At 42.9% G+C, this 57,671-nt stretch carries 51 protein-coding genes and 3 pseudogenes (1 of these 54 running past the window's edge); 17 read left to right on the top strand and 37 right to left on the bottom strand.

Features of this window, described 5'->3' with window-relative positions; all coding sequences use genetic code 11:
- From NH462_RS02320 to NH462_RS02310, 3 genes are all read right to left on the bottom strand, one after another.
- On the bottom strand, positions 1-69 hold the beginning of the coding sequence (locus NH462_RS02320; protein WP_039495054.1) for a transporter substrate-binding domain-containing protein. It extends 642 nt beyond the left edge of the window; 69 of the gene's 711 nt are visible here — the first part of the coding sequence; it begins with the start codon at positions 67-69; its stop codon lies off the left edge, out of view.
- A 165-nt stretch (positions 70-234) separates the two neighbouring features.
- Complete coding sequence (locus NH462_RS02315) at positions 235-1,347, bottom strand: arginase family protein (RefSeq protein WP_253103617.1); 1,113 nt, start codon at positions 1,345-1,347, stop codon at positions 235-237.
- Positions 1,348-1,643: 296 nt separating this feature from the next.
- Positions 1,644-2,423: a DUF2189 domain-containing protein gene (locus NH462_RS02310; protein WP_010373139.1), complete on the bottom strand. Its 780-nt coding sequence runs from the start codon at positions 2,421-2,423 to the stop codon at positions 1,644-1,646.
- A gap of 390 nt (positions 2,424-2,813) precedes the next feature.
- Here NH462_RS02310 and udp point away from each other — a divergent pair, with 390 nt between their 5' ends.
- Positions 2,814-3,572 carry a uridine phosphorylase gene (udp, locus tag NH462_RS02305; RefSeq protein ID WP_010373142.1) on the top strand — a complete coding sequence of 253 codons (759 nt, stop codon included), beginning with the start codon at positions 2,814-2,816 and terminating at the stop codon, positions 3,570-3,572.
- 26 nt (positions 3,573-3,598) lie between these two features.
- Here udp and cdd read toward each other — a convergent pair whose 3' ends face one another.
- The 3 genes from cdd to ppc form a co-directional block, all read right to left on the bottom strand.
- Entirely contained in the window at positions 3,599-4,465 is an 867-nt protein-coding gene (gene cdd, locus NH462_RS02300) for a cytidine deaminase (protein ID WP_253103612.1), read from the bottom strand.
- A 43-nt stretch (positions 4,466-4,508) separates the two neighbouring features.
- Entirely contained in the window at positions 4,509-4,826 is a 318-nt protein-coding gene (locus NH462_RS02295; RefSeq protein ID WP_223193523.1) for a hypothetical protein, read from the bottom strand.
- A gap of 266 nt (positions 4,827-5,092) precedes the next feature.
- A complete protein-coding gene (ppc, locus tag NH462_RS02290; RefSeq protein ID WP_253103608.1) occupies positions 5,093-7,726 on the bottom strand; it encodes a phosphoenolpyruvate carboxylase in 2,634 nt (877 codons plus the stop codon).
- A 125-nt stretch (positions 7,727-7,851) separates the two neighbouring features.
- On the opposite strand from ppc, the gene NH462_RS02285 reads away from it, so the two are divergent.
- Genes NH462_RS02285 through NH462_RS02275 form a run of 3 tightly spaced genes read left to right on the top strand, consistent with a single transcriptional unit; the run spans position 7,852 to position 9,608 of the window.
- The gene (locus NH462_RS02285; RefSeq protein WP_253103605.1) at positions 7,852-8,241 is read left to right on the top strand and encodes a DUF393 domain-containing protein; all 390 of its coding nucleotides are present in this window, start codon (positions 7,852-7,854) and stop codon (positions 8,239-8,241) included.
- Positions 8,234-8,959, top strand: coding sequence for an SDR family NAD(P)-dependent oxidoreductase (locus tag NH462_RS02280; RefSeq protein WP_253103602.1), 726 nt, complete (start codon positions 8,234-8,236; stop codon positions 8,957-8,959). The genes NH462_RS02285 and NH462_RS02280 overlap by 8 nt, the downstream gene beginning before the upstream one ends.
- A 7-nt stretch (positions 8,960-8,966) precedes the next feature.
- Positions 8,967-9,608 carry a flavin reductase gene (locus NH462_RS02275; protein ID WP_010373163.1) on the top strand — a complete coding sequence of 214 codons (642 nt, stop codon included), beginning with the start codon at positions 8,967-8,969 and terminating at the stop codon, positions 9,606-9,608.
- A 6-nt stretch (positions 9,609-9,614) separates the two neighbouring features.
- Here the strand turns inward: NH462_RS02275 and NH462_RS02270 are convergent, their stop codons facing one another.
- Positions 9,615-10,400, bottom strand: coding sequence for a DUF6279 family lipoprotein (locus tag NH462_RS02270; RefSeq protein ID WP_010373168.1), 786 nt, complete (start codon positions 10,398-10,400; stop codon positions 9,615-9,617).
- Positions 10,401-10,540: 140 nt separating this feature from the next.
- Between NH462_RS02270 and NH462_RS02265 the strand changes: the two genes are divergently transcribed.
- Complete coding sequence (locus tag NH462_RS02265) at positions 10,541-11,266, top strand: tetratricopeptide repeat protein (RefSeq protein WP_010373171.1); 726 nt, start codon at positions 10,541-10,543, stop codon at positions 11,264-11,266.
- A 186-nt stretch (positions 11,267-11,452) separates the two neighbouring features.
- Positions 11,453-11,620 (top strand): DUF2986 domain-containing protein, encoded by a 168-nt coding sequence (locus NH462_RS02260; RefSeq protein WP_253103598.1) that lies wholly within the window; start codon positions 11,453-11,455, stop codon positions 11,618-11,620.
- A gap of 330 nt (positions 11,621-11,950) precedes the next feature.
- Here NH462_RS02260 and NH462_RS02255 read toward each other — a convergent pair whose 3' ends face one another.
- The 8 genes from NH462_RS02255 to NH462_RS02220 all read right to left on the bottom strand — a co-directional run bounded on the left by NH462_RS02255 (position 11,951) and on the right by NH462_RS02220 (position 24,010).
- Positions 11,951-12,325, bottom strand: a complete 375-nt coding sequence (locus tag NH462_RS02255) for a hypothetical protein (RefSeq protein ID WP_253103595.1) — start codon at positions 12,323-12,325, stop codon at positions 11,951-11,953.
- Between the two features lie 205 nt (positions 12,326-12,530).
- Positions 12,531-13,934 (bottom strand): coniferyl aldehyde dehydrogenase, encoded by a 1,404-nt coding sequence (locus tag NH462_RS02250; protein WP_253103591.1) that lies wholly within the window; start codon positions 13,932-13,934, stop codon positions 12,531-12,533.
- 144 nt (positions 13,935-14,078) lie between these two features.
- Positions 14,079-15,527, bottom strand: coding sequence for an SLC13 family permease (locus NH462_RS02245; protein WP_253103588.1), 1,449 nt, complete (start codon positions 15,525-15,527; stop codon positions 14,079-14,081).
- Between the two features lie 12 nt (positions 15,528-15,539).
- Complete coding sequence (locus NH462_RS02240; RefSeq protein WP_253103585.1) at positions 15,540-16,490, bottom strand: porin; 951 nt, start codon at positions 16,488-16,490, stop codon at positions 15,540-15,542.
- Positions 16,491-16,651: 161 nt separating this feature from the next.
- On the bottom strand, positions 16,652-18,007 hold the full coding sequence (locus NH462_RS02235) for a sigma-54 dependent transcriptional regulator (RefSeq protein WP_253103583.1): 1,356 nt from the start codon (positions 18,005-18,007) through the stop codon (positions 16,652-16,654).
- A complete protein-coding gene (locus NH462_RS02230; RefSeq protein WP_253103580.1) occupies positions 18,000-19,721 on the bottom strand; it encodes an ATP-binding protein in 1,722 nt (573 codons plus the stop codon). The genes NH462_RS02235 and NH462_RS02230 overlap by 8 nt, the downstream gene beginning before the upstream one ends.
- 140 nt (positions 19,722-19,861) lie before the next feature.
- On the bottom strand, positions 19,862-21,691 hold the full coding sequence (locus NH462_RS02225; protein ID WP_253103576.1) for a M28 family metallopeptidase: 1,830 nt from the start codon (positions 21,689-21,691) through the stop codon (positions 19,862-19,864).
- Between the two features lie 135 nt (positions 21,692-21,826).
- On the bottom strand, positions 21,827-24,010 hold the full coding sequence (locus tag NH462_RS02220) for a pre-peptidase C-terminal domain-containing protein (RefSeq protein WP_253103571.1): 2,184 nt from the start codon (positions 24,008-24,010) through the stop codon (positions 21,827-21,829).
- A 536-nt stretch (positions 24,011-24,546) separates the two neighbouring features.
- Here NH462_RS02220 and NH462_RS02215 point away from each other — a divergent pair.
- Both NH462_RS02215 and NH462_RS02210 read left to right on the top strand, forming a co-directional pair.
- Positions 24,547-25,074: a hypothetical protein gene (locus NH462_RS02215; RefSeq protein WP_253103568.1), complete on the top strand. Its 528-nt coding sequence runs from the start codon at positions 24,547-24,549 to the stop codon at positions 25,072-25,074.
- Positions 25,075-25,091: 17 nt separating this feature from the next.
- Positions 25,092-25,526: a hemerythrin domain-containing protein gene (locus NH462_RS02210; RefSeq protein WP_010373198.1), complete on the top strand. Its 435-nt coding sequence runs from the start codon at positions 25,092-25,094 to the stop codon at positions 25,524-25,526.
- Between the two features lie 61 nt (positions 25,527-25,587).
- Here NH462_RS02210 and NH462_RS02205 read toward each other — a convergent pair whose 3' ends face one another.
- From NH462_RS02205 to NH462_RS02175, 7 genes are all read right to left on the bottom strand, one after another.
- Positions 25,588-26,325: a sulfite exporter TauE/SafE family protein gene (locus NH462_RS02205; protein ID WP_253103565.1), complete on the bottom strand. Its 738-nt coding sequence runs from the start codon at positions 26,323-26,325 to the stop codon at positions 25,588-25,590.
- Between the two features lie 31 nt (positions 26,326-26,356).
- Positions 26,357-27,049, bottom strand: a complete 693-nt coding sequence (locus tag NH462_RS02200; RefSeq protein ID WP_253103562.1) for a pirin-like bicupin family protein — start codon at positions 27,047-27,049, stop codon at positions 26,357-26,359.
- Between the two features lie 83 nt (positions 27,050-27,132).
- Positions 27,133-28,032 carry a LysR family transcriptional regulator gene (locus NH462_RS02195; protein ID WP_019647314.1) on the bottom strand — a complete coding sequence of 300 codons (900 nt, stop codon included), beginning with the start codon at positions 28,030-28,032 and terminating at the stop codon, positions 27,133-27,135.
- Between the two features lie 25 nt (positions 28,033-28,057).
- Positions 28,058-29,911: a monovalent cation:proton antiporter-2 (CPA2) family protein gene (locus NH462_RS02190; protein WP_253103559.1), complete on the bottom strand. Its 1,854-nt coding sequence runs from the start codon at positions 29,909-29,911 to the stop codon at positions 28,058-28,060.
- 105 nt (positions 29,912-30,016) lie between these two features.
- Entirely contained in the window at positions 30,017-30,445 is a 429-nt protein-coding gene (locus tag NH462_RS02185; RefSeq protein ID WP_253103557.1) for a GNAT family N-acetyltransferase, read from the bottom strand.
- Positions 30,446-30,711: 266 nt separating this feature from the next.
- On the bottom strand, positions 30,712-32,796 hold the full coding sequence (gene feoB / locus NH462_RS02180) for a ferrous iron transport protein B (protein ID WP_253103555.1): 2,085 nt from the start codon (positions 32,794-32,796) through the stop codon (positions 30,712-30,714).
- An 18-nt stretch (positions 32,797-32,814) separates the two neighbouring features.
- Positions 32,815-33,042 carry a FeoA family protein gene (locus tag NH462_RS02175; protein WP_010605304.1) on the bottom strand — a complete coding sequence of 76 codons (228 nt, stop codon included), beginning with the start codon at positions 33,040-33,042 and terminating at the stop codon, positions 32,815-32,817.
- Positions 33,043-33,213: 171 nt separating this feature from the next.
- Here NH462_RS02175 and NH462_RS02170 point away from each other — a divergent pair, with 171 nt between their 5' ends.
- The gene (locus tag NH462_RS02170; protein ID WP_253103552.1) at positions 33,214-34,245 is read left to right on the top strand and encodes a LacI family DNA-binding transcriptional regulator; all 1,032 of its coding nucleotides are present in this window, start codon (positions 33,214-33,216) and stop codon (positions 34,243-34,245) included.
- A 36-nt stretch (positions 34,246-34,281) separates the two neighbouring features.
- On the opposite strand, the gene NH462_RS02165 is transcribed toward NH462_RS02170, so the two are convergent.
- From NH462_RS02165 to gtfA, 5 genes are all read right to left on the bottom strand, one after another.
- The gene (locus NH462_RS02165; RefSeq protein ID WP_253103549.1) at positions 34,282-35,379 is read right to left on the bottom strand and encodes a hypothetical protein; all 1,098 of its coding nucleotides are present in this window, start codon (positions 35,377-35,379) and stop codon (positions 34,282-34,284) included.
- A 94-nt stretch (positions 35,380-35,473) separates the two neighbouring features.
- A complete protein-coding gene (gene arsJ, locus NH462_RS02160) occupies positions 35,474-36,673 on the bottom strand; it encodes an organoarsenical effux MFS transporter ArsJ (protein WP_253103547.1) in 1,200 nt (399 codons plus the stop codon).
- A gap of 6 nt (positions 36,674-36,679) precedes the next feature.
- Complete coding sequence (locus NH462_RS02155; RefSeq protein ID WP_069019406.1) at positions 36,680-37,690, bottom strand: ArsJ-associated glyceraldehyde-3-phosphate dehydrogenase; 1,011 nt, start codon at positions 37,688-37,690, stop codon at positions 36,680-36,682.
- Positions 37,691-37,711: 21 nt separating this feature from the next.
- Positions 37,712-38,473, bottom strand: a complete 762-nt coding sequence (locus NH462_RS02150) for a metalloregulator ArsR/SmtB family transcription factor (protein ID WP_010373244.1) — start codon at positions 38,471-38,473, stop codon at positions 37,712-37,714.
- 182 nt (positions 38,474-38,655) lie between these two features.
- Entirely contained in the window at positions 38,656-40,125 is a 1,470-nt protein-coding gene (gtfA, locus tag NH462_RS02145) for a sucrose phosphorylase (protein WP_019647312.1), read from the bottom strand.
- A gap of 186 nt (positions 40,126-40,311) precedes the next feature.
- On the opposite strand from gtfA, the gene NH462_RS02140 reads away from it, so the two are divergent.
- The 3 genes from NH462_RS02140 (at position 40,312) to NH462_RS02130 (ending at position 45,099) form a co-directional block, all read left to right on the top strand.
- On the top strand, positions 40,312-41,538 hold the full coding sequence (locus tag NH462_RS02140) for an MFS transporter (RefSeq protein WP_010373768.1): 1,227 nt from the start codon (positions 40,312-40,314) through the stop codon (positions 41,536-41,538).
- 183 nt (positions 41,539-41,721) lie between these two features.
- Positions 41,722-44,112: a TonB-dependent receptor gene (locus NH462_RS02135; protein ID WP_253104039.1), complete on the top strand. Its 2,391-nt coding sequence runs from the start codon at positions 41,722-41,724 to the stop codon at positions 44,110-44,112.
- A gap of 15 nt (positions 44,113-44,127) precedes the next feature.
- Positions 44,128-45,099: a carbohydrate kinase gene (locus tag NH462_RS02130; protein ID WP_253103544.1), complete on the top strand. Its 972-nt coding sequence runs from the start codon at positions 44,128-44,130 to the stop codon at positions 45,097-45,099.
- A gap of 51 nt (positions 45,100-45,150) precedes the next feature.
- Here NH462_RS02130 and NH462_RS02125 read toward each other — a convergent pair whose 3' ends face one another.
- The gene (locus tag NH462_RS02125) at positions 45,151-45,522 is read right to left on the bottom strand and encodes a hypothetical protein (RefSeq protein ID WP_010373774.1); all 372 of its coding nucleotides are present in this window, start codon (positions 45,520-45,522) and stop codon (positions 45,151-45,153) included.
- A gap of 414 nt (positions 45,523-45,936) precedes the next feature.
- Between NH462_RS02125 and NH462_RS02120 the strand changes: the two genes are divergently transcribed.
- Positions 45,937-46,782, top strand: coding sequence for an EamA family transporter (locus NH462_RS02120; RefSeq protein ID WP_010373776.1), 846 nt, complete (start codon positions 45,937-45,939; stop codon positions 46,780-46,782).
- Positions 46,783-46,792: 10 nt separating this feature from the next.
- On the opposite strand, the gene NH462_RS02115 is transcribed toward NH462_RS02120, so the two are convergent.
- A complete protein-coding gene (locus NH462_RS02115) occupies positions 46,793-47,155 on the bottom strand; it encodes a DUF6176 family protein (RefSeq protein WP_010373778.1) in 363 nt (120 codons plus the stop codon).
- A 257-nt stretch (positions 47,156-47,412) separates the two neighbouring features.
- Between NH462_RS02115 and NH462_RS02110 the strand changes: the two genes are divergently transcribed.
- The gene (locus NH462_RS02110; protein WP_253103541.1) at positions 47,413-48,357 is read left to right on the top strand and encodes a bile acid:sodium symporter family protein; all 945 of its coding nucleotides are present in this window, start codon (positions 47,413-47,415) and stop codon (positions 48,355-48,357) included.
- Between the two features lie 9 nt (positions 48,358-48,366).
- Here NH462_RS02110 and NH462_RS02105 read toward each other — a convergent pair whose 3' ends face one another.
- The 6 genes from NH462_RS02105 to NH462_RS02080 are packed head-to-tail and all read right to left on the bottom strand — an operon-like array spanning position 48,367 to position 53,641.
- A complete protein-coding gene (locus NH462_RS02105) occupies positions 48,367-48,810 on the bottom strand; it encodes a GNAT family N-acetyltransferase (RefSeq protein ID WP_253103538.1) in 444 nt (147 codons plus the stop codon).
- Positions 48,807-49,835: a S66 peptidase family protein gene (locus tag NH462_RS02100; RefSeq protein ID WP_253103533.1), complete on the bottom strand. Its 1,029-nt coding sequence runs from the start codon at positions 49,833-49,835 to the stop codon at positions 48,807-48,809. The genes NH462_RS02105 and NH462_RS02100 overlap by 4 nt, the downstream gene beginning before the upstream one ends.
- A gap of 23 nt (positions 49,836-49,858) precedes the next feature.
- Positions 49,859-51,229, bottom strand: a complete 1,371-nt coding sequence (locus NH462_RS02095) for a TrkH family potassium uptake protein (protein ID WP_253103531.1) — start codon at positions 51,227-51,229, stop codon at positions 49,859-49,861.
- Positions 51,229-51,885 (bottom strand): TrkA family potassium uptake protein, encoded by a 657-nt coding sequence (locus NH462_RS02090; protein WP_010373788.1) that lies wholly within the window; start codon positions 51,883-51,885, stop codon positions 51,229-51,231. Before NH462_RS02090 ends, NH462_RS02095 begins: the two co-directional genes overlap by 1 nt.
- A gap of 20 nt (positions 51,886-51,905) precedes the next feature.
- Positions 51,906-52,607: a response regulator transcription factor gene (locus tag NH462_RS02085; protein WP_010373790.1), complete on the bottom strand. Its 702-nt coding sequence runs from the start codon at positions 52,605-52,607 to the stop codon at positions 51,906-51,908.
- Positions 52,607-53,641, bottom strand: a complete 1,035-nt coding sequence (locus NH462_RS02080; RefSeq protein ID WP_253103530.1) for an ATP-binding protein — start codon at positions 53,639-53,641, stop codon at positions 52,607-52,609. Before NH462_RS02080 ends, NH462_RS02085 begins: the two co-directional genes overlap by 1 nt.
- A gap of 116 nt (positions 53,642-53,757) precedes the next feature.
- On the opposite strand from NH462_RS02080, the pseudogene NH462_RS02075 reads away from it, so the two are divergent.
- Positions 53,758-53,859, top strand: a pseudogene (locus NH462_RS02075) (transposase); the annotation flags it as partial.
- Between the two features lie 369 nt (positions 53,860-54,228).
- On the opposite strand, the gene NH462_RS02070 reads toward NH462_RS02075, so the two are convergent.
- Together NH462_RS02070 and NH462_RS02065 are read right to left on the bottom strand one after the other, a co-directional pair.
- Positions 54,229-54,735: a HEPN domain-containing protein gene (locus NH462_RS02070; protein WP_253103528.1), complete on the bottom strand. Its 507-nt coding sequence runs from the start codon at positions 54,733-54,735 to the stop codon at positions 54,229-54,231.
- Between the two features lie 450 nt (positions 54,736-55,185).
- Positions 55,186-56,238 (bottom strand): hypothetical protein, encoded by a 1,053-nt coding sequence (locus NH462_RS02065; protein WP_253103526.1) that lies wholly within the window; start codon positions 56,236-56,238, stop codon positions 55,186-55,188.
- Between the two features lie 165 nt (positions 56,239-56,403).
- Here NH462_RS02065 and NH462_RS02060 point away from each other — a divergent pair.
- A pseudogene (locus tag NH462_RS02060) lies at positions 56,404-57,054 on the top strand (transposase); the annotation flags it as partial.
- Positions 57,055-57,196: 142 nt separating this feature from the next.
- Positions 57,197-57,671 (top strand): annotated as a pseudogene (locus NH462_RS02055) (transposase); the annotation flags it as partial.

Here is a 57,671-nt window from a genome sequence, read left to right as displayed (position 1 = left end):
TAGCGTATAGGCAAGCGCACTGAAACTCATCAGCAAAATACAAAGACCAAAAGAGCGCGCACCCTTCATGAAACTCTCCCCATAGCTACTTGAATAATATAGTCTTAACTTAAAGGTTGAGCAATTTTTAAAGAGATAGAATGGCTTCTTGTAGATGGGAGTTATGGCTAATTTATCGAAGTGAATGAGTGATAGACAAGGATCCCCCCGCCTATCACAGAGTTAATAGTTACTTTAGCTATTGTTGATAGCATCGATTAGAAATGCACTCAGCTTAGCACCTTCTTTAAGCGTGGTTTCTGAGCTCGTTTGTCCAACAAGAGAGCTATCGGTAAATGGGGCAATTTCCATCATGTCTGCACCTGTGATTTTAAACTCACCACGCAGCGCTTGTAGAATTAACATCGCTTCATCTGGAGTCATACCGCCAGCCTCTGGAGTACCCGTTGCAGAAGCAAACTCTTCATCAAGTGCGTCAATGTCAAAGCTAACATAAAGCTCTTCAACACCGTCAGCCTTTAGCTGTGCAATAACTTCATCTACAATCGCTTGTGCACCACGCTCTCTGATCTCATGAGCCCAATGCTGCTTAACACCGAATGTAGACTCCCAATGAGACTTAGGTTTGCCACTCGAGCGGATCCCAAATTGTACTAAGTGATGGGGTGCAGGTAAAAACTCTAGGATATGCGTACACCAAGAGCCAAAGCATAAATCGATACCTAAGCGCTCAACAAGTAAATCTGTGTGAGCATCAAAATGGATAATCGCTGTTTTTACACCACGAGCACGCTTTGCTTTAAGATACGCTTTTGTTAACGGGTAGCTGATTGAGTGATCACCACCAATGCCAAACACGCCTTTATCGGGGTAATTTTCGTAAAAGCCATCACACACATCTTCTGTAATAGATAATGGTGAGACGTAATACTCACTCTCAGGGTCAGCATAAAGTGCCTTTTGACAATTACTGATCGTGCTCTCGTTTAAATATTTGTCGTGTAGTAAATGTGGAATAACACGCACATCGCCAAGGTCAAACGCACTCGTTTTCGGCTGTTGCTCTATTAATGTCGAACGCAAAAATAGTGGACCCCAGTTAGCGCCGCGTAAAATACCACCGCCACAATCTGAACTGATCCCAAGAATTGCCGCTTTATGTTCACTTTCGCCCAATTTTTCCAGTGAGGCTTTCCATAAAGTGTCGACACCTTCTGTTTGCCCATATAGCTTTTGTCTTAGCGCGTCTTTTCTTTCTTTCGCTGTGTTTACTGTAAACACACCATCTCCCGGTGGGCATAAACAGTGCTCAAGTTTTTTATGGAATTGTTTTTTGCTCTCAGACATCGCTATCCCCTCTTATATGCATAATCATGCGACCCAGAAAAATCTCCACTATTGCGCTTTATATTTTGCGTCACACTCAAAATACGATTGGCTTATAATGAGTAAAAACGATAAATTAAAAATAAAAAAACTTATAAATCAAAAGGTTTTCTTGATTTCTAAATTCGTTTTCGGAAGACATTGACTGTTCGTTAGGTCGTTGTTGCAGCACATATAACAGGTTCAAATAGGAAGTCAACCGCAGTACCAACAATGCGCGTTGAGGCTGCGGTTGTTTATTCATAGAGGGTGTTTAGTTATTCGTAGTGACGTGGCACTTTTGTTTTAATTACAGCGATATAGCCATGCCAACTTGCGTACGCAAGTAGCGGCATAATAACGATAAAGCCAGCCGTTCCAGTTGCAAACCCAAGCATCACCAGAAGCACTAAGATCCCACACCACACCACCATAGCGCCGACATTTTCCTTCACCGCATGCATTGAGCTTATTACAGCAGTCATAATATCCACTCGGCGCTCCATCATTATTTGCGGGGTAAACGCTGAGATCGCAAATACACACACCAATAAAATGCCCCCCACTATAGAGCCGAGTGCTAAAAATGCCGAAAGTTGTTCAAACGTTGGATTCGGAACATTTGGATATAATGCATGGATAAGTGCAGCTAGGCGCATCCAAACAATCATAATGACCATCAGTAACACTGCAAACCCCCACTCGCCAGCCGGATTACGGAACATTGACTTAAGGCTGTGTGATAATGTTGGTTTATGGCCCTTTTCCAACTCCCACGCGACATCATACAAGCCAGCAGCGAAAGCAGGCCCAATAAGCGCAAAGGCGACAGCGGCAGGCAGAATTACCAAGTGAGTACCTGATTGGTACACCAACCACATGATAAAAGCAGGTATAAGGGTAAAAATAAGTCCATACACTAGGCTAAGTAATGGCGCATTCGCAATATCTTTAAACGCTAATGCGAGCCAGTGAAACGGCGCCATGGTTGGGACTTTGTTGCACTCAAAGCAACGCGCAAATTCGTTATCTTTATTTATAGAATGTGTAGCAGGCATAACCATTCCTCATTGTTGCTCTCATGTTAAGGTTTAGTGGAACATCGACAATCCTGCAAGCTATCCCGAGCTATAATAGCAACTACATTAATTCTCTAACCAATTTGAAGGGCAAAATATCATATAAGCTTCGTTAAAAATTTCTCATTAAGAACAACTAAATAGCAAAATTTTTGCCTTGCCTATATGGATTTAGGTACCTTATGTTGTGATTGATTAGCGGTAGCAGCACGCAAGAGCGGTACTACAAATGCAACTTCCCCACTTAAAAATAATTTACTTACTTCGGTTGCTATAATTTAAACACGTCACGCTTAAATAGGACATCTGTCCTGTACTTGATAGGCATTAACTATAAACATTACGCTTTAATTATAACTAAGGTTTACTATGGAAAAGGTATTTCACTTAGGTCTTACGAAAGCCGACCTACAAGGCGCTTCACTGGCAATTGTTCCGGGTGATCCCGAGCGCTCAAAACGCATCTCCGAATATCTCGATTCTCCTGTCTGCTTAGCACAAACTCGCGAATTTCATATTTACCTTGGCTTTTTAAATAAAAGTCCTGTGGTAATTTGCTCAACAGGTATAGGCGGCCCATCAACGTCAATCGCAGTTGAAGAATTAGCACAGCTTGGTATCACTACCTTTTTACGCATAGGTACGACTGGCGCTATTCAACCACATATCAATGAAGGTGATATTTTGGTGAGCACGGCATCAGTGCGTTTAGATGGCGCTAGCCAGCATTTTGCGCCTATCGAGTTTCCTGCGGTTTCTGATTTCCACACCACTTCAGCGATGGTACAAGCCTGTGAATCGTTGGGCATTACTCACCACGTTGGGATCACTGCGTCTAGCGATACTTTCTACCCTGGGCAAGAACGTTACGACACATACTCAGGCTACGTCAGAAAGGCGTATCAAGGTTCGTGTGCAGAATGGCAAAAGCTTAATGTGATGAACTATGAGATGGAATCTGCGACATTATTTACCATGTGTGCAGCACTTGGATTGAAGGCAGCTTGTCTTGCGGGCGTCTTGGTAAACAGAACACGCCAAGAAATCCCCAATGTCGACCATCAAGCCGTTGAAAAGAAAGCCGTCACTGCAGTATTAAAAGCTGCTGAGCTATTACTTTCGAAATAATAGCGCTAAGCGTAGAGATTGAGTGATTACTCAATCTCTATGTGTGTAAGCAAATGCTCAGCATTGTATGCTTTTAAAACTGCTAAGCTTACTTGCAACTGGTTAGCACAGCCCTGTTTTTCTAGCAGAGTGATCCCTACTACATTGACCTCAGATAATACTTTACCCGACATCGCTAATTGACTTAGTGCACTTTGTAATGGCGATAAGCTTGGATTATAAGCCGCATTTTCAGCATAGCGCCCATAAAAGCACTCGCCAGTGTCTAGTCTAATTTCCACTGCACTTTGATTGTGTGTGTAGGGGCAATAAGCGCGCAGATAATGCCGATAAAGCGCCGCACTGATTGATGCAGGCGATGTTTCATGAGCAGCAAGATGTTGCGCTTGAGAAAAGAGTTTTTCACTGTTGCCCAGATCGTCCGGACCAAACGAAGTCGGCAACAAATCACACAACGAGGTTTTCCCTGTCGGCAATAAAATTTCAAGCTCCTTTGCGGTGCTTAGCTCATTCATAAATTGGCGACAAAATCCGCAGGGCGCGGCATTGATCGTCATTTTAGAGATTTCAGTTGCGCCATTTAACCACGCATTGTTAATTGCCGCTTGCTCAGCATGAACAACCAAAGAAAGCGCCTGATGCGAAAATTCTAAATTTGCGCCTAAAAACGCTTGTTGAGATTTATCATCCCAAGCAATGGCACCAACATAAAATTGTGAAATAGGAGGCGTAGCAAACTCAGCCGCAACGTCAAGTAAAGCAGCCTCAAGCTCAGATCGAGATAAGTGAAAGCGGTTTTGATATTGTACTAGCTGGGAATAACTAAATATTCCACGATGGGCAATGGCGTATTGCGTTAACGCACTTTTTATTGATGGTTCTATCTTTGCCATATTGTTGTCATGTTTATCTATGGCAGGATAGTTTACGCAAGAGTTACAGCCGACTCAACCATTCTCTTGCAGATTTAAAACACTCAAAGTTTTCAGCGCTGATATTAAAACGCTTAATTTTTTGTAGAAAAAGGTCATGCATATAACCTTCAAAACCAACGACGCGCGCGATGTGTAGATTGCCAATATTATGCGCAACTTTTGGCATTATGTTCACAATATCAATCGCCGCAAAGCGGTGTTCAAGTTCACTCACATCCACTAATACTTTGCTACTATTATGCTTTTTTGCATATAGATTGGCTTTCTCGTATGTCGAGACCACATCGTTTGCATTCGCAATGCCTCTGATCTTCATCATAATCAGATCATTACACTCATCAAATGTGACGCTAGTAGAAATTTTGTGCATGTATCGTAGACCCATCAACCGACAATTCTTGAATAAAACAAATAAAACGACTGGTTAAACCAGCCGCGCATTTTAAATCAATGAGAATTACTGTCAATAAATATACTAATAAAAAACCAATCAAAATAAAAAAACCAATCCATTGGGATTGGTTTTGTAGCTGTTATGCTTATAAATGTAAAATTTTACAAAAATAGATTATTCAAATTGTTGCACTAACCCGTGTTGCGCATTCCCGCCGCGATCCCTGTCATCGTGATCATAAGTGCCAGTTCCAAATCGTGATTGGTTTCTTCACGCACACGCTTTAACAGTTCTATTTGTAACAAGTTTAGAGGATCGGTATACGGGTTTCTCAGCCCAATTGATTCTTTGATCCAAGGTTGCTGTGACAACAACGATGACTCTGGCGCAAGGCCGCGAATAAGCTCGATGGCCTGTTGCAAGTTGTCTCTTAACTCATCCCCTAGGCCTATATACTCGTCACTAACTAAACTTGCATCATACATCTCGCTGAGCCAAAGGTCGGCTTTACAGAATACCATTTCGAGCATTTCTAAACGGGTTCTAAAAAATGGCCACTTTGCGCTCATTTCTTGCAGCATGTCTTTACCAAACGTTTCTACGGCAGCTTCAAGACCTTCTTTTGCCCCCAGCCAAGCAGGCAACATCAAGCGATTTTGACTCCATGCGAAAATCCATGGAATAGCCCTCAAACTCTCTACTCCGCCGTTTGGATTACGTTTAGAAGGCCTCGAGCCTAGCGGTAATTTAGACAGCTCTTGTTCTGGCGTTGCCATTCTAAAGTAAGGAACAAACTCAGGATTCTCTCGAACAATACTGCGATACTTTTTACAGGAAGCTTCACTAATCGTCACCATTACCTCTACCCATTTCGGTTCGGGTCGAGGGGGCGGCAACAAATTACTTTGTAAAATCGCACTGGTATAAATAGATAGACTTTGCATCGCGACTTTGGGTAAACCAAATTTAAAGCGGATCATTTCGCCTTGCTCGGTTACTCGCAAGCCACTTTTTAGCGAGCCTGGAGGCTGAGATCTTAGCGCTTGTGCTGCAGGCGCACCTCCACGACCAATCGTGCCTCCACGGCCATGGAAAAGCACCAGCTCGATCCCCTTCGCATCGGCAAGATTAACCAGCTTTTCCATTGCATCATACTGCGCCCATCCTGCCGCCATCATTCCTGCGTCTTTTGCTGAGTCGGAATAGCCGATCATGACATATTGCTTGGCACCAATCGTGCCTTTATACCAAGTGTTCTCAAATAACCCGCTGATCACTGATTGCGCATTGTTTAAATCATCCAGTGTTTCAAATAGCGGGGCTACCGGTAAGTTGAATTTACACCCGCTTTCTTGGAGTAATAAATGCACGGCAAGAATATCAGAGGCACTTTGCGCCATCGAGATAATGTAAATGCCGAGTGCGTTTTGGTCTTGATCCGCAATCGTTGCAAATGTCTCTAGCACCTCTTGGACATTGGAAGAAGGTTGCCAATGACGTGGCAGTAACGGTCGTCTCGAGCTTAGCTCGGTTAATAAGAAAGCTTGCTTGTCTGCTTCTTGCCACTGAGCATAATCACCAAGACCCAAATAGCGTGTTAATTCAGAAAACACTTCGGTATGTCTGGCGGAATCTTGGCGAATATCTAACTTACATAAAGACACGCCAAAACAGTCAATTCGTCTTAATACATCCAACAACAAACCGTCGGCAATATTAGCCATGCGACAATCAACCAGCGAGCGATAACACGCCTCTAGTGGCTCTCTTATCTGTGATACCTGTTTAATCTTGTCCTGATAATGAGAGGGCGTGCCTTTGATTTTATTTTCCAATGCTGCAATGGTTTCTTCTACCTCGGCGCGTACTTGCTTTAATACATAACGATAAGGTTCATTGCTACCGTCCGCTCGCGCTCTAAAGCTTGCGGATGCATTACTCATAGAAAGTTCTGCACCCAAGATTTCTAGATCGCGACGATATAAGTCAAGCGCCATCCAGCGGCCGTGATCAAGCACAGATTGCGTCACATGAGAAGTAACAAACGGGTTGCCGTCTCTATCGCCACCCATCCAAGAAGTGAGCTGGATAGGACTAAAATTGGCTGGTAGTTGTAAGTTTAATCGCGTTTTCACTTGGGCGTTGAAATACCGAACAAACTTAGGCACGGCTTCCCAAAGACTATTTTCGATAACCGCGAACCCCCACTTTGCTTCATCCAGTGGCGTAGGTCGCTTTTCTCTAATATCGCTAGTGTGCCACGCTTGTGAGATCAACTGCTCAATGCGGTCAATGACCTCATCGTAGACAGGATCCTCACCTGAAGTCACCTCAAGCACTTTTAAACACTCACTCAGCTCGACGTGTTTATTGATGATGGTTCTGCGTGTTACTTCAGTCGGGTGAGCGGTTAGCACCAAATCGATTTTTAGTTTGCTTATTACATCTGCTACTTCATTGAGTGTCAGCGCGCCAGCATCGACTTTACTTTGCAATTCATCAAGCGCCTTATCGACTTCGATCATCACGCCGTCTGGAGAGCCTGACTTTGAAATGGTGTGGAATTGTTCTGCGACATTCGCCAGGTTTAAGAAATGATTAAATGAGCGAGCAACGGGAAGTAGCGCTTCATCGCTTAGGCTACGTAAGGTGTCAATCAGCGCTTGCCTATCTGAATCATTACCGCTCCGCGAGGATTTTGCTAGGTGCCTAATTTCTTCAACTTTATCTAGCGTCTCTTGACCCTGCGCTTGTTGAATAATTTGCCCTAACATCTGCCCCAAAAGGTTCACATTACTACGTAGGCTTGCGTATTGCTCAGTCATACAATCTCCTTGATGAAAAGATACTCGAACTCCACTATACCGAGAATAAATTGATTTGCGAACGATCTATTTTCAAGACGTTAACGTAATAACATGACAAAGATAAGTATTATTCGAGTGAGCGAATGATTGTATTTTACGATGGTAACTGTCCGCTGTGTGTAGGGGAAATGAATGAACTTAAACGTTTCGATCAACACAATAAAATTGATTTAGTGAACATTCACGATAATCGTTTCTCTACCGAGTTTCCTGAGATAGAGCATGAAGCGGCTATGGCTAAACTCCACGGTTATGATAACCAAGGCAAGCTCATTTTAGGACTAGATGTTACCGCAGCGGCTTGGGGTCAAGTTGGCAAACATCGCTGGATCAAATTATTAAGATTACCAATCATCCGAACAATTGCAGACGGCGTTTATCTGTTTTTTGCAAGGCACAGAATGAAAATTTCTAAACTTCTGTACCCAAATCAATGCGGTATGCAAAATAGTGGAGACTGCAATCGTGACTAACCTCGCCATTATAGTGATTGGTGCAAGTTCAGCGATTGCCCAGGCCTTTGTAAAAGCACAAACCGAACAAAGTCCCGACGTCAATGTGATCACGGTGTCTAGGCAAGCTAAAACGGCTCTACATGCCAATAACCTGCATTTTCAGTGCGATTATTCTAAAGCACAAATTCAACAAGTTGCGAGCCGTATTTTCGAGTTGGGCTTAACGGTAAAGAGCGTCACTATTTTTAATGGCTTACTCCATGACGAGTTTGATAAATTCCCGGAGAAAAAGCTTGAGGACATTGATGTTGAACACAGTATTGCGCTGTTTAATATCAATACCATGATCCCCATGCTTTGGTTGCAAGCTTTATTGCCAGCCATAAAAGGTAAGCAGCCATGCATAGTCACGGCACTCTCTGCCCGGGTTGGAAGCATCAGTGACAACCGGATGGGCGGCTGGTACAGCTATCGCAGTTCAAAGTCTGCGCTTAATATGATGTTTAAAACTGCAGCAGTCGAGCTTGCGCGTCGAGCAAAAAACATTAAGCTCATTTTGTTCCATCCAGGCACTACTGACACGCCACTTTCAAAACCCTTTCAAGCCAATGTCCCAGACGAAAAACTCTTCACGCCGGAATTTGTGGCACATCAACTTAGCGGGATCATCGCAAATAGCCACCCCGATGGTACGGTGAGCTATGTTGACTGGCAAAATAAATTAATTGAATGGTGAACACATCATGAAACACTTCTCAAGTGACGATATTAAAACCTTAGACGAGCGTTATCGCGCATTGATGATAAATTCGCTGTCGGGTTTCAAAAGCGCCAACTTAATTGGAACAGTTGATGAAACAGGTCAAGAAAATTTGTCTATCGTCAGCTCCGTTTTCCACCTCGGTGCCAACCCGGCACTCGTAGGTGTGATTTTTAGGCCTCATAGCGTACCTAGGCACACACTGGAAAACATCTTAGCGACTGAAAAATACACCATTAATCAAGTCAATGTTCAAATTTATATGGCAGCTCATCAAACCTCAGCCAGATATGAAAAGAGTCAATCTGAATTTGAGGAAACGGGGTTAACCGCCGAGTATTTAAATGCTTTTCCAGCTCCTTTCGTCAAGGAAAGCAGACTAAAATACGGGCTTACACTCAAAGATCACCAAACCATCAAGCTCAACGATACCGAGCTGGTAATAGGCGAAATTGAGACGCTTCACGTTGAAGAAAGCGCTTTGCTCGAAGACGGCTATATTGATATCGAGGCACTAGATAGTATTGCAATTTCCAGTTTAGACGGCTATCACAGTACCAAACGTATTAATCGTTTGGAGTATGCAAAACCAAACAAGCCAACCAGAATTAAGCTACTTGGCTAGGTATCTTTACAACGATTCCAAGAGCTCGAGTAACTCTTCGAGCTCTTCTTTAAAGTGTTTCCTTTGTTTGTCGCTCATGGTGTCTTTAAGTTTAAAGGCGAGACTTGCATACTCTTTTATTCGTCTTGCTTGAATATCTAGGATGCGCTCAGGCAGCGCTGTGGGTGTAGTAACTATCGCTTGCTGCAACAGCTCAGGTGAAACCTGCTCAGTGCCGCTCAGTAACATAGCTTGTTTAAACTGGCTAAATCGCCTTTGTTCATGTGCACGCCAAACCTGACGCGCAAACTCGCCTTGCTCATAATATTCGTTAATAAGCTCCTTTTGTTTATCACTCAAATCACCAAGCCAACGCTCATAGCGGTTAAATTGATCTCCTTCCTCCCAGTCATCGTCCAACATTTCTTTTTCTATGTTGGCTATCAGCATTTCTCGCTGTTCACGGTTGAGCGAATTTAGGTGTGTTTCTAACTTGGGATATACGGCTTCAACGACGGAATACCAATAGTTTCTTGTAGTATACACCATATGCACCATGTCACTCTCTGTCATGGTTTGCCAGTGCTTCAACAGTGATTGGATATGAGATTTGTATTTTGGTAGTTCTGACTGCCGATGCCACGCAACCAAAGATTCTACATCAGCCTCCAACTTTTCCTCTTGCTCATCCGTCAGCTCAACATAATCGGAAATATAATAACTCGCTAACCATCCTAGGTTGTTGTAAGCCAATCTTTGACTACATCCAGCCAAACACAGTAAACATAGCGCCAGTGCTATTAATTTCTTCATCCCATTGCCTCAATTTTTGTTTTTATTACCTTATATTAACGCAGTATCTGCCATTTTAGATTTGTATTTTGTAAATCTGTGTTTCTGGCATTAGAATAACTAACAACATAGTTAGCATAGCTACCTTAAGGAGGTCTATGATGTTAGGCAGGATTTCAAAAGCATGTATCGCCATTGCACTATTAAGCCAAGCACCTTTGGCAACAGCTGGATTGGAAGAAGGCATAGATGCACTCAATGCAGGCAGGTTCGAAGAAGCACTACAAGAATTCAATTATTTAGCTGAAATGAACTACGCTCCGGGCATTTATCAACTCGGTGTAATGTATGAAGGCGGCTACGGTGTCGTCAAAAATCCACGTAAAGCGGCAGAGTTATTTCAACAAGCCGTTAAACTGGGTGAAGCCGACGCAATGTTTGCGCTAGCCGTCATGTATGACGAAGGTCGCGGCGTTAAAAAGGACCGCTCTAAATATGTTGAGCTAATGACCAGAGCGGCAAACAAAAACATGCCAGCTGCGCAATTTAACGTAGCGCTGATGTATGCAAACGGTGACGGTGTACCACAAAGTTACCGCCACGCACTTAACTGGTATGAAAAAGCCGCCGCAAACAACTACACCTTAGCCATGTTTAATTTAGCACTCATGTATTTTCAGGGCTTAGGAGTCGAGAAAAATATTGAACGCTCGTACGTATGGAACACGTTAGCCGAGTTTAATGGTTATGCCGAAGCCACAAAGAGCCGAGTACTCGACGAAAAACAGCTTTCCCCTTCACAAATCGAGCAAGCGAAAGAGCTCGCAAATAGTATTTACGAGCGAATTCAAGCCGGTAAATACGTGGCAGAAACACGTACAAAGTAAGTAAAGTGGTAAATAATAAAGGTCTCATGTGAGGCCCTTATTATTTTTCCTTACTAAGAGATTGAGCTAGTACCATCACACCTAGGTAAAAGTCATGCTCATTATTAACCACGTCAATCTTTTTATCATTGTTGAACCCGCTACCACTAAGGTAAACTAGCACTTCATTCATAATGAGCTGTGAAAATGAATCGCAAAAAGAAAATTTACGAAACCTTAAAGAAAAAAGACAAGCGTGCTAATGCTAAACTCCACAAAAGCAACAAACCTCGTTATATTTCAAAAGCTGAGCGTGAGAAAATCGCAGCCCAGCAAGACATTGAGGAGTTAAATAGCGAAAACAATGAACATTAATTACCCAGGTTTTATGTCAGCTTGTCATTAACTGTTTTAATTTCAATCAATCTTCCAACGTTAGATGAGGATCTCTGCTCTTAAAATGTCGTCACAGTAACGTAGCGAAAGATGAACGTTAAACGGATGCATGCCAGAGACCTAAACTAACAGCAGTACAACTGTTTTACTCTGCGATTAAACGGAATAACGGATTACTGCGTAATTCACTGCTATATGTTTGCTATCAAAGATTTTTACGGCTATCTGGCATAGCTCGGTTAAGCAGCTAAATTAATTAAAATTGAGTTGCTTGTTTGAACAGAGAAAATTCGCACTTGTTAGATGTCATTACTCCCAAGATTCCGAGTCTTTGCAAACAAGGTGGATGATGGATGCAGGGCTTGATACCCAGAATGCCTGAAATCCTTCAGGTAACGGCTCGATGTCATCGCAGCGTACGACACCAGCAGCTTTGAGATGCTCTGACGCTGCGGCAATATCATTGGTAACAATCTCGAGCCATGTTTCGGCCTGGCTTATACCAGGTACGCTGTCGAGCCAGAGATTATTAGAGCCAAACTCAAAACCAACTGATGGAGCATGCTCTGTTATTTCTTTGAGGCCGATGACATCGCGGTAAAACTGAAGGGTTGCCTCGTACTGATGAGGCGGTAGCTTCATGGCGATATTGCGACCAGCTGTAAACTTAACCTTAGTATTCATGTGAACTCCTTTCTGACTGAAACTGTAATCCTACATTGTGTTAGCCTGAATATCGGGCTGAGCCACTACTCTCTGTAGCATCAGCTTTTCTATCTATCGATATTGTGAAGTCCCATAAAAATGACTACTGATATTACAGGCTAAGTCTTATTTTTAAGTATATTGGATCTCAATATGTAATGGCGCTTTGCTCAACAAATTAACGCTACTTTTTTCTCATAAAGAGCCACTCTAAAGGCTTTGTAAGTAGCTTTGAATGGCTAAGCAACATCTTGTTGCGCCATTTAGTATTATTAGATTGGAGAATGGGCTTTTTGTGGCTAAAGGTATAAAAGCCCTCTTCGCCATGATATTGACCCATGCCAGAGTGACCTAGGCCACCAAAGGGTAAAGACTCAACAACCACATGCACTATGGTTTCGTTGATCGCTAAAGTACCCGTTGCGAGCTCCTTTGACACTTTATTCATTGCAACCTGAGATTGCGTAAACAAATAACTTGCAAGCGGTGTGGTGTCTTCTCTTATGTGGCTAATTGCATCATGTAAGTTGGATATTTTTAGTATTGGCAAAATCGTTCCAAATAACTCCTCTTGCATCACCCTCATGCTTTTGTTGACATGGGTAATGATATGCAGAGGGAGCTGACGATTGTCGCGTGCTGGCTCAGCTTGCCACACATTCGCGCCTTTATTTTTGGCATCAATAATAATGTCGTTTAAGCGCTGAAATTGCCTGTCATTAATAATTGAAGTTTGGTTTTTTACACCAACTTTTGTTTTATAGGTTTTTTCGTAGTGCTGTTTCAGCTCAGCAATAAATGCATCGTATTTTTCTTCGTGCACTAACACATAATCTGGTGCAACACAGATTTGACCTGAATTAGAGAGCTTCCCCATTAACACACTCATCGCAGCGGCGCTGATATCAGCGTCATCAAGCACTATAACCGGTGATTTCCCCCCTAACTCTAAGGTGACCGGCGTGAGATTTTTAGCCGCAGCCGCCATCACCTTTTTGCCAACTGCTGTTGAACCTGTAAATAGCAAGTGATCGAATGGCTGCTCAGTAAAAGTCGAGGCAATATCAGGTCCACCTTCAATGACGCACACTTCATTGTCCAACCCTTTAAAAATGGCTCTTATCACCGCATTCACCTTAGGAGTGAACTCGCTCAACTTGAGCATAACTTTGTTTCCAGCAGCGAGGGCAGTAATAACCGGAACAATCGCCAGCTGAATTGGATAATTCCACGGGGCTATCACGCCCACGACTCCTTTTGGCACAATCTCAATTTTTGCCTTAGATGGTAGCCAATGCGCACCGGGTGAACGATGCTGCACTTTGCTCCATTTGCGCAGGTGCTTCGCGATATAATCAATCGAATTGATGCAAGGCATGATGTCTGCAATCACGGTATCGAATCGACTCCGAGTACCAAAATCCCGATCTGCCGCCTCGACTAATTGATCTTGCCACTGCAACATACGTGATTTTATTTCAGTTAATAGACGTAAACGCTTTTCAAGCGCGGGGTAAGGATCTTGGTTAAAGCGACTTTTTAACTGAGTAAATGTGGCTATTAAAGTGCTGGTATTATCTTCAATCATTATCAGGTCCTGCTAATGTCTAATTTGAATATAGCAAGGAAAAAACAACGGGTCTATCTTCAAAAAACTAGGTATTACTATGGAGGCAGGCTGCGTATGACCGAGTTGCCTTTCGATGGACACAGCCTGTGGAGAATGGCAACTTTAAAACCCTAGTATGCTCCTTGCCAAAGTCAAGGTAACAATTGTAATTAACCCTATCGCGACTATGTTCAAAACAAACCCTGCTCGGATCATGTCTTTAATTTTGATCTCACCCGAGCCAAATACGATGGCATTTGGCGGTGTTGCAACTGGCATCATAAAGGCGCAACTGGCCGCGATTGCAGCAGGAATAACCCAAGCTAAAGGAGAACCCGTGATTGATTCAGCGACAGGGCCAAGTAAAGGTAAAAAGCCTGCAGCCGTTGCGGTATTGCTGGTAATTTCCGTTAAGAACGTAATAAGTGCTGCAACAACTAGTACTCCAAGCACTAAGCCCATGGCATCCGCGCCCGCAAGTAAGTTAGCAATGTAATCGGCAAGTCCTGAAGATTTGATCTGTGCCGCTAGTGATAAACCACCGCCAAATAATAGCAAAATACCCCAAGGCACCTTAGCTGCGCTTTCCCAATCTAAAATACGTTCGTCACTTCCCGACTTGGCTGGAAGAACAAATAGTAACAGTGCAGCGGCAATTGCAATGCCAGTATCTGACAATTTAAGACCCGTAATATCACCAATTAGCGGTCTAAAGATCCAGCACACTGCCGCTAAAATAAATACCGCAAAAACCCCTTTCTCCGCACGAGACATTTCACCGAGTGCTTTTAATTGGGAAGTAAATAACGACTTAGTATCAACATTAATTTCTTCTTTATCGACCTTGTAAGTCACTTTGGTCAACCAGAACCAAGCAAATGCCAGCATCACCAAAGACAAAGGCACACCAATCATCATCCAAGTGGCAAAGCCAATCTCAATTTGATAACTGTCGGATAAGTAAGCAGCCATTAACGCATTTGGTGGCGTACCAATTAAAGTTGCAATGCCTCCAATACTGGCTCCATAAGTGATAGAAAGTAATAGCGCTTTAGCAAAGCTTTGGCTATCTCCACCCTGCTCTTTTACCAAGTGAATAACCGAAAGTGCAATCGGTAACATCATGACCGCCGTTGCCGTGTTTGACATCCACATAGATAAAAATGCTGTCACGCCCATCATCGCTAAGATCTGTATACTCGGTTTAGTGCCTGCGAACAACATGGTATTCAGCGCGATGCGTTTATGCAGCCCCCACCTTTCCATGGCGATTGAGAGCAAAAATCCACCCAGAAATAGATAAATCAAAGGATGCGCAAACGGTGCAGCAACCGCTTTAATAGATGCAATACCGACTAGAGGCGAAATAACCAAGGGTAATAACGAAGCCGCCGGAATAGGCACAGCTTCGGTTATCCACCAAGAAGCTAGCCAAAACGCTAAGCCTGCGGTTCTCCAAGCCTCAACCGACATACCCGATGGTGGTTCAACCAAACAGATCAGTAACATTACCAAGGGACCAAGCCACAGAAACAGCTGCGTTTTTATCGTTTTTTTATTCTCTTCTGTCATTATCTTGAACCTTTAAAACTTATATTTTAAGCCAACAGCGATGCTAGTATCGTCTTGTGTTTCAAGGTCGAGCTGCGTTGCCATCACATACAAGTTAGTTTGTTTATCGAAAATATAGTCTGTACCTAGCGTCCACTGAGTCGCATCTTCACTGTGGCGTAATCCGCTTGAGTCTTTGGCAAACTGTAGCTTCGGACGCCAATTATCGTCGAGATGGTAACTTGCGCTTAGCACATAGCCATTACCCGATTTGTCTTTCGCTAGATTTTCACTGTCTTGGATGATGGCACCAAGTTGTAACTTTTGCCACTTGTAAGCCAACGCGATACGCGTAGCAACCAAATTACCAATACTGTCGGTATGACTTAGGGCAACATAGTAATCTTTATTTTTTAATGCTCGGTCACCATAAATTGCGGTTGCTGCAAACCCGGCTTCATCGTTGCTAGCGTCGTCTTTAGGTGTGTAGGTCAGAGAAAAAGAAAAGTCATTCCATTTAGGTGAAGAATAGGTAATTGAATCACCAACTCTGTCTTGGCCTGCTAGCACTTGAGCAATATCACTTTGGGTTTCGTTAAATTGATCGATTTTACCTTCACTGAACTTAAAACGTGTGTCGTTTCTGCCCACTAAAACGGTACCAAATTTCCCTTCAAGGCCAACATAGGTGTTCCTTGCTGAAAATGGCTCGGTGGTATCGTCGTGTTCAAAACCTTTAACTTGTACTTCATATTTGTAGACGAGTTTTAGATCGCTTGATAATCCGTGGGCACCTTTTACACCAATTCTCGAAAATGGTGCGTCAATTTGTGTGCCCTCTTTGGTATAGCGCATTACACCTTTGTCTGTGTTGGCAATTTGAACTTCTGCTTTACCATAAATGCTGTAGTCTGCGGCTAACGCAGAGGCTGATAACGTTGCACTGGCAACTGTCAACGCCACTAAAGATTTACTTGCTGTCATAACTTGTCTCATTTTTTGATTATTGTCGCTTAAGACAACGCAATTCTGAGACCAGAGTTTATTTTTTAATATAAATCAAATGGATAAATCAAAATCAAAGGTTAATGGTGGCTAAAATGTGCGGATTTCCGCACACTTAAATCTATAATGTGTCACTAAACTCACCCATCATCATTGGTGAACATAGTGCGATTTAAACCATACTTACTCATCTTGTCGTACAAGGTTTTTCTCGGCACTTTTAGCAAATTCATCGCATCTTTTATACTACCTTGGCTTTGTGCCAGCGCTTCTTCAATTAACGATTGTTCGTAGTAGCTCACCTTCTCAGCCAAACTCAACGTTTCATCAGACAAATTGTTTTGCATGTTACTCGCAGTCATCGCACCACCGAGTAAAATATGGCGCTCGGCGTGGTTTCTCAGCTCTCGCACGTTCCCAGGCCAATCTTGTGCCAGTAGCTGCGCCTCTAATTCAGGGCTAATTGGCTGCATAGGTTTATGAAATCGAGTAGCAGCAATGGAGCTAAAGTGTTTATATAGCAGCGGAATATCAGCTTTTCTGGAACGAAGTGATGGGATCATCACTTTGACGAGGTTAAGTCGATAAAATAAATCCGAGCGGAATTTACCTTGCGCGACTAAGGTTTGTAAATCCACTTTGGTCGCTGCAACCACCCTAATGTCCAGTGCTATTGCAGTGTTGCTGCCAACAGGCGTCACACTTCTTTCTTCTAAAACGCGCAGCAGCTTCACTTGTAAAGCCGCAGACATGGCTTCGATTTCATCCAAAAATACCGTACCGCCTTGGGCAAAAGAAAATTTTCCCTCGCGAGACTCTTTGGCTCCCGTAAATGCACCGCTTTTGGCACCAAATAATTCACTTTCAATCAGTTCTTCTGGAATTGCACCGCAATTGATAGCGACGAAGTTATGATTTGAGCGCTCGCTATGGTCATGTAAGTATCGTGCCACCAATTCTTTTCCCGTACCGGTTTCACCTTCAATTAGTACATCAGCAGGGGTATCAATCACAGCATCAAGCAAATACAGCATTTGCTGCATTTGTTTTGTCTCACCTAAGATCCGTACGCCCGGCGCAGACTTTTTCTTGACTTGCGCTTTTAGCTCTCGGTTTTCCATCACCAACCGGCGTTTATCAAGCGCTCTTTCTATACAGTCGAGTAGCGGCTCTGACACGGGCTTTTCGAAAAAGTCGTAAGCCCCTTTTTGGATGGCTTTTACCGCCACTTCAACATCCGCAAAGCCGGTTAGAAATACCACAGGTAACTCAGAATCAAACTGCATCACCAGCTCTAAAAATTGAATGCCATTGATCTCGGGCATGTTGATGTCACAAAGCACAACACCGCTAAACTGACGAGAAAGCTTTTTTAATGCAGGCGTTGCACTGGAAAAACACTGCACTGAGTACCCTTCTATTTCAAATAGTTGTTTTAGCGCATCTCGTATACTTTGTTCATCATCGATGATTAACAGTGTTTTCTCTTCAGTCATGTTGTGGATTCTTTGTGTGTAAGCTAATTAAAAACTCGGCGCCACCTTGCGGATGATTATGGGCACTGAGTTTGCCATGAAACGATTCAATGATCTGTTTTGAAATGGATAACCCTAAGCCTAAACCATTACCTGATTTAGTGGTGTAAAACGGTTCAAATATGTTGGATAAAGCGTGCTGCTTTATCCCTTCGCCCGAATCAATAATAGACAGCTGGATCTTGCCTTCATGCTCCACGGCGCGAATATAAATACATTTATTATCTTGCTCAACAATCGCTTGGCACGCATTGCTAATAATATTTACCAGAACTTGCTCAAACTTAAATGGGTCAACCCAGATATTGCACGCAAGCCCCTCACTTTGAATTGCTACACCGTAGCGTTTGAGTTCAGGCCCAACTATAACTAAGGCGTTATCTACTGAGTGTTTAAGGTTGGCCACCAGCATCTTATTATCATGATGCTGACTAAATGACTTTAGCTGCGCCACGATTTTATGCACTCGAGTGATCAAAGATTGGATCAGGACCATATTTTCGACTACTTTGTTCACGTCTCCCTTTTGAGCCAACCGTTTGGCGCTGGCAACATACGCACTCATGGCACTCAGCGGTTGATTGATTTCATGGTTAATGCTGGCGCTGAGCTGCCCTATGGTTGCCAACTTGGCAGCGCGAATCAGTGCATCTTGCGCCTGCTCGAGCGCTTGCTTGCGGCTGGCAACCTCAGCCTCGAGACTCCGCTGGCTGAAAAGCAGTTGTCGGTATCCTGTCAATTTACTCAACGTGTACTCGACAACAACAAAGAGTAAAATCAATACTAGTGCAGTTACCCCAAGCCGCGGCCACTGTGCAGCTTTGATAGGCGCAACTTCATGCAGCAAATAAAGAGTGTATTGCTTGTTAAGCGGCCTCTTTTGCATCAGCGCGTCGCTGCCATGAGATGAAGTTTTCACTCTGGTTGGTGAAAGCACGCGCCAATCAATCGGAAACAGAGATTCGTTTTCAAACTGCCTTGAGGATTCAATTTCTTTGCGCTTTGCTGGGGACAGTTCCCCTAACGAGCCTAACCGCCACTGCTCAACATCAGATGCCAGTACAATATGATTATCGTCCACAATCAAGAAATGGCTATCAGTTCCCGTATCAAGCTGGGCTTTATCTGATTCAAATTTACTGGCGTTAACCTTCATCACCACCACGCCCACAAGCGAGCCGTCTTTGTAGACAGATTTAGCAAAATAGAAGCCACGGGTTTTGGAACGTAAACCGAGCGCAAAAGAGACATGTTCATTGCCCTTGATTGTTTCGTAAAAATAGGGGCGAAAGGCAAAATTGCTGCCTTTATAGCTATGCGGCAAATACCAGTTGCTACTTGCAATCACAGTTCCACTGAGGTCTAGCAGGTAAACGTCTGACGCACCACTGGATATTTGAATGTCCTGTAGATATCTGTCCAGTTCATTGGAGTTTATAGCAGTTGCTTGCTGTAAGCCTGATTGCACTAAATTGCTTAAGCTCAATTGCGTTTGGATAGCTTGATAACGAGTAAATTCAGTCTGGATATAACTATTGAGCTTTTCTAGATTGGTTTTAGTCTGAACAAGAACGCTTTCCTCATCCTGTGCCACATTGAACAAATAGCTTGCCCACAGCCCACAAAATAATAATAAAAGATAAATTAATATCTTAACTGAGAACTTATGTGACACACGCAACTCCTAATTGAACTCACTGAGTCTATCAGAAGCAGAATATCAATTAAATCAAATCTCTTTAAATCAATATATCACTAAGCGCTAAGACCGGAGATAAACAAGGTTTTATCTCCGGTCTTGATTTTAAACGCGTATTAATTCGCGCTAATATTTAGCGTTACATTGCTTGCTGCTTGGTAACCTTGCAGGCCGATATGCCAAGTGCCAGCCTGAGGATTGGAGATTGTACATACCTCATTATTGCCATTTTTGTATGGCCGACATTGGTAGGTGCTGGTATTTGGTTGCGTGCCAAAATTAACATAAAGATCCGCATCTCCCGTGCCTCCCGACGTCGTAATTGTCAGGGTTTGGTATCCCGCAGTTAGTGCTTGACTAAAATACTGCCACTGTCCGCTGGCGACAGAAATATTATTGATAATTTCGTCAATAGGCGTATTGCCACTTGAGGTATCGTATTGCCCTACCAAACTGACCCCCGAAATCGCGTTCCATGCTTCTACCATCACGTAATACGTGCCAGTTTGCACAGCGGAAATATTGCATTGCTCGTTACTAGACGAGTTAGTGCTTTTGCAGTCATGAGTGTTCAAAGTAGGTTTGGAGCCATAGCGAACGTAGAGATCGGCATCACCATTACCACCTGACGTGGTAAAACTTAAATTAGTTGCACCTTGTGGTACTTCCATGGTGAAAAACTGTTGGCTTTTAGAAGCGCCAGAAATCCCCGTTTTAGCCACGCCATTTTCAAGCTCATTGTTTGGCGGTGGCGGAGGTGTATCACCCGCATTTTTGCCAAGCTCAGCAACAAACGCCAGCGCGAGTTTTGCAAATTTTTGTGCATGTGTTGAATCAAATTCGGTATCGTTGGTGGTATGAATTTTTCTGTTGATCTCAGACATTCTTGATTCAAATGGCATAGAAGCTGGGAACCCTTGCTGATACCAAGATGCATGGTCAGAACAACCATAACCGCATTGGTCATAAGCATAGCTTAGGTTTGGCAAATAAGTTTCTATTAATTGGCCTAAGAACTGATTCTGTGCGCTGTTTGTATAGTCTGTCATCATCACAATATCCGCACTACTGCCATTGCGGCCAGTCATATCAAATTGTGTCATACCGACTACGTTTTTTCCCTGAGAGCTGTACGACTGCGCGATAGCTTTAGAACCTCGAAGCCCAACTTCTTCTGCCGCAAAGCCCATGATTTGGATTGTCCGCTGAGGCTGATAACCATCTTCAACAATAGCGCTTAGCGCTTCGGTAAGCACAGCTATCCCAGAGGCATTATCATCCGCACCCGGCGCAAGCCCACTCGAGTTAGATTGGTTAATTGAATCAAGATGCCCGCCGATAATAACGATTTCATCACTCAGTTCACTACCTGGAATGGTGACAATCACTGAAGATTGAGCCCAAGAATGGCTAAAATATTCAACACTAATATCTGAGCGACTTGCTGCAATATCACTCCATGTTTGCTTGACCCATGCAGCAGCATCAATGCCTGTTTGCGAGGTATAATAGCGGTTATAAAAACTGGTTAGCGAGTTGACGCTGCTGTCCAAGTTCACTGTACTGACTTTTGAGATTAAGCTGTTAACCCGAGTGGGGTTATCAATGCTGTAGTTAACCAGCGTCGCACTTGGGTTTACGCTTTCTAACTGTGCAAGATAGCTTTGCGCCTGCTCTAAGGAGTCATGGGCGACAAAACCACCACAGCGGTGATATTCGTCGTGCATAAATGCACTCAGGTGTGAGTGTAAGTTTGCAGGTACTTTTAACGCTTTGACTTCACTGTTTGGTAAAGAAAGCTGCTCGAAATGAGTACCGCGAATAGAATTATGGACTTGGAAATGCTGACTAGACTTCGCATCCATCGTCACCCAAACCTCTTCAGACGCTTCAGAAAAGCCACTCAAACAGGCAATGCTCAGTAGCATAGGTGTAGTTAATTTCATTGTTGTATCCTCAACTCATTTGAATAACAACATGATTTAAGCGCTGAGCAAAATAAAAGGATTATTCAAATGAGGTAAATTTATGATTTTATTTATTAATAAAGAAAGGGAGCTTTCGCTCCCTATAATTGTTACTTAGTTCGCTTTGATATTCAGTGTTACACCGCTTGCTGCGCTATAGCCACGTAAATCAATATACCAAGTACCTTGTTGTGGGTTTGCAATCGTACAGGTCTCGTTGTTACCGTTTTTATAAGGGCGACACTGATAGCTCGACGTTGTTGATTGAGAACCAAAGTTTACGTATAGATCCGCATCACCTGAACCACCTGAAATGCTCACTTCAAGGCTGCTGTAGCTAGCATTTAGATCTTGCGTGAAACGTGTCCAGCTGCCAGATGCAACACTGACATTTGACTCAGTGCGATCAATTGGTTGAGTTCCACCTGTTGAGCTGTATGTACCAGTCAAAGTTACGCCCGAAATCTGATTCCACGCTTCGACCATCACGTAGTACTTACCAGCTTGAATGTTACTAATATCGCAGCTTTCGTTGCTTGTAGACGTTGTGCTATTGCAGTCATAGGTGTTTAGTGTCGGACGAGAGCCATACTTAACATAAAGGTCCGCATCACCGCTACCACCAGAAGTTGTGAAGTTTAGGCTAGTCGCATCAGCTGGCACATCAAGGGTAAAAAACATTTGCTCTTTTGCCGCGCCACTGATCCCAGTGCGAGGCTGACCGTTCGTCAACTCTTCGTCGCCACCAGGAGGTGGTGGTGGGTTAGTATCACAGCTACTACCTGTGCTTAAGTTTGAGTTAACGCCAACCGCTGCTAAAGCAGCTTGTACGTCACCTGGTTCATAACCTAGGTCACATGCCGCATCCATTACGCCATTACCAGCTAAGTCCCAGTCAGTATTAGCGGTCCAATACATTTGGTTAGCTTTTGCCATTACGATAAAGGCTTTTTTCGTATCCCAACCTGCCGTAGTTGCTAGATTGTAGAAGGCTTTATTGAACACCCCTGAAGTGTGGTGAACGTCCATGCTAGACGTATAGTTAGACTGATGATCGATTGAGCGACCGTCTTGCGTTGGGTCATTCATATAACGCAATGCGCCACTGCCTTTGAAGATGTCTTGGCCAACTAACCAGTCATTGCTGCCTTTCATAAAGAATTCGGCGGCTTCACCTGCCATATCAGAAAACGCTTCGTTCAAGCCACCTGACTTATAACGGTATACCAGACCTGAGTTTTGCTCAGTGAAACCATGGCTCACTTCGTGAGCAGATACATCAAGACTTACCAACGGGTAGAATGTATTCGCACCATCGCCAAAAGTCATCGCGCTGCCATCCCAGAACGCATTTTCATAATTGCTGCTGTAGTGAACACGCATTTTAAGCTGGAACGACAATGGCGCAGTACCTAGCCAATCGTTGTACATATTAAATACTACATTACCAAAATAATGAGCATCATTTAGCGGTGAGTATGCACCGTTAATTTCTTTAACTGTGTTTTCTGGGCACGTAAAGCTATGTGCAGTCGAACCGCTGCTACCGTGATTTAAGTTAATTGTCTTAACGTTCGCATTCGTCATGGTACAAGTATTACCCGACTGCGCTACGTCTAGATGACCGTAATCAGTACCATACTGGTAACGACCCGTTTTTTGGTTACCACCAGGGCCTGTCGCATTTGCATGCTGCAAGTTGTTGAAGCTTTCTAACACTTCGCCTGTGTTTGCATCAATGATCAAATATGGACGCTTAGGCTCATCACCATAAGTAACAAAAGTGACTTCGTACACTAAACGTGCCGTTGAATTGCCATCAAGCCAGATCGCAAGGCGAGATTTTTCGTTATGTTTTTTAAGCTTTTTGTCTGCACTAAGCGACTGTTTTTCAAACTGACTCAACGCCATTTTGGCATTTAGCTTGGGTTTTACCGAACCGATGTCAGCCGCGATGTTATAAACCGCCGCACCGTGAGCTTTTTTAAGCGCACCGGCATCGTCAAACGTTAAAATGACCGAATCACCAATCACTGGTAATCCTTGGTACATTTGTTGGAAACGCTTAGTTACTTCACCTTTTTTACTATTGAAGCTTTTAAGCTCCTTTAGTTGGCTAGCATTTTCTAAACCAATCAGCACTTCTGGCTGTGTACTCAACACAGTTTGAGAGGCTGATTTAAGCATAGTATTAATGTCAGCTTGCTGGTTTAAGTATTGTTTTGTAGCAGCTTGAGCACTGAGCGAAGTAAACGCAATCGCACACGCCGTAGCCATAGTTACTGTAGATAATTTCACGAATTACACTCCTAGTATTGTTGTTTTATTGTCCTTTTCATCATTGCTTCACAAGAAGTCTTGGATGAAATGTGACTGTTTTCTCCTTCAACTGCAGAAGACATGGCAAGCCATTAGCTTTTGCCACGCCTTATTAGACTAGGCAGCAAATCAAATAAATAAACCCCAAAGTTAACATTTTAATAATATTTAATTTACTTTAAATATTTATGCAATGCTTTCATGCATTTGTTTAAAAAATAGACCCAGGCTTAATATCTTGAATTAAGTAACAAAACACATCTTTGTAAATTTTTTGATACGATATGAGTAAATATGCCAATTTCTTCCCTAAACTAACTTTACAATCATTATGTTGTATCAAAACATGTAGTAACTACTCGGTAATTCTTTCTTGTTTGTGCTTCATTTGTTCAACCCAACAACATATAGAATTTAAAATTATTAATAAAATTCAATACATTAGAAATCTTACTCTCTCGGTATAACACTTGCAGTTTGAATAATTACAAGCTGCAACGAAATTAGGAGGAGTAATGGATACTTTTGAAATATTATCCTACGCAGATCATAGAGTTGGGGCCGTTCTAACAGGGAAAGCAGCCGCAGAAGAATTGCAAAATGAATTGTTAAATAGCCACCTTGTTCAACATGAGCATCTACAACTGGTTAATCCGTATGACAAAGATGCCGACAAAAGACTTGAACCTAAAAGCGAAAGCCGTCTTGCCAGAAACATGCTTAATTGGCATTTATACCTTGGCAGCATGGGGGTGATATTAGGCTTTCTCATCGCAGGGCTATTGGTAAGTTATGGACCGGCTTTCACACAAGCTAATCCTTACTTAACGTTTATCGCTTTATTAAGCCCCGGCTTATTTTTAGGGCTATTTGCTTCAGGCCTTATTTCTTTGCGTCCGGACAAAGATGCGTTTAATCAGGCGGTGATGAATAAAATCGCAGAGGGCAAGTGGCTGCTTATCATTAAAACGAATAATGAGGCGCATCGCAGCAAACTCATGTCGTTTTTTAAAAACAACAGCAAAGCAGATGTTTTAAACTAAAACAAGAGGTAACCTACATGGAAATTTTTAATGCAATAAAGCAAGATCACGATCATCAACGCGCCCTATTGAATATGTTGGCAGACACGTCTGGTGATTCAAAGGTCCGCGAAAAATACTATAAAGAGTTGAAAGACGCGCTAGAAGCGCATGCCATCGCAGAAGAAAGGTACTTTTACGCCCCTCTCATGGACAGCGATATGACGATCGAAGACTCTCGCCACGGTATCGCGGAGCACCATGAAATTGATGAGTTAATTGAGGCACTGGATAATACGGAGTTTTCCGACCCTAGTTGGCTAACTAAATTGAAAAAACTCAAAGACAAAGTTGAGCATCACTTGGCTGACGAAGAGCAAGCGTTTTTCCAGCGAGCGGGTAAGGTACTTGATAAAAGTGAAAAGTCGCAACTTGCAGATGAGTATCAAAAAGAGATGGAAGAACAGTTATAGCTTTCTATGCCCACAACATGTTGTGGGCATTTACTTTGCTAGATTTTGGTAACCGACACCATCACAGCAATTTACCTATTAATACCAGTCCAAGTATGAGCAGTAGTCCATTCATCACCAGCAAAAATTGCTTTTTAGGTAAGCGTTTCGCAAGGTGCACACCGAGCCTATTACCAAGCAACGCTAAAGGTGTAAAACAGATAGCAAGCAGCACATGTTGCCACTGTAACAACCCAGTTGCAGAGAAGGTCGCCAACTTAATCACATTCATCAGCGCAAATAGTACCGCAACCGTCGCGATATAAGCCGTTGGCTCTAATTTTCGAGCGTTAAAATACACCATGAGTGGTGGGCCGCCTGCATGAATTAAGGTCGTGGAGATACCAGCTGCGGTAGAGGTGCTCGCGGCCAGTAACCTTAAGTGCCCAACACTTTCAGGTGTATTTTTTATCAGTAAGCTTTTAAGCGCAAATATTATGCTCATCGCTGCAATCACAACCGTCAGCCAAAACTCACTGACGCCTTGAAGAAAAAGCGTTGCTAAGGCTATCCCGACTAGTGTACCTGGCAATAACCGCTTTAATTCTGACACATTCCATAAGCGCCAATAGCTCTTCAGGCTAAAAACATCCGCGACGATAAGTAGCGGAAGCATCAACGCAATGGCATCCCTTGGGTTCAACACCATCATCAAAATTGGAACAGAAAACGCCCCTAACGCACCTGCGAAGCCAGACTTTGAAATACCACTTAGCAGAACGACAAGGGCAATTACTGCAAGTTGAATTGGTTCTGTCATTCTTCAATTCCTTTAATTTTAGGCGCTGAATTTAATAATTAAGTAATAAAAACCACAGCGCTTCAACATCTGTTACTGCGGTAACCTGCATGTTGTCACCAGCAATCAGACCGATGCCATCGCCTTGCTGAAACCCCTCACCATCAAGCGTCGCTTCGCCGCCAACAATGTGCAAATAGGCTTTTTGCGCGTGCGCATTCAGCTCAATCTGTTGACCTTGATGTAGCTGCAAGCGGTATATTTCAGCTTCAGCATTGATACTCAGAGTGCCCTCCACGCCTGTAGGCGTAACAATGGGCGTAAGTGCGCTACTTTGTTTAATTTGAATTTGTTCATAACTTGGCATTATGCCTTTAAGCTTTGGCTCTATCCAAATTTGTAAAAAGTGTGCAGGCGCTGTCTTTGAAGCATTATATTCTGAATGAAGAATGCCACTACCTGCGCTCATTCTCTGAACTTCACCTGCCGCCACAGTAAACTGATTACCCATACTATCTTGATGTGCTAATTCACCGCCAATGACATAGGAAATAATTTCCATATCTCGGTGACCATGAGTATCAAAGCCATGACCACCAAGCACCGTGTCATCATTGATCACCCTAAGATTACCAAATCCCATGTGGGCGGGATCATAATATCGACCAAATGAGAAACTATGTTGGCTTTGCAACCAACCAAAATCTGCTTTACCTCTATCTTGTGCTTTTCGAATATATCGCATGTTTCGCTCCAAACGCATGTTGATGACCTTAGTCTATTACCTGTTTGAAACGAATAAAATTTGATAATCTAACATCAATCATTCTACTCAACAGAATCTTCCAGCTGCATGCACCGATATCTTAACTCACCAATAAATGCGCGCGCTGCGGGCCCAAGCCTGTCACCATCTTTAAAAATAAGATGAAGCTGTGCTTTACGCTGACTATGTTGCGATAGTGGTAGTGGTTTCAAGACGCCAGAATCTAGTTGCGTTTTGATAGCCGGAATAGGTAACCAAGCAAATCCTAAGCCTTGCGCTATCATATCTATCGAGGTTGTCATATGGCTCACCGTCCAACGTTGATGCGCCCCCAACCAACCTTCATCTTTTTTACGTGAGATTGCAGAGTCTCTCACTACGATTTGGCGATGGGATTTTAAGTCTTCGAATGTAAGCGCGCGACCAAATTGATGTAATGCGTGATTGGGATTTGCCACTGCAACAAACTCAATTTGGCACAATTCTTCACTGAACCCGTCTTGTAAAGTCACCGGCGAGATAGCGATGTCTACGTCAGTATTTTGCAAAAGTTCAGATGCGCCTGTTAATACTGACTCAACCAGCTCAACACGCAATAAAGGGTATTGTGCAGATGTATTTTCTAGCACCTTATATAGTACCTGCTGTGGGAAAATTTCATCGACCGCTATACGCAATTGACTCTCGACCCCCTCGCCCAGCGTCTGCCCTACCGCTTCCACTTTTGCCGCTTCTTCCAAGAGATAATTGGCACGGCGCAGCATCATTTCGCCCGCTTCGGTTAACAGGGTTCTTCGCCCTTCGACTCTAAAAAGCTTAACACCAAGACCTTTCTCAATTTTATGGACCGCAGTGTGGATACTTGACTGGCTTTTATGTACTTCTTTAGCAGCTTGATTAAAGCCACCATATTCAACAACGGCTCTAAACATCCGCCACTGTTCTAATGTCACTCTCAACATACTGATTTAACCTAATATATATACGTTATTGTTTTATGGCTGGTGGTTTATCTTCACAATTTTCACCATGGCAGGTATTAAGATCTTCTTGCGCTTTTTCGTCCGCCTGAAGTACCTGTTTGAGGTCAGCCATACGCTGACGGATCGCAATACCATAGCTTTCATCGTCTCCCCACACATCGGCGAGCATGTGCATAGATTCAACATCGTGTTTGGTAAAGAGGTAACCCGCTCGTGCGACATCTTCTTCACTATGGCCCAATAACTTAAGCGCCTGCTCACCTAGCTTCACAGCAGAGACAAAAGTTTCTCGCTCAAAGGCAGTGACACCCAATTTTATTAGTTGGTAGGCATGACGACGGTCGGTCGCACGGACAACAAGTTTTAGATTAGGGAAGTGTTGTTGCGCTAACCTGACGATTTCGAGGGTTTTATCTGGTTCATCAATCGCTACGACCAGCATTTGCGCTTCGTGAGCCCCTGCGGCTTCGAGCAAATCTAATCGTGCACCATCGCCATAAAACACTTGATTGCCAAAGCGACGGAGTAATTCAATTTGACTTGGGCTGTGATCCAAGATCGATAAATGATAACCCTGAGCATGGAGCAAGCGCCCTATCACTTGGCCAAAACGCCCGTAGCCGACCACAATAACGTTTTGTGTCGCTTCCATCGTCTCTAAGCTATCTTGTTCTTGAGTAGTATTGGCCTGACGTTCAACTATTTTGTCATAAAGAATAAAAATGAGGGGTGATCCGAGCATAGATACCGCAACAACCAGTGTAACTAACGCGACTTGATCTGGAGTTAAGATTGCTAAACTGCCAGTAACAGAAAGTAGTACAAACGCAAACTCCCCGCCTTGACACAGGGCTGCGGTAAATAACCATGTCGCTCGCTTATGCAGTGAAAACACCGTTGCCAACAAATATAAAATAACCGCCTTTAACCCCATTAATAGCACCACTGACGCTAAAATAAATAACCATTTTTGTGCCAATAAGGAAAAGTCGATTGATGCGCCGACTGTCATGAAAAAGAGGCCAAGAAGTAACCCTTTAAACGGTTCAATATCGGCTTCTAATTCATGGCGAAATTCACTTTCCGCGAGAACAACACCCGCAAGAAATGTTCCAAGCGCTGGGGATAAACCAATGCTTTGCATCAATAACGCGGTGGCGATAACGATAAATAGCGCCACTACGGTAAATAGCTCGCGCATTCGAGTGCTGGCAATATATCTAAATAACGGCGCGGCGACATAATGCCCAGCGGCGATGATAGCCAAAATCACAAAAACAGAAATAGCCACTTGGAGGTAAGTCGGGAAAGCATGTAACAAATTGCCGTGGCCATCACTCACAGCCAAATCACTAAATGCTAACAACGGCATAATCGCGAGAATGGGGATCACGGCTATATCTTGAAATAACAACACCGAAAACGCATTTTGACCGCCAGATTGTTTAATCAAGCCTTTTTCATTTAAGGTTTGCAGTGCAATGGCGGTAGAAGACAGTGCCAACATTAACGCAATAGCTAATGATTGCTGCCACAAAAAGTCAAGCGCTAAATCAATCGCGAAATAGAGTACAGCCGTTGTGATAACCACTTGTAAGCCACCGAGACCAACTATAGAGCGGCGCATCGTCCAGAGCCTTTTGGGTTGTAACTCAAGCCCGACTAAGAATAGCATCATCACCACGCCAAACTCGGCAAAGTGCATGACGTCAGTTTGCTCTCCCACAAGATGAAGAAGATGAGGACCAATTAGGATCCCTGCCAATAAATATCCAAGCACAGAGCCGAGCCCTAGCCGTTTAGCGATTGGCACCGCCAATATCGCAGCAGCCAAATAGATAGTCGCGAGCAGTAACATAATAAAGACACCTGTTGTTGTTATCGTCTTTATTATGTTCAGGGTAAGTCCATTTATCCAGTCTTCGTTCTAAAAAACAAAATATAAGTGACTAAAATCCAGCAATTAATTTTGTAAATCCGAATATATTGTAGGATGGCTGATCTGCATCAAAATACTTGGATCTGGCACCGCTGCAAAGCCGAATTTTTCATATAGAGTATGTGCATCAAACGTTGCCAGCATAAAGCGCCTTAAGCCTTGTAGCTCTGGATGGTCAACCACGGCTTGAACAATCGCTTTGCCTACCCCTTTACCTCTGGCACTTTCCTCAACTATCACGTCGGCAAGATAGGCAAAGGTGGCATAGTCGGTTATCACGCGACAAAAACCCTGAAACTCGCCTTTATCATCCAAATACATGAAGCTCAGACTATTTTGAATGGCTTTTTCTAGCAATACTTTAGGCATTTGTTTTGCCCAATAAGAATTAGAGATCAGCGCATGGATAGTATCAAGATGGCGTAAAATTAGAGGAGTATCAGTGGTTATCATTATTTTCCCTGTTAACAGCAAGAATAGAGCTAAAAATTAAGCGATTTTAAGCTAGAAGCAAAGTGAAATTTTCACAGTCATAAATCTTTCATTGTTGCGTCACTCTTCCGTCAATAAAGCGGCGTAATCTCCTTTTTGAAGACTCCCCTTGATTGATTTAGAGTTGTTGGCAGTGCTGACTCAGTTAGCACTGCTTTTTTTTGCTCAATACCAGACATAAAAAACGGCGCTCTAAGCGCCGCTCAATTAACCAAGCTTTTGAATAACTAACCTAAGTTTATTTGATAGGTTGGTGGTTGGTTAAGTTTATTACCCAGTCGGGATAATCCTTTCCACCATGCAAATCCAAACAACAACATCGCTATAATCCAAAGCGAAGCACTCGTTGGCGAGGTGCTTAGCTGACTAGCTTGGTAAACTAAAGTCGCCATGATATAAGCAATTGAGGTCGTCCAGCCAATCACTAGCCACATCCACTTACCGCCAGATTCACGTTTAATTGCACCTAATACCGCTACACAAGGCGTATAAAGTAAGATAAAGACAAGATAACTAAATGCACCGATTTGACCATTAAATTTCGCGGCCATTGCAGTAAGTAGCGCAGTGCCACTTTCAGCGCCTGACTCTAATTCGTTAAGTCCTAATGGATCACCAAGGTTTGCGATAAGATCTTTACTATTGTCTACTATGGTCATCAACGCTTCTTTTAACGAAGCCAACAATGAAAACTCTCCACCTTCTTCTTCGACACCGGTATAAAGCGCATCTAAAGTACCGACAATAGCTTCTTTGGCAAACATACCAGTCACAACACCAACCGTAGCAGGCCAGTTTTCCTCTTTTAACCCAATTGGCTCGAAGATTGGCGTGACCACTTGTGCAGCCTTCGCCAAAAGTGACCTATCTGTATTCTCATTGCCAAACGAGCCATCGGTACCAATCGAGTTTAATGCACTGAGTAAAATAACCACCATGACAATTGTTTTGCCAGCACGTTTGATAAAGCCGCTCAGACGCTGCCAAGTGGTAATGAATATATTGCGCCAAATTGGCATATGATACACTGGCATCTCGGTAAATGAGGGTAATTTTTGCGTTTTGAATACTTGCTTTCTAAATAAAAAGCCAGAACCTACCGCAACCACTATGCCAAGCAAATACAGACCAAAAACAACATTGGCTCCGTTCGTTGGAAAGAAAGCCGCTGCAAATAACGCATATACCGTCAAACGTGCACCGCAGGACATAAATGGCGCCATAATAATCGTCAGTAATCTATCTGACTCTCGACCCATCGTTCTTGACGCCATAACCGCAGGCACATTACAGCCGAATCCAACGATCAAAGGTACAAAAGCATTGCCCGGTAGACCAATGGATGACATCAAACGGTCAATAACAAACGCGGCCCGAGAAAGATAACCACTATCTTCCAAAATGGATAAGCACAGATATAGCACCGCAATAACAGGGATGAAGGTCGCCACTAATTGAATACCCGCACCAAAACCATCAGCCAATAACACACCCAGCCATTGAGGTGCGCCAATATCTGTTAGCAAGATTTTTACACCATCGATAAGTAAGGCGCCCACGGCGATGTCAAAAAAGTCGATAAATACAGCACCAACATTAACCGCAATGGTAAACATTAAATACATCATGGCTAAGAAAATAGGTACACCAAGCCAGCGGTTGAGCACGATTTTATCAAGCGTTTCTGTCGTATCTGCACGTTTTGGCGTAATGATACTTACGCCATCAGCCAATTTTTTCACTGCTCGGTGACGAGCAACCGCTTTTTCGAGTGGATCGCTGCTAGTGCTTTCGGTGTTTTCCATCACAGGTGCTTTTGGAAACCGAGTGATCTGTGCGAGTTGTTCCAACAACGCTTCTTGCCCTGTACCTTTAGCACCGTGGAATGGCACTACAGGTAACCCTAACTGTTCAGAGAGTCTTTTTAAATCTAACTTTCTCCCACGCTGTGTTGCGACATCAACCATATTTGCAACAACGAGAATAGGTTTGCCTAATTCTTTCAGCTGGGAAGTTAATACTAGATTTCGCTGTAAGTTTGCGGCATCCACGATGTTAATGATGACGTCAGCTTCATTTTGCTTTAGGAAGTCACACGCGATTTGCTCATCTTGGCTTGGTTCAATTTGTTCCATGCTATAGAGCCCGGGCAAATCTACCAATTCTACGTTTGTGTTTTCTAAAGCAAAATAGCCGAATTTTTTCTCGACAGTTACCCCTGGCCAGTTCCCTACTTTTTGTTTAGAGCCGGTCAGGCGGTTAAATAATGTGGTTTTCCCGCAGTTCGGGTTGCCCACTAACGCAATTTTCATACGTGAGCCCTTAATAACTTATAAAACTTCAATTTCAACGAACTGTGCATCGGCCTTACGCACGCTCACAAAGGTGTCGCCAATTTTCACTTGCATCGGGCATCCAAGTGGGGCGACGTTAATGACTTCTATTTGCTCACCAGGAATAATTCCAAGTGCCATTATTCGACTCAGTAACGCAGTATCTGGATGGGTAAGAGAAGTGATGGTCGCTGCGCTATTTTTGGAAAGTTTATCTAATGTCATTGATTATGAGAACAATTTGCAATAAAAGTATGGGCGCATCATACCTCATTGACTATTTTCTTTAAACTAGATTGCGACAATAATCTATTATTGCTTGTTATTTAAGGTGTTTACTAGTTAAGATGAACTAAACCATTGCCATATGCCTGACTGTATTAAGGGGTCCTGCCAATGAGTAACGACAAAAAAAAATGGACGCTCAAAAGCATTGCGGCGGAATTAGGCGTGTCAAATGCAACTGTATCGAATGCTTTTAACAGACCAGATCAACTTTCTAAATCCAAACGAGAAGAAATTTTAAAAGCCTGTAAAGAATTGGGTTATTTTGGACCTAACAAGGCAGCCCAATCGCTGCGTAAGGGCTCGTTTAACATTGTCGCGCTGGTACTACCCGATAGCGTTGAATATATGGTATCAGATCCCGTTGCAAGTAGCTTTATGCGAGGAGTTGCAAGCGTTTTAGAAGCTCAGCATATTAACCTACTACTGTTCTCAGGCACCGCAGATAATGTCGGAGACATTGTCGATTTCGTCGACGGCTTAATTTGTTATGGCCGCCCGCGTAATCCCAAGTTAATTGAGCATCTTGCGAATGTTAGCAAACAGGTTGTGACGGTTGACTTTGATTTGCCCTCGCATGCCAGTATTAATATAGACAACCAACAAGCCGCCTTTGACGTAGCGAGTAAAGCACTAAACGACGAAAGTGATGTTGCTATTTTTGGTTTGAGATTATTAGACACTGATTTGCTCTGCCGCGTATACGAGCAAAGCCTAATAGACTTAGAGACTTCTATTGCGCATCAGCGCTATAGCGGATATCTCAAAGCCATTGAAGAGTGTGGGTTAACACTTGGCGAAGACAGAGTATGGAATATTCCTGAAAGCAGCGAAAGGTTTGCAAATATCGCAGCAAAAGAACTACTTAACCTCTCACCAAGGCCTAATACCGTACTGTGTATGAGTGACTTAATTGCACTACCGCTGTTAAGAGAAGCCAAAAAACTTGGTGTAAAGATACCGCAGGAGCTTAAAGTCGTTGGTTTTGATGGCGTTGATGAAGCGCTACGCTTTAGCCCCAGCCTAACTACCATTCATCAAAATAGTGAAGAAAAAGGCCGAGAAGCAGCCAAACTCTTCTTGGATAAAAGCGATGCTAAAGTAATGCTTGGCTATACCTTAAAAATGGGGCAAAGCTGTTAATTGCCCCAAGCTAAATACTTAAATATGAGAAGCTCCTTACGGACAACCGCCTTCCATTTCGAAAAGCACCTCTCCCCAAGGATCATAGAAAGTCCATGTACAAAACTCTCCACCTACACCTCCACCAGAATTGCGACTTGGATATCGCCCAGTAGCTGGCGGTAAATCAATAGCACCATCTGAAGTATCACTACTTTTCACACTCGCTTTTCTATATATATTAAGCGTTTCGATAATGCAATTCCTCATTACGTTTTGGCTTGCAGGACTCTCCCTTAAATGGCGCACGGTTATTCCTGCAAATTTCGTCATGTCTTTGTTTAAATCCATGCGAATACCATTACTAAACTCTAAATTATATACCACTCTATGGTTGCCATTCAGTGCATCATGAAACTCTATATCTATCATTCTTCTTCGCGGTACATACTCTACTTGATCTTTAAATCCAACACTTCCCAAACCTATCTTGAAGCCAAACTGAGTAACACGAGTAGTCTCAAATGCCGCCCCTAAGCTACCATATTCTTCAATTAATTCATTTTCCGCACGTCTTCGTAGAGTCGTTCTTGTCCTATCGTCGAAAGCGAGTTTTGCAGCTCGGGTAATAGCTTCATTTTCACAGTTATTTTCAGATAACGTTTGCTGGCGGCTAGTGCTAGTATCGATAGCCAGCGTAGATTGCATACTTGATGAATTATACTCTTGGGAAACTATCGTTGTTGCTCGGCCCCAAGCATCATAAGACTTGATTAACTCGTCCGCTAATGCATTTGCATGATTTGGTACAGGTAAAATTTGACTTAGAAGCTCCATTTCCGCACTAACCCCTCCTTGATTAGCATGCCATAACTTATAAAGCCACTTCAGCTTAGAGTTTGCATTGATAATTGAGACTTCTTTAGTATCAGAGCAACATTCTTGGATGTGCTCTCTACCAATTACTCCTTCATTTTCATAACACGTCAGTACTGGCAGATACTTTTTAGCAAAGTTTTCAGCGTTACTTGCATCACATGTATAATATAATTCCGAATCATACATTTCTCTGGCTGAAGCTTCAGCTGTAGCAACCTTAGTTAAAGTTAATATAGCCGCTAGCACCAAACTTGAAACTGACAGGTATTTATTCACTTATATTCTCCTTAATATATAGTCAGCTGAATAAATCCAGATTAGTAAAGCATGAAACCATATAAGGAACAAGAATATTCACAAGCAAACACATTTACCTAACAATTTTGTTTGAAATCAGTCCTGCTGTGATTAAGAATATACAAGATATTACTAAACAAGCCGCTAATCCATACTCCAAAAAGATCCAACCTGACAGTACTGTACCGAGTAATCGCCCGATAGCGTTCGCCATATAATAGAAGCCCACATCAAGTGACACTCCATCACTATCGGCCAAACTCACAATAAGATAGCTGTGAAGAGATGAATTGATAGCAAACACAAAACCAAAGAGCAAAAGTCCACCTACTACGGCTAAGCTTGTCCAGAGCTGCGCTTGAAGTGAGATAGCAATCAACAGCGGAATAGCCGCTAAATACAACGCCCATCCGCTGACTTTACTTGGTGTTGATGCAAACGTATCACGACTAATAAATCTAGGAGTTGTTGATTGCACGATGCCATAACCGATGACCCAAGTAGCCATAAAGCCACCAACCCACCAATGATCCCAACCGAACTGCTGCGATAAAAAGACAGGAAGCGCAACCACAAACCAAACATCCCGTGCGGCAAATAAAAACAATCGCGCGGCTGACAGCATATTAATGGCTCGGCTTTTTGAAAATACATCACTAAATTTGGGTTTGCTTTTAGCCTTGCCTAAATCGCTTTTTAAACTGATAAGGCTAAATAGCCACACTAATAGCAACATGATTGCCATCAACCACATCGCGCCGGTAAAGCCAAGTAAGGTAAGCAACAACCCGCCAAGAAAAAATCCGACGCCTTTTAGCGCATTTTTAGAGCCGGTAAGTATTGCTACCCATTTAAACAAGGTCCCTTCTTCACCCGATTTTACGATGGCCTTTATCGCACTTTTGGCACTCATTTTATTGAGATCTTTGGCAATACCTGAGAGCGCCTGTGCTGCCATAACATAAGGCACGGTGAGCCAGTGCGTTGGTACTACCAACATCAATAATGCCACTATTTGTATGCCTAACCCAATATTCATGGTGCGGTTTAAGCCAATGCGTGCGCCAAGCCATCCTCCAATTAAATTGGTGACAACACCAAAAATTTCATAGAAGAGAAATAGCATGGCAATTTCAAGCGGGTTATAACCCAATTGATGAAAGTAAAGCACCACCAACATTCTGAGCGCACCATCCGTTAAGGTAAACGCCCAATAGTTGCCTGTCACAATGAGATATTGCTTGATATTTTGAGGTATATTGCGCAGCTGCATAATGCTTTATTCGCCTAACGACAATCCCACTTTACGTACTAATTCCGCGGTACGATTTGCATAGCCCCACTCGTTGTCATACCACACGTACAACTTAACCTGAGTACCATTAACTACCATTGTAGATAACGCATCGACGATACTAGAGCGAGGATCCGTTTTATAGTCAATAGAAACTAGTGGTCTTGATTCATAACCTAAAATTCCGTTAAGCTCAGTAGCTGCGGCTTGCGCCATCCAGTGGTTAATCTCTTCCACTGTAGTTGGCCGCTCGACCTCGAACACGCAGTCTGTTAATGAAGCATTTGCTAACGGAACACGAACGGCGTGACCATTTAGCTTACCTTTTAATTCTGGAAAGATATGGGTAATAGCAGTCGCTGAACCCGTTGTTGTCGGAATTAAACTCATGCCACAGGCCCGCGCGCGGCGTAAATCCTTATGTGGCGCATCCAAAATGGTTTGCGTATTGGTGATGTCGTGAATAGTTGTCATCGAACCATGTTTTATGCCGATATTTTGTTGCAATACTTTTACGACTGGCGCTAAGCAGTTCGTGGTACAAGAAGCGGCTGTTACGATTTGGTGGGGCATGTCGTCGTATAGATGGTCATTCACTCCCATCACAATATTCAATACGCCTTCTTCTTTTACCGGCGCCGTAACAACAACACGCTTAACGCCTTGATCTAAATACTGTTGCAGCAAAGCTTTGGTTTTCATTTTTCCGGACGCTTCGATCACGACGTCACATTGAGACCAGTCGGTTTGCGCAATCTCTTTGTTTTGAGTCACCGACAACACAGTTTCACCTATTTGGATCTGTTCATCTTGAAAAGACACACTGTGATGCCATTTACCATGGACAGAATCAAACTCTAGCAAGTGTGCTAGGGTTTCTGCATTGCCCGCAGGATCGTTAATTTGTACAAACTCGATTTCAGGCCAGTCAAAGCTAGCGCGAAGCGCCAAACGCCCCATTCGACCAAAACCATTGATCCCTACTTTAATCGTCATAAGAACTCCAAAATCTAATTATTAGTTACAGCAAGTTGCCATGCGTGTTGGCCGTTCGCCCATCGCATTTAGCCTCACTAACTCAGCTTTTATATAATCTGGTTGATGCATAACCGTGGCGTTTATCACCGCCTTCATCCATAGCGGTAGTGTTGGGTTTATAGAATAAAATACCCATTGTTTTTGCTTGCGATCACATAGAATTCCAGCCTTCTTTAGCTGCGCTAAATGCCGTGAAACCTTGGGTTGGCTATCTTGTTCAAGCGCAGCCATTAGCTCGCAAACACATAGCTCACCTTCCACCATCAACATGGCAAGCGTTTTTAAGCGGATCTCATCCGCTAGGGATTTATAAAATTGCAAGGGTGTAAGTAGCGTATGTTGTGGCTTACCTTCGCGTAGTAGGGAAATAACTTGTTCATTGATGTCGAACAAGGTTTGCTCATAAGCGTTATTGCGACTTCTCTCAGCTGGACTCGCAATATCCCACGCTAGGACATGTTCTCCTTGCAGTTTACTTTCGCATTCAGATCGCACTTCAGAGCATAAAGTTACCACCACATCAAAGTGTTCGTCCTTATACTCATTGAGGTGTTTACTGTACAGATTGTCCGTATTAATCCCTAAACGGCGTAGCATTGAAAGCGTAGTCGCATTCACAGTGCTTGGCTTAGTGCCTGCACTATAGGCATGAACATCCGAACCGCCATGAAAGTTAGCTAGCGCCTGTGCTAAAATTGACCGCGTTGAGTTTCCAGAACAAAGAAAAAGTATCTTCATCATCGCATAACAAATTAATTATATAACTTTATTGTTATATAATCACCCCGCTATGTCAATTACGCTTTGTTGGTATTTATCTTTACATAGCAGCTCGCCTAAGATTGCGAGCCGCTACCAAGGATAATCGATGTTGAGGTATTTAAAGCCAGCTTTCTACGCGCAATTTTGGTTCCTAGATATGGTTAGGAAAGCAGCGATTGAATGTTATAGTCCTGTTCTATGGCGTTTTCAGAAATCTTAATCACGGCTTCATCTTTTGCGAGATCAACTCGCAACTCCGCTTTGGCATTATTGCCCTCCCAAGTTATAACCAGATCTGAGCCTTGGCATGTTAATGCAAAATTGCCATCAAATGCACAACTAGTATTACGCAGTTTAATTAGTGTTTGCAGACCTTTCACGACAGGTTTATCGAGTGCGGCTTCCACCATCGCTACATCCAAATAAGGTCGGTTGATATCGCGTCCAACATTACTTTTTTCTAGGAGCACCATGTCATTTTCCATAGCCAATAGACCACCGTAATAAACTTGTGGTACTCCAGGGCAAAAGAACTGAATTGCTCTTGCTACCAAATAATAAAAATCATGCTTCCCTAAGGCTTCATAATAACTGCAATTGACTTGATACAAGTCAACATTGCTCGCTGCAGCGCCGGTTGCCTTGCGACTTTGGCCTTTACTGTTGCTATGGATTTGCTCAACCAAGGCATCAATTTGATTAGCATCAAGTAACCCAGGTTTATCCCCTTCAGGCCCAGCATCAATAATGCCAATTCCGTCATGAGTATCCAGCACAGTTAGACAGTTACGCGGCGCAATATCCAACCACTTGGCTAAAGCCGAGAAATCTTTATTGAATAAACTGTGTAAAATAAGCGGAGGGAGCGCAAAGTCATAAACACGGTCAACTTTGCTGGCAACCTCTACTTGAGTTTTGTAATAACTGTGAATTTCGGCAATGGTTTCCATGCCAAGCTCATTGGCGCGCTTAGATAATTGATTAATAAAAGCAAAGGCCTCATCAGTCATAAAGCAGCTGGTATTTACGCGTTTGATTGCATACCCTGCGGCATCTAGTCGAATAATTTTCACTCCACTGTCTGCAAATAATGTTAAGACTTTTTCTAAGTAAGCGCGCCCCGCTTCTGATTCAACATTAATATCAATTTGGTTATCAGTAAAAGTGGTCCAAAAATCCACAACTTCGCCACTCGCTAACGCCTTTTTAGAAAAGCAACTTCCTGGCCTCGGACGATAAATTGCTTGCGCTTGTGCTTGCGTAATCCCATCAGGAAAGACATCTTTCTCTTTTAAAAACATCGGCCAAAAGGGTGACTTTTGGCCATGAGCCAACACATCTGCAAATTCCGCAGACTCTCCTGATACATGGTTAACGATAAGATCCGCCATTACCTCACAGTGCTTGGCAATCAACTTAATATGTTGCCAATCGCCCAATCGTTCATCGACTTTGGCATGATCAATCGGGTCGAAACCTGCGTCACTGCCATCAATTGGGTAGTAAAAAGGCAAAATGTGGACACCACCAAATAGTCCAGCTAACGGGCCCGTTAGTAACGTATTTAATTGTGCAAGGCCGCCGCCAGACAGGCGATCAGCATACGTGATCAACTGAACTTGGTTTTTCATAATTTACTCATTAAAAAAGTTGAGACTTAATCGATTAAGTTATATCTTTAATCATGAACAAACAATAATCAAGTTTTATCGTAGCGTTCTACTAAAAATAATTCGCTTAATGCAGATTAGTATTACACTCAGTCTTATGTAAAGAAGTAGACCAGCTACATAACAAAGCCCTTCAAGAGGTGAACAATGAGCAGCAAGTCGAATCACACTCAGCTCAACACATTGCGCTGGTTAACTTATATGATGTTTTTGATGTTTGCGATGACATCAGACGCCGTTGGCGTGATCATTCCAACACTGATCAGCGAATATCAACTTAGCATGACCCAAGCTAGCGCCTTCCACTATGCCCCAATGATTTTAATTGCCTTTAGCGGCTTATGCTTAGGATTTTTGGCAGATAAAATAGGCCGTAAGCTCACGGTGTTAATTGGCCTTATACTATTTTCATCTGCATGTTTTCTGTTCGCACTGGGTGAAACTTTCACCATGTTTTTAATGCTTTTATGTGTCATTGGGTTAGCCATTGGTCTATTTAAAACAGGTGCCCTCGCTCTTCTAGGTGACATTTCTAACGGCGCACAAGAACATACTCAAACCATGAATAAAGTCGAAGGCTTCTTTGCCATCGGCGCGATAATTGGCCCTGCAATTGTCAGTTATCTATTGATACAGGGGGTGAGTTGGACCTATCTTTATGTGCTTGCTGGTGGGCTGTGCTTAATACTCAGTATCGTGACTTTAAGCACTGAGTTTCCCAAGTTTAATACCGCTCATGCACAAAACAATGCAGGCCTATCTCATACAGCAGCCATGCTCAAGAACAAATATGCACTTGGCTTTTCCCTCGCCATAGCACTCTACGTTGCAACTGAAGTCGCAATTTATGTCTGGATGCCCACTTTATTACAGGATTACCAAGGTGATTTAACTTGGCTTGCAACTTATGCGCTCACCATCTTTTTTATTTTACGTGCAATAGGTCGCTTTATGGCTGTATGGTTACTCGCTAAGTATCGTTGGCAAAGCGTAATGCTAACGCTGAGCTTTGCTATATTTGTATGCTATTTTTTAACTTATCTTTATGGTGTTAATGCCGCTATCTATACGCTCCCGCTAAGTGGTTTATTTATGTCTATGATTTACCCAACATTAAACTCAAAAGGGATCTCTTGTTTTGACAAAGCTCAGCATGGCTCTGTTGCTGGTGTGATGTTATTCTTCACCGCGCTTTCTGCTGCGCTAGCACCACTTCTGATGGGCATGGTGAGCGATTACTTTGGCCATGTTAGCTATGGCTTTATACTTGCGACTGGGTTTGCATTTTTACTCTTTGCAGCCATGTTGTACAACTGGTTAAAGGACCCTGCCCGCTTACCATTGAGCAAAAACGCTAAGTTTCAGCGAGTGTAACCCCTCCGACCACAAATTTTTCACGGGTTAAAATTCATAAAAACCAAAGCATTAAAATTTTGTTTGAATTATTGATTAATTTTTAATTGCAACCAAATTAAATTGTGCTAAAAATAAACTTAATCGATTAAGTTTATTTTTAATAGACCGCACGAGTTTGACAACGATAACAAGAGGCAAATGATGACAACAATCAAAACCACCCTATTTACACTCAGCGCACTCACGCTTGCAATCTCTCACTCGGCGGCCGCTGAAGAAAAAGCACACACAAAGCCTGCCGATGGCTTCGAGAAAATAGTCGTAACGGGTGTACCAAAGCGAACAACCATTATGGAATCGAGTGTTTCTGTTAGCAGTATAGGGCTGGAGCAAATCTCTGTTGCAACCCCCAGAACTACCGCTGAAGCATTCAAACTAATTCCAGGTGTAAGATCTGAATCAACCGGTGGTGAAGGTAATGCAAATATTGCTGTACGTGGTCTTCCTGTTGCATCCGGTGGCGCTAAATTTTTACAGCTACAAGAAGATGGCTTGCCGATTCTGCAATTTGGTGACATTGCTTTTGGTAACGCCGATATTTTTATGCGCCTTGATAATACCGTGGAGTCAATCGAGTCCATTAGAGGTGGCTCGGCTTCGACTGCCGCCAGCGACGCTCCCGGAGGCATTATTAACTTGATTTCAAAAACGGGTGAAAATGAGTCAGGCAGTGTTGCCACCACGTTTGGTTTAGATTATGACGAGTTTAGAACGGACTTTGAGTACGGGAGTTATCTAAGTGACGACATAAAATTTCATATTGGTGGCTTTGTGCGACAAGGTGAAGGCCCGCGTGACACCGGCTATACCGCAAATAAAGGCGGTCAACTCAAAGCCAATATCACCAAGGAATTTGAAAGTGGCTACGTTCGTTTATATGTAAAACACCTTGATGATAAAACAGCGGGCTACCTTCCTATGCCAATGTATTCTAATGGCGACTCCATCGACGGCTTTGATGTACTGTCAGATACCCCTCACTCTGTTTATTTCACCGCCACGCAAGGCTTAGGTGGTAATAATCAAATTCGTCAAGGAGATATGCGAGACGGAATGCACCCTGTTGTTGATAGTATCGGCTTTGAAGCAAATTTCGATCTAGGCAATGACTGGCAAATCGAAAACAGATCCAGAAAATCGAGTATCTCAGGCACATTTATGTCGCCTTTCCCTGCTGAGGTCGCTAATAGCCAAGCAATTGCCGAGAGCATAGCCGGTACAGGTGCAACACTCACCTTTGCCAACGGACCAAAAGCGGATCAAGCGTTCAATCAAGCACTACTAATGCGCGTTCATACCTTTGAAGTGGAAATGAATGATTTCGACAACATCATGAATGACCTAAAGCTCACCAAATCATTTGGTACTGACACGTCACTCACCTTCGGCTACTTCATGTCATCGCAAAATATCAATATGTCTTGGTTATGGAATTCATACTTGCTCGAGGTTAAAGGAGATAACGCAGCGCTTGTCAACGTGGCCGCTGCGGATAGCACTGCATATTCTGAAAATGGATTATATGCCTACAGTACGCCCTATTGGGGAAATTGCTGTCAGCGCAACTACGACACTGAATACGATACTCGAGCCCCATATATCGCCTTTTCAACAAAGCTCGGCGATATTTCAGTTGATGCGAGTGTACGTCATGATTCAGGTAAAGCGACAGGTACATTTGCAGGTGCTGTAACATCTCGTGTAGACATCAACCGTGATGGCACTATTTCAAAGCCAGAGGAGCAAGTTGCAGCCATCGATCTCGCTAACCCCAATGTTGTTAATTACGATTGGAGCTACACAAGCTACTCTGTCGGCGCAAACTATCAAATGACCTCAGACAGTGCCATATTCGGCAGATTCAGTGAGGGCGGTCGTGCAAATGCAGATAGACTATTGTTCGGTAAAGTGAATATTGATGGCAGTGTAGCTGATGAAGATGCTGTGGATGAAGTGACACAATACGAATTTGGTCTCAAACAAAAGTTTGAACAAGGTCGTCTATTTGCAACTTTATTTTACGCTGAAACAGAAGAGCAAAACTTTGAGGCAACCAGCCAAAAGTTCTTTGACAGGCAATACGAAGCACAAGGTATTGAACTTGAGGGTGTCTATTTTATTGGCTCCTTCGACTTACGAGGTAGTTTGACGTGGACCGATGCTGAAATCGCAAAAGATGCACTCACTCCCGAAGTCGAGGGTAACACGCCAAGACGGCAAGCTGACTTTGTTTATTCCTTATTGGGTAAATATAACTTCGATCAAGGTGCTATCGGTTTAAGCCTCATCGGCACCACTGACGCGTACGCACAAGACAACAACGAGTTAAAATTTGACGGTTACACTCAGGTCAACGCGTTTGCAAGTTATGATCTGACTGAACGCTTCAATATCGCGTTAAACGTAAACAATCTCTTTGATACCACTGGATTAACAGAAGCCGAGGAAGGCGTAATTCCAACTAACAATATTATTCGCGCTCGCAGTATTAACGGCAGAACTACGTCTGTCACTTTAAAATACCGTTTCTAATTAGGGGTAGTAGTTATGCAATTAACATGTTTTGGCGAGATGCTTATCGATTTGTTACCTACCGGCGACGGTAGCCTTAACCCTATTGCTGGCGGCGCTCCAGCGAATGTGGCGGTAGGCTTTGCTAAACTTGGTGGCAGTGCTCGGTTTGTGGGAGGCTTCGCTGAAGATCCCTTTTCGCTGCAATTAAAATCAACCTTGGCGCTATATGCTGTTGGAACTGAATATTGTGTATCCATAAGTGGAGCGCAAACCGCCTTGGCCATCGTCCACCTCGACGCCCAAGGAGAACGAAGCTTTTCGTTTTACCGCGACAATACCGCTGATATCGCAATCCGCCCAAAAGACTTTGAGCATTTGCAATGGCCAGATCACGGGATATTTCATTTTTGCTCAAACACGCTTACCGATGCAGAAGTTACAAGTACCACCATGGCATTACTAAAGTCTGCTGTGGCTCACAATCAATTAATTTCATTTGATGTTAACCTGCGCTTGAATCTATGGCAGGACTTATCTTGCTTATCCGAACGTATAGAGGCTTGCTACCCCTATGTCGACATATTAAAAATGAGTAAAGATGAGCTGAGATATCTCGCTGAAGAAAAGAACATGAGGGAGGCTAGCTATTTAGATTGGTTACTTAGTGTCGGCGTACAAGCGGTCATCTCAAGCGATGGGCCAAACCCTTGCAGCGTATTAACAGCTAAAGACTTTTATTCCGTCGCCTCTCCTACTATTGATGCGGTTGATACAACCGGCGCTGGGGATAGCTTAATGGCAGGGTTTCTATTTCAACTCAGCCAACATGGGATCTCAAAAGATACACTATCGCAAAACTTCCCAACCGTAAAAAAGGCACTTAGCTTTGCCGTGAAATGCGGTGCGTTTACCTGTGAACACAAAGGTGTCATGCCCTTTATGCCAACGCTTATAGATGTGTCTGAACGGTTTTCTTCCTTCAACCCTGAGGCTTTGTTGGGTTAATACCTAAAGCGGGAAAAGGTTTTCCCGCTGTTTTATTATAAAAATCGAGACTTAGAAACCTGTTTCATAGTCAATATGAGCAGAGTTTGTCGTCTCGTATGTACCATCAGTATAAAGAATAGTTGCAGTCGCATTGTACTGACGATAAGCACGAATGGTCATGTTACACGTTGTACCACCGCTGCAACTCGCATCACCATTCCAAATTACTTTGCTAATCGCTTTAGTGGCATTTGCGATATAGAATTTACCAGAAGTTGAATTACCGAAAGAAAAATCAATTCCTGAACAATAGCTAGTGCCGTTACCCGATACATTACCACCCGACTTAACATTGAGAGAGCATCTTAAGTCAGCTGCTTGAGAACTAAACGACAGGGTACCCATTACTACCAATGCTGAAGCAATTAATACTGTTTTCATTAATATGTCCTTTATTTATGTATTAGTTTACAACCAACTGTATTGGTCAAAAAACAACCTAACACAACAATAGTAAGAAACTCAATTATTTTAACCTATAATAAACCTTAAAATTACAAACCATTCAAAAGACATTAAATCGAGTAAGTTCATGAGAAGTGATATAAACGGTGAAGAGACAAGCTATAGAAATTATCTAAATAATAGACTAAATAAAAAAGGCCGCAGCGGCGGCCAAACACATCATGGGTAAAACAATGAAGGGATGTAAGTGTGAATACACGAGCTATTTTATGCGAATAATTATAAATTAAAATCACATTATAAAGATTGTTATCATCGCTTTTTTCGAACAGTCTATTTGTGTGGTACTCGTGATACAATCGCGAAATTAAAAACTACAACGAATTGTCTATGCCATTACTTTGGATTGTTACTTTACTTTGGGCGTTCTCATTCTCTTTGATTGGTGTTTATTTGGCAGGCCAAGTCGATGCTTGGTTTAGCGCTTTGTCTAGAACCTTGCTTGCAGCAATTGTGTTTATTCCATTTTTGAAATTGAACTCGGTAAATAAAGAGTTGATAATCAAGCTGATGGCAATCGGTGCAGTGCAGATTGGTCTGATGTATGGCTTTTACTATCATTCTTTTTTATACCTAAGCGTACCTGAAGTGTTGCTATTCACTGTGATGACACCCATCTATATTACTGCACTCAATGACTTACTAAACCGGTCGTTCAATGCCACCTTCTTGCTGTCTGCGCTCATAGCTATCATTGGTGCAATCACCATTAGATTTACAGAGCTTACAAGCGACTACCTTTTTGGCTTGCTTCTAGTGCAAGGCGCAAACCTTTGCTTTGCAATAGGCCAAGTAAGTTACAAACGCTTAAGTAACCATTACCAGCTGGTACATCACCAAAGCTTCGGTTTTTTCTTTATTGGTGCGTCCCTCGTGCTCGCCATTGGGTTTATGTTATTCGGCAATCCCCAGCAACTCCCAAGTACTAATCTACAATGGGGAATACTGATTTATTTAGGCTTGATTGCTTCAGGTGTAGGATATTACGTCTGGAACTTAGGACTGACCCGCGTCTCGGTGGGTGAGCTCGCGGTAATGAACAATGTGCTGATCCCAGCTGGGATCATTGTCAATTTGCTGATTTGGAACCGGGAAGCTGACCTCATTCGTCTTGGAATTGGCAGTACCATTATTTTTGCGGCATTGCTCTATAGTAAAAGCGGTGTAAAAGTATAGCCGCTTTGACTTATTTACCGGATTCGACAGAGTCAAACTCCATTTGTGAATTGAAACACGCCAAGGCTTCAATATCTTGATATGGCTCTGTTGACCAACATGTTTTTCTAAAGCGCTCATACACTTCACGAAAAGGTGTACAAATTAGCTCAGATTCATCCATCATAATACAGCTAAAGTCTTCGGACTTTATTACAATATAAAGATACTCTCTTCCGCCTTCTTCAGCAAAAAATACCGAATCCCAAAAGTAGCCTTTCTGTCGCATTTCTTCCCTTGGAAACGCGATATTATCCTGCATATAAGCAAGTAATTCATCCACTTGAGGGCGAGTATTCAAATTTAATTTTATCTTTAGCAGTTTTGTTTCCATGAAATAAGATTACCCCCTCCAACCTTTAACCATTTTGCTACTGAGCATACTTTCCTTCATTTTTTATTCCTATTTTCTACTTATCATTTTCGTAGTAACGACTATACCTAATTCCCTCAAACAGGCCCAACTATAAATTCGTAAAATGTAACAAATTGTTTTACCTAAGATAACCATTAACGCCCATGAGCCAGCTCTCTGGAGTTAGGTGTTTGACGAAAATTTCGTTAATATCTAGAGAAAAATAAAGTAAAAATATGATGACAAGAATCGTACAACTATTCCCTCTTTGGGCCATTATTTGCTCAGTAACCGCTTATCTTTTTCCGACTCTATTTAGCGCGTTTAAAGGCAGTATTATTCCGTTATTAATGTTGATCATGCTGACAATGGGGTTAACCCTCACTACAAAAGACTTTTTACGCGTGCTCGACAATAAAAAAGCCATTTGCGTTAGTGTGCTGCTTCAATTTACTGTGATGCCGAGTGTTGCCTACTTAATTGCAACCACCATGAGCTTAGAAACTGACCTATTAATTGGAATAATTTTAGTAGGCACGGTTGCTGGCGGCACGGCAAGTAACGTTTTGTGTTATCTCGCCAAAGGAGATGTCGCGTTATCGATTTCTATGACCGCGATTAGTACTTTACTCGGCGTGTTCTTAACGCCACTACTAACCACATTGATGATAGGCCAGGTGGTTGATATTCAGTTTTCTGATATGTTGATCAGCCTGCTAAAAATTGTGCTATTTCCTGTGGCTGTGGGCGTTGCTTTCAATACCTTGCTTGCCAAGCCACTGGCGCATTCTGTTATCAAAACAACTCCGATACTGCCTTTACTTTCAATGCTTTCAATCATTTTTATCATTGCGGTGATCGTTGCTCTTAATCAACCTAAACTTCAAAGCATCGGGCTCGTTATGCTGGTTGCCGTGATCCTGCACAATACTACAGGGCTACTTTTGGGCTATTTCATTCCGAAACGGCTCGGTTTTGACGAAAAAGTATGTCGCACCATGGCCTTTGAGGTGGGTATGCAAAACTCGGGGCTTGCTGTTGCGCTTGCCATGAAGTTTTTTACTCCTGCAGCGGCCGTAGCAGGTACCCTATTTTCTATTTGGCATAATGTCAGCGGCTCAATATTAGCAGGAATATGGCGACGAAGCGCCACCAGCTCATCTGATAACAATAAAGCCTAATATCAAAGGTTAGGCTTTTTGTAATTGCTTATAAAAGTGAATTTTGCAATCCGATGAGCCGTTGATTTGTTCACATTTTACAATCTGGTAATCGCGGCTTATTAACATCAATAGCATGTTTTTGAATAGGTTTCTCGACTTTACTCTAATGGCGCTATAGCCTTGCGCTTTGCACCAAGTTTCTTGCATCACCAACAACTGCTTGGCAATACCTTTGCCGCGATATTCGGGGATGACCGCGCCTAACCAGCTATAAAACTCGTTATTTGGCAGTTCGTGGCCTAGCTTATACCCTATGGGTTTGCCTTGAGCGTACGCCACCAGCAATAAATGTTGTTTATCTCGCAGTTTGTCTACGACTTCCTCACCCTTTCTTGGCGTGGCAAACTCCGGAATTTGGTTTTCTATCGCAAGGAGGTCATCTATCGAGCCGACTTTATATTCTAGATTCATATTAATGTCTGTGTAATTGAAAAGGTATCGCCAACAGTCACTTCGGCATATGCGCCGTTAATCAGCGTTAAATTCGGCGCTTGATGGCCTATATCCACATCGTATAGCACGGGGAAATCGCAACCAGTAAAGACTTTTTGCAATGCATCTAGGTGCGTCCAGTCACTATCTTTTGCCAGCGGCTCTGGATTTCGACCAATCAAAACTCCAGCGACTTTCGAAAACCAACCTCGTAATTTAATACTTTGCAGCGCACGATAGTATGCCGCTGGCGGCATTTCACCATTTTCAAAATATAAGATAATCGACTCATCAGGGTGCGCCTGTGAAAAAGCGTCCAGATCAAAATATTCCGTACCAGCCAATAACATGTGAATATCCAAACAGCCGCCTAATAATCGACCAGCAAACTGCTGCCGGTGATTGCCAATGGCCAAAATACGCCATTGAGTGCTCGCGGATAAGTTAAATCCAGCATCGGGAAAGTCAACAAAATTGAGTGGCTCAGCTTCAAAATGTGTCGAGGGAAATTGCGTAAAAGAGTCATTAGGCGCGCGCCTCAAATGGTTAAAAAGTCCAACCGTTAATGCGTCTTGTTGATGGACATTTAATTGCATAAGGTTAGTCGCATGCACGCTTGCCCAGCCTAGTTTGCAAGTCACTGCGCTCAGCAAAGTGCTGACATCAGAGAAACCGATGAGCCATTTTGGCTGCGCATATGCCAACTTCTCCCAATCAAGCAATGTCAGTAAATCCATTGCAATTGCACCGCCCCATGGCGGCATAATCGCGTCTATTGTGTCATCGAGTAAGTATCCCATAAGCTCATTCGCACGGGTTTTGACATCCGCGCTAACGTAGTTGTGGTTATCTCGCAGGCATTCACCAACCACGAGTTCAAAACCTTGTTGCGCGAGATAACCCAAAGCGTTGTCTAATCTCTCGTGCATAGCAGCAGGTACGCCCGCTGAGAATGCCGTGATCGCAATTTTACTGCCCGCTTTCAACGGTTTAGGATACTTCATCATGATTTCCGTTATTTTTTTGCTTATCCTACCTGAATTTCCGCTTTTGCATACTTTAAATTCTCCCGTTTCGGGCGAGCAATCAAATATAGAAAGGTTAACGGCCCCAAGCGTCCAATCAGCATTAAAAAGATGATTACCGCTTCACCGGATTCAGACAATGAGCCAGTGATCCCTCGAGATAAGCCAACCGTGCCTAATGCCGACACCGCCTCAAACGTGATATCCGTTAAATTTGCCTGCTCGGTGATCGTCAAAATAAGGGTTGCGAGCATCACGGTAAAAAAGTACACCACGGTGAGGCTAAGCGCCTTAAACACCGTTTCAGGCGAAATTTGTCTGTGTCCGATAGCGACCTGTTCTCTGCGTCTCAGATAAGCGTAAGTTGCCATTAATAGCACCACTACTGTGGTTATTTTAAGACCACTGGCGGTACTCATAGAGCCGCCCCCTATTATCATTAACCAAATGGTCAGCACGGTACTTTCGTCATTCACCAGCGCAAAGTCGATACTGTTAAAGCCCGCTGTACGTGGCGTCACCGCTTGCATCCAGGCAGTGATAACTTGCTCGGACAACGGCAAGGTTCCAAGGGTCTCTGGGTTATGTGCTTCAAAAAGCCAAAATAAGCTAAATGCCAGCACATTTAACACCCCTGTTGCTATCAAGACTAACTTAGTGGCAGATCCAAACCGGCTCCAACAGCGTCTTTTCACTATATCCATCAACACCACAAATCCAAGTCCGCCAATCACAAATAACCCTGATATCACAAGATTAACGACCCAATCACCACGAAAACTGGTTAGGCTGTCATCATGCAATGCAAATCCCGCATTGTTAAAAGCCGAAATAGTGTAGAAGAAGCTTTGCATTATCGCATCACCAAGCGGTAGCGTTTGATACCAATGGGCAAGCAAAATGGTAAACCCAATCGATTCGATGATCAGTGCATAAACTAACACGCATTTGGCTGTATCAACCAACTGATCAAATCGAGCTATGCCAAAGCTTTCTTTTGCGATAAGTTGTTTACTAATGTCCATTTGCTGCCCCATCCCCCGCAGCACCACAACCGTAATGGTCATAAACCCCAGTCCACCGATTTGAATTAGACTGGCAATAACGAGATGGCCAAAGGTCGTAAAATCATTTGGCGTACTCAAAACGGCAAGTCCTGTCACCGTTACCGCGGAAGTTGCAGTAAATAATGCTTGCATTACTTTGATGTCTTGGGTGTGTGCTATCGGTAGCAACAGCAACATAGTACCTAAAGCTATCAGCCCACAAAATCCAATAAACAGAACTGCTGGGGGGCTTAACCTCAGCGGCTTTTTGTGGGCTTTGGGCTTGCTATTTGGATAGGGGTAATAGTGGGGACTCCATGTTTTCATTACGCCCCCAGTTTTTGCGCGATAGAATTTAACGCTTTTAACTGACCGCTGAGGATCACTTTATCATCTTCGTTGATCAAAAATGACTCTGCCGGATTGCTATAACACGCTTTGCCGCGCTGCACTAACACAGCCTTGATTTCGCCCTTTGCGCGCTTTAATAGCGTTGCCAAAGACTGCCCGCAGCTTAATTTATTCACGATGACTTCCACCATATAAAAACCATGCCCCAATTGCATATATTGATTGACCATGGGGTAATTCAGTGTTTGTGCGACCCTGATCCCCATTTCTTCTTCAGGGCGGATCACGCGTGTTACGCCTAAGCGGGATAAAATTGTATGATGCGCTTCTGAGCTGGCCTTAACCCAAATTTGCTCAACGCCTAAGTTCTTTAACGACAGTACACATAAAATGCTCGATTCTAGGTTTTCACCTATGGCGACCAATACCGCTTTGCTTCTCGTAATATCTAGTTGGCGTAATGCCGTTTCATCGGTCGCGTCTAAAGAGGTGGCATAATCAATATGCTCAACAACTTGGTTCACCACACGTTCGCGACTATCTACCCCTATCACTTTGTTTCCAAGCCGCTTTAATTCCAAACAAGCCGCAAAACCAAATCGACCTAAACCAATTACTACAAATTGTGCCATAACAACCTCTATATACTCCGTTATGAGAAATGCTTATTGAGCGGTAAAAGTAAAAACCGATAACCAACCCCGGGCTCAGTTTCTATGATTTTTGGTGTAGCAGCATCGTCACTGAGTTTCTTACGTAACTGGCTGACCACAATCCGTAAATAGTGACTATCTTCGACATGGCTTTCGCCCCAAATTTGCTTTAATAAAGTTTGCTGACTGACTAACTCTTGTGCTCTTTGCGCAAGCATACTAAGTAGTGCAAATTCCTTTTTCGATAGTGCTAATGGTGCGTTATCCATAATGACTTGATGCTTTTGTAGATCTATCATCAACTTGCCGTAGTCAATGGCGAGCAAGCGTTTGTTCGGTACTAAATCTCGTAATAGCACTTTGACGCGTACCACCAGCTCTTTGATGCTAAAAGGCTTCGTCAGGTAGTCGTTTGCGCCGCCCTCCAGCAGTTTAATCTTCTCAGCCTCTTGATCTCGCGCAGTTAAGATCAATACAGGTAGCTTGCTGGTTTCTCGGATCTTCTTCAAAATGCTATATCCATCAAAATCTGGTAGCCCGAGATCTAAGATTACTAAGTCTGGCAGCTCACCTTTTAACACCGACATGGCTTCCTTTCCGGTGCTGGCTTCCACATAATTCAGCCCTTCAGCTTTTAATGCTAAGCGGATAAAACGACGGATCTCTTCTTCATCGTCAATCAATAAAATGGTGTGAGTCATCAATGCGCCTCCTCTTTTGGCAAACTAACTTCCATTGTGCAGCCTTGCGTCGTGGGCAAAATGCGAATATCACCGCCGTGCGCACGAATAATACCTCTCGCCACACTCAGCCCTAAGCCACTGCCACCGTCTTTGCTGACGCTTTGTCGAAACGAGCTAAAGGCGGTAAAGACTTCCTTTTGCCGAGCAACGGGGATCCCAGGGCCGTTATCCTGAATAAATATCAACAACGCTTGCTGCGTTTCTCCTAAGGAAATCTCAACCCGCTCTCCATCGGGACTAAAGGTGACTGCATTTTCAATTAAGTTAAACAGGGCTTGCTCAATGAGTGCAGCTTGTATCGTGAGAATTGGACTCATATTCTGTGGCATTCTCGAGACGCATGGCGCGCCTAGCCGCAAAATCACGTTATCAATCAAGACATCAATAGACGTAGGTTGCTTCAACAGCGAAAGCTCATCCCCTTGATGCTGTAACTTGGTGGCTTGCAAAATATTTTCGATATAGCGAAACAAACGGTGGCTCTCTGATCGTGCCGACCCCAACAGCTCATTTTGCTCATCTTGGTCTAACTTATCACGATAGGTTTCTAGCGTTTCGAGCGCGCCCATCACCGCAGCGAGCGGTGTACGTAAATCATGAGAAACCGACAACAAGATATTAGAGCGCACATTCGCAACTAAAAGCTGCTGCTTTTGCTCTTTGATATAGCTCGATAAATAGCTGGTAGCTAATGCCACCGTGATAAATACCACTAAATTGACCACGTCTTCGGTGTTATTCATATGAAGCGTGTATCTGGGCTCTGTGATAAAAAAGTTGAACACTAGACTGCTAACAATCGCCACTCCCAGTGCCATCCAACGTTTTGCGATGAGAGAAACAACAACAACGCCCAACTGTAATACCAGCAGCACACTGATCGCCGAATGCAGCAACGAGTCTAAGGCAACGGCAAAGGCGCTGGTTAACAGCAAAACCAGAAAACTAACGAGATACTCATTCTTGGCAATAAATCCATTCTCGGAAAACATAGTGACTCCAACTTGCGCTATGTCTTTATTCTATCCTTGTCGAAATTCCGTTGCCGTATAATTTGCGTAAAATTTACTTAGCTTTAGGCTATTTAGCTCAAGAGCCTGTTTATCTATCAAGTTTGTTTTTGCATGTTGATGATAAAAAGGCTAAGCGCATATCTGATAAAGCCATTGTGATACGCTGGCACAAGCTGTTCAAAAGCAACTGGATAACTTAGAAATTCATTGAAGAATGGCCGAGAGCGAGTACTGACCACTTATTGTAAAACACTCAAAAAACGACGGCGCACAAACCTAGCAATTGTGAACGTTTGCTGGCTGGACCAAATAAAGGCTTTAGCAATAATGCCTCAAGCTGCGCTAACCTAGCCTCTCCCATGCCGTGCGCGATAAGCTGATTTTGACGTCGAGAAATACGTAAACGCCAATAACTCGCTTATTTTAGAAACACTTTTGATATGAGTGATGAACACTTTTTTGTAATTCTAAGTCGAAACTGCCGTAACTATGGTGAATAGATAATTTTGGGTGTCTGTATTGTTTTCAATTTTATCCGCTTTCAAGCTATTTGTTAGCCGACACTATTAAACTGCATGATCATCAACTGCTTTTTGAAGAAGAGTAGCTAACTCAAAAATGAACTCCATGTCTTCAAAGTTCGCTTCATAGCTTAATTCTCTTGAAGTAAGTCCTCTATGCGCAATTTGATGCCGAGATAATAAGATTCCATCAAGCCTTTCCTTTGCTTGAACACGTGAAAAATCATCAGTATCCCAACAAGTCGTAACTTTCGTTAATCCGAAAGTATCTTTAAGTAATTGGTCAATATTTTTTGTATTGGGAGTGTTAAACCTTTTCAGTTTATTTTCAACATTCTGAGCAAGTAAATCGTCTAAAGGATAAGGCCCGCTATAGGACTTGATGTCCGTAAATTTTCGACGCACGAGAGACTCAACAAAATCTTGCCAGTACGCAACCAAATGAAACACGTAAGTTTGGTTTAGATATCTAATTTTGCTGTCAAACTTGCGTGTTGTTTCGATGTTCAACCTTGTTGTCACTGCAATTGCCCGAGAAATGATTGCGTACATATGGGCAATCGCTAAAGAAGTGGTGCTTACACCTGTGAATACAAAACTGAGATTGGCAAGAGTACCCGCATGAGAAACGAATTAGAGTTGATGCATGGGATCAAGCATCGGGTGTGGCATAACCACCGACGGCGTTAGGATGGCAATGCAGCTAACGCTGCATTGAACCACGAACATAGACTGAAGACAGGTGCCACGGCGAACTAAGTAAGGTCTGCTCTGTTACTAGAAATAGTAATAACCAACGAATATCAGCAAAATAACCGACGACATTACTTGCTTCATCCTATGTATTAACTCGCTCTAATTCGAGTTGAAATAGTTATGGCTTAAAAAGTTAGGCGGGATCAGTGCGTTTAACTTGACAGTGGGAGTCATACCAACGCCCGCATTTGCGGAAAATAGGAGCGAAGCGTAAATTTTCCGTAACATGCGCTTGTTATATGAATATTAGTTGTAGTTGATAACCAGTAGCCCTTCCAAGTTAACAACTTTAGTATCTACATTCATAAATTTGTATATTTGGATTGCGCGAGATTGAAGCTTGCGGTCATTTGTTACAAATATGTCTGCATCTAACCCATAAATGATATGCTCAATGTCATGCAAGCTACTTTTCTGTGTTTTTTCTTTTGTGTCAACCTTGTAGCCCAGAAGATCAAGCATGCTCGATAATGTATACACCGCGTGCAATGCCTCTGCTCTTGATGTGGTATTACTGAAACATTCTTTATCGTAGAGACTGGAATGCGATAACGAAACAAGCTCCCCAAACTCTTCATCAGTAAGAGATTCAAAAACACTTTGATTGTTGGCAATATCCTGTCGGTGCTCTGCAGTATCATACTTTTCTAAATACATTTTCCTATCTCGACTTGAAACAAGTTTCAATTCCTCAAGAGCCTCTGTACTGCCCTCATGATTTTCAATTCTTTTCAATCCATAGCAAGGATCTTCGATAAAGAAGGAATTTGTTTTTTCATCCGGTAGGATCACTATATTTCCGGTAAGCTCAGACAATGCTGAAACAACCAATAGCTTTTGATCTAAATAAGGAATCTTATTTATCTCTTCTAGATTCGATGGACTATAAAAAAATATAAATTTACCACTTTCTTTTAAGTGATCTATTTTTGATTTTATTTCTTCATCTTGTGCATATAAAGAGAGAACGTTTTGGTCGAAATACACTTTGGTGCCTGACGCATCAAAAGGTCGCTTATTGAAATCCTCTCTACTATTTCCACGTTTAATATTTGTTAAAGCTTCGTCTCTAAGTTGAGTTTTTCGCCATACATGCAACTCATTTTTTAGTGATTCTTTTGAAATAGCGCCATCAAATACTTTTTGAATAGTTTGTGAGTAGAAAATAAAATCATAACAAGGGGCGCATTCCATACAAGGAACAATATTATCGGCACCCATTAACCTTAAATTATTTAATATATTCTCTATATCTTCCACTGAGCTATTAGATAACACGGCTTGTAATAGTCTCTCCATGAGAGCACTTGCATGGTACGAATCTATACAGCTACTCATAACATTCCTTTTTCATATAGACATAATGACTCCCACACGGTGTTAGCCTCCGCTTTTCGTGGGTTAGCTTAATTCAAAGCCAGAGCCATAATTAGTTTGTCAAATAACTAAACAGCAGAGGCTAACATGAATAAACATAGCACACTTTTTATCGCTCTTGATACACATAAAGAATTCAACGAAGTCGCCTATATTGAAGAACATAGAGGCGCAAACGCTGTTCACCTTGGCCGATTCTCCTCTTCCAAACTGGCCGTTCAAAAGCTCGTTCGCCAATTCGAATCTAAATACCCTGGCGCAACCCTTCACTTTGTTTATGAAGCGGGACCATGTGGTTATTGGATTTACCGATTAATTACCAGTCTTGGCCACTTCTGTTACGTGGTCGCTCCTTCGCTTATTCCTAAAAAGCCTGGCGAGCGTATCAAAACTGATAAACGCGATGCACTTAAGCTCGTAAAACTCCTCAAATCTGAAGACCTAACACCCATTTATGTCCCTGAGCCGGAAGATGAAGCCATCAGAGATTTATCTCGTGCTCGAGAAGTCGCCATGAAAGACTTAAAAGATGCTAAATATCAATTAAAAGCGTTGCTGCTTCGCAATAATATTAACTACAAAGGCACCGCAAATTGGTCTCAGAAACATTTACGTTGGCTCACTGAGCTGGTGCTTCCACATCCCGCACAGCACATTGTCTTACAAGAATTTCTGCAAACAATTACCGAGCGAATAAGCCGACTTGAACGACTAGATAATGAACTGACACATCACGTTCATCAGTGGAGCGGTAAATCGCTGACACCGGAGCGGTAAATCGCTGAAGCGGTAAATCGCTGACACCCACCACTAATTTGCACCTTCCTAAGATACCGCCTAAGCTTTAATTCTGCACTCAAAGGATTGAGGAAACCAAACTATGGCTATTGCCCGTAAAAGACAAATTAGTTTAACCGACACCAAATACTACCACTGTATCTCCCGTTGCGTAAGGCGTGCTTTTCTGTGTGGTGAAGATAAATTTACTGGCAAATCATACGAACACCGCCGTGATTGGGTTGAAGAAAAGCTCTTGATGTTGGGGTCTGTGTTTTGTATTGATATCTGTGCTTATGCCGTGATGAGTAATCACACTCACATTGTTTTATATGTTGATGATAGAAAGGCTGAGCGCCTGTCGGATGAAGCGATTGTCATACGATGGCACAAACTGTTTAAAGGTAATTGGATAAGCCAAAAATTTATTGAAGGTGAACCTCTCAATGAATCGGAGCAATTGATACTCGATGAGCTAGTTGATAAGTACAGAGAAAGGCTCGCAGATATTAGTTGGTTTATGCGGGTACTTAACGAAGACATCGCCCGCCGCGCAAATAAAGAAGATAATTGTACAG

The organism is Pseudoalteromonas sp. OANN1, assembly GCF_024124685.1.
GTDB lineage: Bacteria > Pseudomonadota > Gammaproteobacteria > Enterobacterales > Alteromonadaceae > Pseudoalteromonas > Pseudoalteromonas piscicida.
The sequence above is the reverse complement of the archived record's forward strand: the minus strand, read 5'-3'. Positions and strand labels throughout refer to the sequence as shown.

Coding starts and splice junctions, on each gene's coding strand:
- NH462_RS02065 (WP_253103526.1), bottom strand. CDS start 56,238: ATGGAGAGACTATTACAAGCCGTGTTATCTAATAGCTCAGTGGAAGAT.
- NH462_RS02245 (WP_253103588.1), bottom strand. CDS start 15,527: ATGACAGAAGAGAATAAAAAAACGATAAAAACGCAGCTGTTTCTGTGG.
- NH462_RS02115 (WP_010373778.1), bottom strand. CDS start 47,155: ATGGAAACAAAACTGCTAAAGATAAAATTAAATTTGAATACTCGCCCT.
- NH462_RS02210 (WP_010373198.1), top strand. CDS start 25,092: ATGGAAATTTTTAATGCAATAAAGCAAGATCACGATCATCAACGCGCC.
- NH462_RS02185 (WP_253103557.1), bottom strand. CDS start 30,445: ATGATAACCACTGATACTCCTCTAATTTTACGCCATCTTGATACTATC.
- NH462_RS02235 (WP_253103583.1), bottom strand. CDS start 18,007: ATGACTGAAGAGAAAACACTGTTAATCATCGATGATGAACAAAGTATA.
- NH462_RS02150 (WP_010373244.1), bottom strand. CDS start 38,473: ATGATGAAGATACTTTTTCTTTGTTCTGGAAACTCAACGCGGTCAATT.
- cdd (WP_253103612.1), bottom strand. CDS start 4,465: ATGGCAAAGATAGAACCATCAATAAAAAGTGCGTTAACGCAATACGCC.
- NH462_RS02285 (WP_253103605.1), top strand. CDS start 7,852: ATGATTGTATTTTACGATGGTAACTGTCCGCTGTGTGTAGGGGAAATG.
- NH462_RS02170 (WP_253103552.1), top strand. CDS start 33,214: ATGAGTAACGACAAAAAAAAATGGACGCTCAAAAGCATTGCGGCGGAA.
- NH462_RS02200 (WP_253103562.1), bottom strand. CDS start 27,049: ATGCGATATATTCGAAAAGCACAAGATAGAGGTAAAGCAGATTTTGGT.
- arsJ (WP_253103547.1), bottom strand. CDS start 36,673: ATGCAGCTGCGCAATATACCTCAAAATATCAAGCAATATCTCATTGTG.
- ppc (WP_253103608.1), bottom strand. CDS start 7,726: ATGACTGAGCAATACGCAAGCCTACGTAGTAATGTGAACCTTTTGGGG.
- NH462_RS02225 (WP_253103576.1), bottom strand. CDS start 21,691: ATGAAATTAACTACACCTATGCTACTGAGCATTGCCTGTTTGAGTGGC.
- NH462_RS02215 (WP_253103568.1), top strand. CDS start 24,547: ATGGATACTTTTGAAATATTATCCTACGCAGATCATAGAGTTGGGGCC.
- NH462_RS02195 (WP_019647314.1), bottom strand. CDS start 28,032: ATGTTGAGAGTGACATTAGAACAGTGGCGGATGTTTAGAGCCGTTGTT.
- gtfA (WP_019647312.1), bottom strand. CDS start 40,125: ATGAAAAACCAAGTTCAGTTGATCACGTATGCTGATCGCCTGTCTGGC.
- NH462_RS02315 (WP_253103617.1), bottom strand. CDS start 1,347: ATGTCTGAGAGCAAAAAACAATTCCATAAAAAACTTGAGCACTGTTTA.
- udp (WP_010373142.1), top strand. CDS start 2,814: ATGGAAAAGGTATTTCACTTAGGTCTTACGAAAGCCGACCTACAAGGC.
- feoB (WP_253103555.1), bottom strand. CDS start 32,796: ATGAAAATTGCGTTAGTGGGCAACCCGAACTGCGGGAAAACCACATTA.
- NH462_RS02080 (WP_253103530.1), bottom strand. CDS start 53,641: ATGTTTTCCGAGAATGGATTTATTGCCAAGAATGAGTATCTCGTTAGT.
- NH462_RS02270 (WP_010373168.1), bottom strand. CDS start 10,400: ATGAAGAAATTAATAGCACTGGCGCTATGTTTACTGTGTTTGGCTGGA.
- NH462_RS02085 (WP_010373790.1), bottom strand. CDS start 52,607: ATGACTCACACCATTTTATTGATTGACGATGAAGAAGAGATCCGTCGT.
- NH462_RS02105 (WP_253103538.1), bottom strand. CDS start 48,810: ATGAATCTAGAATATAAAGTCGGCTCGATAGATGACCTCCTTGCGATA.
- NH462_RS02110 (WP_253103541.1), top strand. CDS start 47,413: ATGATGACAAGAATCGTACAACTATTCCCTCTTTGGGCCATTATTTGC.
- NH462_RS02205 (WP_253103565.1), bottom strand. CDS start 26,325: ATGACAGAACCAATTCAACTTGCAGTAATTGCCCTTGTCGTTCTGCTA.
- NH462_RS02255 (WP_253103595.1), bottom strand. CDS start 12,325: ATGAATACTAAGGTTAAGTTTACAGCTGGTCGCAATATCGCCATGAAG.
- NH462_RS02250 (WP_253103591.1), bottom strand. CDS start 13,934: ATGATTGAAGATAATACCAGCACTTTAATAGCCACATTTACTCAGTTA.
- NH462_RS02120 (WP_010373776.1), top strand. CDS start 45,937: ATGCCATTACTTTGGATTGTTACTTTACTTTGGGCGTTCTCATTCTCT.
- NH462_RS02130 (WP_253103544.1), top strand. CDS start 44,128: ATGCAATTAACATGTTTTGGCGAGATGCTTATCGATTTGTTACCTACC.
- NH462_RS02310 (WP_010373139.1), bottom strand. CDS start 2,423: ATGCCTGCTACACATTCTATAAATAAAGATAACGAATTTGCGCGTTGC.
- NH462_RS02070 (WP_253103528.1), bottom strand. CDS start 54,735: ATGTACGCAATCATTTCTCGGGCAATTGCAGTGACAACAAGGTTGAAC.
- NH462_RS02275 (WP_010373163.1), top strand. CDS start 8,967: ATGAAACACTTCTCAAGTGACGATATTAAAACCTTAGACGAGCGTTAT.
- NH462_RS02260 (WP_253103598.1), top strand. CDS start 11,453: ATGAATCGCAAAAAGAAAATTTACGAAACCTTAAAGAAAAAAGACAAG.
- NH462_RS02155 (WP_069019406.1), bottom strand. CDS start 37,690: ATGACGATTAAAGTAGGGATCAATGGTTTTGGTCGAATGGGGCGTTTG.
- NH462_RS02135 (WP_253104039.1), top strand. CDS start 41,722: ATGACAACAATCAAAACCACCCTATTTACACTCAGCGCACTCACGCTT.
- NH462_RS02265 (WP_010373171.1), top strand. CDS start 10,541: ATGTTAGGCAGGATTTCAAAAGCATGTATCGCCATTGCACTATTAAGC.
- NH462_RS02240 (WP_253103585.1), bottom strand. CDS start 16,490: ATGACAGCAAGTAAATCTTTAGTGGCGTTGACAGTTGCCAGTGCAACG.
- NH462_RS02295 (WP_223193523.1), bottom strand. CDS start 4,826: ATGATGAAGATCAGAGGCATTGCGAATGCAAACGATGTGGTCTCGACA.
- NH462_RS02090 (WP_010373788.1), bottom strand. CDS start 51,885: ATGGCACAATTTGTAGTAATTGGTTTAGGTCGATTTGGTTTTGCGGCT.
- NH462_RS02140 (WP_010373768.1), top strand. CDS start 40,312: ATGAGCAGCAAGTCGAATCACACTCAGCTCAACACATTGCGCTGGTTA.
- NH462_RS02125 (WP_010373774.1), bottom strand. CDS start 45,522: ATGAAAACAGTATTAATTGCTTCAGCATTGGTAGTAATGGGTACCCTG.
- NH462_RS02100 (WP_253103533.1), bottom strand. CDS start 49,835: ATGAAGTATCCTAAACCGTTGAAAGCGGGCAGTAAAATTGCGATCACG.
- NH462_RS02095 (WP_253103531.1), bottom strand. CDS start 51,229: ATGAAAACATGGAGTCCCCACTATTACCCCTATCCAAATAGCAAGCCC.
- NH462_RS02175 (WP_010605304.1), bottom strand. CDS start 33,042: ATGACATTAGATAAACTTTCCAAAAATAGCGCAGCGACCATCACTTCT.
- NH462_RS02190 (WP_253103559.1), bottom strand. CDS start 29,911: ATGTTACTGCTCGCGACTATCTATTTGGCTGCTGCGATATTGGCGGTG.